This window comes from Alteromonas sp. KUL49 (assembly GCF_006538345.1).
In the GTDB taxonomy this organism is placed as follows: domain Bacteria; phylum Pseudomonadota; class Gammaproteobacteria; order Enterobacterales; family Alteromonadaceae; genus Alteromonas.
On sequence record NZ_BJKL01000012.1, the window covers coordinates 1 to 57,671 of the forward strand.

Consider the following 57,671-nt stretch of genomic DNA (forward strand, 5'->3'; position numbering starts at 1 on the left):
CTAGCTGTCGAGAAACCTGATAAAGTTAGGCAGATGTTCAAGCAACTTTTTGAGTGGGAGCTAACTCTAGAACGACCCAAGTGGCAGCTATTGCGAAAATACGAAGGCGCTGGAATGGAGCGCATGGATACCTTTCGAACCCATTCCCGAGACTAGCAGTTTGGGGTGTAAACCAGTGTTTCAATCATCTCTTGTTACATTTTGTGCCGCTGAGCCAATAGTTTAGTAACAAATAAGCAGATAGGCTTAGTAGGTGAACTTGCTTTATTGAGCACCCAAATCACTTTAGGGATGAATTGAATAATGAAAAGAATAGTCGTGCTGTTAGCCTTATTGTCACTGCCAAGTTTTGCCGCAGAACCAGGTGATAAAGGTTTTCAAATGGATGTTAGCGTATCTGGCTTTTTTAGCCCAGAAGTTAAACAAGCGACCATTAAGTCGGTTGTTGAAAACTCGTCTGCTGAACAAGCAGGAATTGTTATTGGCGATGATGTTATTGCGATTGACGGCTGCGAGATCCCCGGATGCTCTGCATCCACTGCTAAAGACGCCCTGCAAAAGCCAGCGGGGGAAGTAGTCGTCCTAACTATGAAAAAGCCTGATGGCAGTATTTATGAAGCCCGTGTAACACTTCAATAAGTCTGATTCGCAAATTTAAAAAGAGTTGGCGATGTTGTTTTATTCAGCAACATCGCTAATCAACTATTTCAGGGTCAGTGCCCACAAAGGTCTAAATGCCACTAACGTGTAAAACATAAGCGCTGGCACGTATTTCTTTTTCTTCCAAAGAAACTTGGCTTGGCCGTGCAGAAACTTGGTCGCTAAAAACGCATTGGCAAGTTCCATAGATTCTCTTTTGTTAACTTCGATTAGTTCGTCTTTGGTACTTCCACCAAGAAAGCTACGAGGTTCATTGTTATCTGCCCATGACTTTGCGATATTGAAAGCTTCTTCACCCAATTTATCATCGGGTACTAACCATTGTACTAAGCCTGCTTCAAACGCTTCTTTCGCTGTTGGTTTCCAGCCCTCTTGCCCTAACATGCGTTGCGCGTTTTCTTGTCCCATCAGACGTGCTAAATGCACGCTAGAACAACCCTCTGGAGGCACACCGAGTGCGGAGAAGGGAAGTAGAAATGTAGCTTTTTCCGAGGCAATGATACCATTGCACAGGGTGGCAGATGTTACGCTCGCACCTATGGCTGGTCCGTTGAAGGCCACCAAGATGGGCTTTGGACAAAGTAGAAATATTTCAAAGAGTTCTTGATTCATCTCATTAATCATGTCCCGCAACTTTCTGGGATGCATTAACTTAATGGTACTCGATAGATTGACACCAGCGGAGTAGTAATTCCCTTCACCCGTAAGAACAATGGCTTTGACTGTGTCGTTTTCAATAGCAGCGCTAATGGCCGCTTTAATTGACATCATCATATCCATGGTCCAGCCATTGAGCTTTTGAGGCGTATTCATGGTGAGTGTTGCAACGCCATCTTTAATAATCGTTACCAGATGTTTTGCTTCTATGGAGGAAAGGCGAAGGTCATTCATGATTATTTTTGTCTTTTTAATTTAAGCAATTTATTAACAATCTAGAATAAATCTCCCCAGTTGACAACAACTGGTTTGTCCAGTTGGTGGGCTTTCTCTATTTATTGGTTTGAAATACTTGGTGCAATTAACCAATGCTGCTGCTAGCTTTAGTGAGGATTTTGGCATTATGTTATTGAGCTTACTGATGAAAAAGTTAACTGGTCTCGTCCTCGCTATTCTCACACTTACGCTTGGTTTCCTTGTTGTATTACCTGCTATGAGCAATGAAGCTGGCTTGGCAGATGGTTGGCAAAGCGCGCCATCACTGCCTTATCGCGTTCAAGAGATATATCCAACGGTATTCAACAATCATATTGTGGTTGCTGGTGGCCTATCGCCAGACGTGGGTAGTAGTGGTATAGGCGTTTCGGACCGAGTGGTGGTTTTCAGTTTGGAAGAGCAATCTTGGAACGAGGGGCCGACACTGCCAGAGCCTCGTCATCATCCTATGTTAGTGGTTGTGAATGACAGGCTGTTTTCTTTTGGTGGTTTTACTTTAGGTGAGAATGGCGCTTGGCACAACAGCAGGGACGTACTGGAGTTAATAATTAATCACACTTCAGAAAACAGCGATAAGCTGAGTCATGGCGAGTGGGTGAAAATCGCTGAAATGCCCACGCCACTGGCTGAAACGCTAAGTGCAGTGAATGATAACAAAGTTCATCTAGTGTCAGGGCGCACGCCTATCGACCAGACTAGAAATAACCAATGGATAGATCATACTGACGTCAACTACCATTTTATCTTTGACCCAGAAACACTAATCTGGGCTGAAGGGGTAAGTGTGCCCACAGCCCGAAATAGTGCGTGTAGCGTCACCACACAGAATAGGCTACACACTATAGCGGGTCGCACCGTCGCTGGCGGGAATCTCGCCTCTCATGAAGTCTATCATTTTGCAGATGGAAGCTGGCATTCTCTGGCACCGTTGCCACAAGCTCAAGGTGGTTTAGCGTGCGCCGCAGTGAACAATGACATCTATGTGTTTGGCGGTGAATTTTTTGATAACGGCGGTGGTGTATATGCGCAAATATGGAAATACAACATTGCAACGGATACGTGGAGTGAGATGGGTAAAGCACCAAAACCTCGTCATGGGTTAGGGGCGTTAGCCGTTGGTGACCAAATATATGTTATTGGTGGTGCATTGGAGGCTGGTGGCAATCAAACGAGTAATGCGATGACGGTATACTCTCCGTTAGACAGCAATTATCATTAGAGCGTACAAAACATGATCTCTTGCGAAAATTACGATTACATTGAACTAGTGTGTACCTATCGATACCCCATCGTACTGCACCTTAGGTCGGGAAAATCGGTCACTGGCGTTGGAATAGACACGAGTGTTAACGAGCAGCGCGAAGAGTGCATTACCCTAGTGGCAAATAGCACACATGTGATGGTGCCATTGAACCAAATAGCCGTACTCGAAGTCACAGTAGACAACCCTCATATCAACAAAATAGAGTTTGGCCGACAGTAGCACGATGAGTCACAAATGACCCACCTTAACGTAAATCAATGCGCCATCGTCTTTGGTGAATGGCGTATGTTTGCTCAAATGTGGGCTGCGGAGCCAAGAGCCTTTTGGATAGCTTCCGTGCTCATCATAAAAGGTGCCTTCTAATACGAAAATTTCCTCGCCGCCCCAATGTTGGTGGGGTTGAAACTGGGTGTGTGGCGCCCATTTGACCAGTGCAATATTCTCACTTTTAAAGGTGTGTAGCGGCATGACTTGCAGCCCCTCAACGAGGCCCAGTCGCCATGGCTGTACTGTCGTGTTGATGACCTTCTGTTCACTATCTTCGGCATCAAATTGCTGTAGCTTTACTAAAATTGTAGCGCCTTCATCGCCAATCTTAGGAGTATGTGCTGTACCTATCGGGTTACGAACGTAACTACCTTTTGGGTAATCCTGATGTTCGTCAGAAAACACACCATCAAGTACTAAGAATTCCTCGCCGCCGTCATGAGTATGTGGCGAAAACTCAGTGTTAGGTGCGTATCGAACGAGAGAAGTTGCGCGAGCGACTTCTCCACCAACACGGTCCAGCATCATGCGCTCTACACCTGGCATAGGGGAATCTACCCATTGATACTGAGATGGCTGAATAACTACACGTTCATCAAAGTTAGCATTTATCAATGTCGTATTTTTTGCTGAGGATGAGACCGCCATAAAATTCTCCAAAACAGGTAACTCTTTATTGATAAGTTAACGAATTACCCAAATATAATAAAGTAAGCACAAATAGGTAAGGTACGTACTTATTGGTACATCTTTATGAAAAATAAAGTAAAAGAATATGTAAGAAAAGCAGCACCCAAGCAAAGTGCAAACATGGTAGAAACCATTTACGGGTGTAAATGGTCACTGACCGTGTATCAAATGCTCGCCGATGGGGTGAATAGACCCGGCGAAATGGTACGGCACGTAGAAGGCTTAACCACCAAAGTGTTAAACCAATGCCTACGTAAAAACATTGAATTTGGCATATTGGAACGGATTGCCTACAACGAAGTGCCGCCAAGGGTCGAGTATCGGGTCACCCAGTTTGGGGAAAAGTTTATGAAGGTGTTATCTGAGATAGAAAAGCTTCAAGTGGAAATTGACCGCCTGTAAATTCGGGCAAATTCAAAGGAATAAACATGCTTAATAACAAAATTCCACCCCCACTAGTTATGCTCATCTTTGGCGCTTTAATGTGGGGGAGCACATTCGTAGTAGTGCCAATGACAGTGGCTTATGCGTTAAAGCTAGGTATAGCGGTTCTTATTGTCGTTGTAGGAGTGATTTTTGATATTTTGAGCATTTATTCCTTCAGAAAACACAAAACAACCGTCAATCCACTAAAACCCGAGACATCGAATTCGTTGGTTATATCAGGGACCTACCAGTTAAGCCGTAACCCAATGTATGTAGGTATGGCAATGTTTTTAACGGCGTGGTCAGTCTACCTCGCCAGCCCTATATCCCTGCTAGGTGTCGTTGGGTTTGTACTCTATATTACTGAGTTTCAAATTAAGCCTGAAGAAGCGGCGTTGGAGTCATTGTTTGGGGATGAATTTATCGAGTATAAAGCTAAGGTAAGGCGGTGGTTGTAGTACATAAGTCCAAAAGCACCCTAATTAATTCGTCAGACATGCGTACCATTCGTCTTAGTCTGTTAAATTAACTGATGTATTATTAATATTTGAACTGTAATGAAAATATTAATGTAGTGGCATTATTATCACTCAAAGATGGGAAAGACTTTTAGACGGAATTTTTATGTACGAAAACTATCGTATGAAACCTTTAGTCATTTTTATATATATTGGGCTTATATTTTTGGGCGCTCGGGGACTTGCAAGCGCTCAACAATGGCACCCCGATGACATTGCAAATCCACCAAAGAACGTGGTCTTCATATTAGCAGACGACTTAGGTTGGAACGATACATCAATCTATCAATTTAATAGATTTTATGAGACGCCAAATATCGATGCACTAGCACAGAAAGGGATGATATTTACTCATGCATATAGTAATAGCCCTCTTTGCTCACCGACTCGTGCGTCTATACTCACTGGGCAGACACCAGCGCGACACGGGATAATCAACCCAAACATTTCAATAGATGAGGTAAGACTAAAAGCGCAAAGTCGTACGGCAGGCCCAAGCAATCAGCCTTCAACAGCACCACTTACGGCTACTAGACTCGACACAGCACTACCAACACTTGCAAAAATGTTAAAAGCCAATGGTTACAACACTGCACATTTCGGGAAATGGCATTTGGGTAGTAGCCCATTTAGTGCATTAGAGCATGGATTTGATATTGACCTACCAAATTACAGTGGTTCAGGTCCCGCCGGCGGATACTTTTCACCTTGGTCATTTGCTCCAAACTTAATACCCAATGAGGATAAAGAACATATAGACATACATCTTGCAAAAGAAGCCAGTCAGTGGATTTTAGAACACCACAGCGATGGTCCATTCTATTTGAATTTTTGGCCGTTTTCTGTTCACGCTCCATTCGGAGCGAGTCGAAGTTACATAGACTATTTTATTGATAAACGCTCTGCGTTTAACAGCCAGCGAAATGCAACGTATGCTGGGATGATTAAACACTTTGACGACGCTATTGGTATATTGTGGCGAACTTTAGAGGAGGCAGGGTTGGAAAATAATACCGTTATAGTTTTTACGTCTGATAATGGCGGTAACATGTACAATGTATTAGGACAAACTTACCCAACAAGTAATTTTCCGCTGAGAGGGGGGAAAGCGACTCAGTTTGATGGTGGTACACGGGTACCTACTTTCATGATCTGGCCAGGACTAACACCTCCCAACACGATTAATAACACTCCAATTCAAACCGTAGACTATTACCCAACTATTCTCGGTGGGCTTGGTATAAGTTGGCCGCAAGAGCATCACGTTGATGGTGTGGACATCCGCCCGTTACTTGCTGGTAATCAAATAGACAGCCGCCCAGTTATTACTTATTACCCTACTAGGCCTCTTGTTCCCGATTGGCTGCCGCCCTCTGCGACCATATCACAAGACGGTTGGAAGCTAATTAAAACCTTTCACTATGGCGTGGATTCTCCACATCTTAATGCGCTTTATAACCTCAACGAAGATGTTGGCGAATCAAAAAACTTGGCAGAAACACATCCAGATGTGCTCGCCAAATTAGATACAACATTGATGAGTTATTTAGACAGAAGCGAGACTCCATTACCCACCGCCAATCCCGACTATGTTTTGGGTTCATTCAATTATGACCACATTGGAAAACCAGCACAGCAATTTCGGTTGCCTGAGGCGCTAATACCTTCCGAGGCTGTTATTGAACTAGATATTTCAGCAACTAAAGCAAGCGCGGGAGAAAGAGTGTACATAACTTGGGAGCTACGTAATAGCACGCCGTCAGCCAACGTTAGCTACAGGCAATTTATGGGGCCAGATGTATCGCTTATAGAAAATCCAGGACAAGTTTCTTTCTTTGCACCAACTGTTTCGACGAATCAATTCATAGGTTTTGCTTTTATTGTGCAAGACGGTCAGAAAATACTTCGAAAGCAAATAGCCATTGAAATAGACGCAGTAAATGTCGCACCAAACATAGTGATTCAGTCAGAGTCACTTGAAGTACAATCTGGCGAGTCAATTGTCATCCAATATTTAGCTGAAGATGACAACAAAGATATTTTGTCAGTTGATCTAATAAGCGAATCACTTAACATTAACGCGAAGTTAAATCCCGCGCTACGCAGTTATACGTTGAGTGTCCCTCAGAGTTTTAGTGAAAGTTCTGCAGACCTTGAACTAGTAGCATCAGATGGACAAATTGAGACGTCGGCGGGCACCACTCTAAAAATAACCACCTCAACACCAAATATGCAACCCACAGATAAATCGCCTACCAAAAAAAATTCTGGTGGTTGCATTTATTGGTTAATCCCAATTTTAGGAATAAGTGCTTTCTCCCGAAGACGTAAATATGGAGTGGAACTGTAAAACGACTCAGAACCTGATGACAACTTCGGTAGCATCACGATTAATAAGTCAATTCATACAACTTTCCGTCTATTTCCCGAAGTCGATCTGGAATATGGCTATACGATGAGTCTAACTCGAAAGCTTTTGTGTAGTTTACTCTCGACTCTCGGTATCTACCCTCGCTAAATAGTGCTTCTGCGTAACTGTCATACACGTTCGCAGACAAGGGGTAACTCTTTGTATTTAGTTCAAATAGTTTGAGTGATGCTGCTGGGACAGTGTCGAGTAACTGGTACGCTAAATCGTTGATTAGATATTCGGTAAATATGTGTTGTGTACTTGGGTTTTGCTTGAATGCGAAGTATGTCTCGGCTAAATCGTCTAATTGATCATTTTCAGCTTTATGAATCAGTTGCGCTTTGAGTTCGACAGTGTCCATTGTTATGTTGGGGTTAATGATTTTTGCAAGAGAATAGGCGTAATCAAACGAGCTAAAAGAAGGGTGAAATCCACCATTGGTTAAGTGCAAAATGGTGACACTTTCGGCTGGGTTATCATTCATATAGAAGTGTCGCGCATTAATAATGTTACCACCGTAGTGTCCCACGGCTGTGGTTTGCGATTCGGATTGGACTTGCCAGCCGTGAGAGTAGGTGGCTTTTCTTCCAGTCTCGAGCGTAAGGGGTTGCCATGCTGCTAACAGGGTGTCGGTAGCAACAAAGTCTCCTGATAGTAAAACTTCAAACCATTTTGCGATGTCGGTCCCTGAGGTATTTAAGCCGGTTGCGGCAAACATAGTCGTAGCAAACGGCCAAACACCAAAGTCACTGATCTCACCCTTATCGCGAATATAGTAATGGGTAGTGCGCCTGGGTACTGATACGTTGCCACCCCCATAAATAGTGCTGTTGAGCGAGTAGGGTTTAACAATCTCACGGTTTATGACTTCTGTTAGCGGTAGCTTATATTGCTTTTCAATAATGAGTTTTAATAGCAGGAAGTTAGTTTGGTTGTAGCGAATGTTGGTATTGGTTTGAAAGGCAAAAGGCTTTTCACTCATCGCATTAATGATTTCTTGTGGATCTTCACTGGTTTCTTGCGACAAGTCGAAAAATTCTGGTAACCCAGAGGAATGCGCCATCAGTGACGAAATTCGAATGTCTGTCCAGTGGTCTGGTAAATCATCGAGATAGGCTGACACAGGTTGAGAGGCATCTAACTTTCCTTGTTCAATCAGCCGAAGGAGAATGGCTGAAACATAAAGTTTGGTGACGGAGTAAATAGGGTAGATGGTATCCTTGTTGACCTGCTCATCTGACTCTACGGATGTATTTCCTTTGCTTCTTGAATACACGAGCTTGCCGTTGGCAAGCACCATCACAGTGTGACCAACAATACCGTGGTCATCAGGCGCTTCATCAACAAGCTGGTTCAGTTTGATGGTTTGTGATTCAGACAACAGTGCAGATACAGTCGCGTATCCTTGTTTAACTTGTAGAGTAGCAACCGCGAATGTTGCCAACGTAATCCCTAGTTTCATTAACTTCATGAAATTTTCACTTTTTGTATTATTAACGCTACTTTTTATGGCTTTGTCTCGTTAGTCGCGCGCATATACCAAAAGGTTGTAACAAGCCCCTAGGAATATTTGATCTAGTTTGTTGTATCAGTACGCCCCTCATGAAGTACCATGTTCTCATCAAAAAACAGGGTGCCGTTTATTACCTTGGGGTTTCTCGCAAGTATTTTAGTTATTTGGGGCCGCCACATTTCATCGGGGTGCTTGGATAGTTCGATAAGCAAGTAATTTGGCGTGTTAGGGTTGCGTGCCAAGCTCATATCCGTACCAATTTGCCCCTCAAGCCCGTATAGTGACTCAAGAACATCCACCGGTGTTGAAGGGTTGCTTGCAATTCTATTATCTATTTCATAACCAAAATAATATGCATTGTGAAAACCCACTAGTGCTCTCAGTCGTTCGGGATCGGTGTTTGGGTTGGCTGAGTCTTCGAGAGCGTTCTTTGTGGCTGAATACGTAGCAGCATATCCAAACATTGAGTTGCCAGCTACACTGACTAAAGCGATAGTTATGACCATGTATGTGGTGGTTGTAATCTTGTTGCGTATTTGCCTTGCGCTGAGGCACTTGTACGTCGACACACCAAGAAAAACAAACAATAACGAGCTTTTTATCAGTGCGAAGAACACTGCGAACCCTGACTGGGCATCTGGTATCAGCATTGCGTGGCTGGCTTGAAGGTAAAAAAATGAACACGCAAAGAGTGCACTAAATACTAGTGCGAACCGTTTGATACTGTACTTTGTAACCTTTGTTTGAAAATCCATTTCGCAGACCTTATTGGTAATGTTTCAATTGTCGTTGCTAGTGTGATACCGATTCCATCAAATTGAGTCGTTACGTTACCTATCAATATATTTGTTGAGTGATGCTTCTAGTTGTTCAGCGTATCCACTAGTATCGCCACATTCGCTAGACAGCGTCCACACTGAACTTCCGTTGTGCACTTTGTCGTCTAAGCTGGTTTGTCTGACGTTGTAGCACTTCTTACCTAATTTAATGGTAGTCTCATTTCCACCATATTCAGCAACCACTTCTATATTTAAACCCTCTGGCGCGAATTCTCTCAGGGTGTTGCCCATTCTATCTTGTATCTCATTGGAAGTGCTTCGGGGGCTAGACCGAATCGGCACTGGGGTACTACGAATACTGCTTGCCATACGGTTAAGTTCTTGTTGGTTAAGCTGTTCAAAGTACTGTTGCGTAGAATTTTGAACGTTTCTGCGTGGCGTGGCAGCACTATCTTCCTGAACAGTAAGGTCTTCGTTAGGGGCGCCAGTATTAAATTCACGCGTTGTCTGTTCGGGCAGCTGGGACGTAGCTTCCTCTTGAGTCGAGCTTGTATCCTCTTGGTGCTGAGATTCCGTAACGGTTTGTTTAGGCTCCTCCTGTTGTGGCTCAATTTCTATCTCATTAGGTTATTGTACATCTTGCTGTGTTACAGCTGGCTGCGTAGCAGGTTGTATAGGCGCTAAAACGAGGTAACTTTCAATGGTGTCATTGGTAGCAGTGACGTTTGGCGATTTCTTTTCAAGTGCTATTAACGCACCGATGATGATTCCATGAAGTATCAGAGAAATCGCCAAAAATCGTGTGGCTCGCACGGGTATTAGTCCATTAAAACAGAGTGTTATGGATTGTTAGTGCGTTAAGTGCAGAATAGGTTCATAAAACACTGTTGAAACAGTGTAACTAAATATATCACTCTACTTGTTTAATAAAGTGCATATCACGCCAATTGTGATTTGCAGGTACCTTTGCATTAAACGGTTGGAGTTTAAAACCTGTTACCTCGCCATTTGCGTCTACATCAAATACCAACAGTGCGCGACTCGCTGCATTTTTGTTTTGCCAGTCCACCTCAAAAGTGTGATCTCTGAATGGAATAAGTGTTCCGTTTAGGTTTTCCATTTTATCGAAGCTAATCTGTAACTGATTTTCGGTAAGGGAAAGTACAACATTTCCGTACCACGCATCTTTGAACTCTCCTTGGTAGTCGATAATAGGTAAATTCACTTCACCCGTGCCCACGGGAAGTTTCAAGCGTGCATAGTAGCGAGCTTCGGCGTCTTTCATCCATTGTTGGTAGTCAGCGATCCAGTCAATTTGTGGGGCGTCAGGCATGAATCCTTTCAATATGGTTTGCATGATGGCACCTCGTGCAGCGCTGTTACTGCCGTTATTTAGCAAAACTACGCCAAGCTCTAATTCGGGAACTGAGGCAACATAGGCCTGCACGCCAGACAAGGTACCCGTGTGTGAAATCACCTCAAAGCCATATACATCGGCTTTGCGCCAGCCAATACCATAGGTTTTAAAGTGAGTGTCGTCCCGTCGACGGTCGTCGCTGCTAACATTTAAGTTGGTATGTGATCGCCACATATAATCGAGTTGGGCGCCGTCAATGATCTGCTCGCCTGTGGCAGTTTGTCCATGATTGAGTAAAACCTGTAACCACCTCACCATATTGCTGGCATTACAGACCATCCCGCCCGCGGCGGCACTGACTAATTCTTTTCCAAAAATACCGTTGCGTGGAATGGCAAATACCTCACCGTCTATATCGCCGTGTGAAGATGCCAGGTTATTGTATTTATTAATATCCATATCACCTGCAAAGCAGGTCATATCCATGGCTTTGAAGAAGTGTGTATCAATATACTCGGCAAAGGGCACACCGCTAACCTTGGCAATAATTTCGCCTGCTACCATGTACATCAAGTTGTTGTAGGCATAAGCACTGCGAAAACTCGTGACTGGCGTTAAATGCGCCATATTGGCAAAAATTTCTTCTCGGCTAAATCCGGTGGGCTCTGGCCATAGCATGGCATCGCCAGCCCCGCTCACCAGTCCACTTTGGTGGGTAAACAGGTCGAGAATACGAAACTCTCCGGTAACCCAGTGGTCTTGCATTCTGAATTCGGGAAAATGTTCTATAACCTTGTCTTGCCAATCAACTTTTCCTTCACTCACTAACTTAGCCATGGCCGCCGCAGTAAAGGCTTTGCTTGTGGAAGCTAAGCGAAAGTAGGTATCTCTATCTACTTGCTCAGGTTGGGTAAAGTCACGTAAACCATAGCCTTGTAACTTCACCACCTTTCCTTGGTATACCACGCCTACTGACATGCCTGGTATGGCGAAGGTATCCAATGCTTGAATGACGGTTTGATCAAAACTTTCCTGTAAATGGGATGGGGCGGATAACGGGTTGGCAAAAGCTGATGACACCGCAAAAAACGCAATGAGTAAATTGACCAAAGTAAGTAGTTTGATTCGCATGGTTGGACTCGCAACACTAGGCTTCAAATAGCTGATTACTATCGAGAATATAGTGTTACCAACACAGCCACAATAGGCAACTGAGTAAAAGTTGCCCAGAATCAGTGTTTGTGAGTCGAAGGTCGTTTAAACCATTTTTAATTTAACTTGTTATACGCGATAGATAATTTGTATGAGTAGGAATCGTCTCTACACGTTGAATATGGTCGTTTTCAATTTGACTGAGAAATTGCCTAAGCTCTTGTTCTGACATCTCATCAGCAAGAGGGTGGTGCTGTTTGGGTATAAGCCCTTGTCCAATCATTACTTGTAACCAAGAGTCGACAAATATTTCATCTTTGCGCTGTACAAAACGACCCGTTTGTTCGAAAAGCGTCATTCTGTCTTTTAAAGACTCTGGGATTTGCATGTTTTTACAAAACTCCCAGAAGGGCGAATCTTCTCGCTGGGTTTGACAGTAGTGTAAAATAATGAAGTCTTTGATTTCGTTGTAATCAGAAATCATATAATCGTTGTACTGAGCCGTTTCTAGTGCATTAATGCCGTAACTGGGGAAGTACTTCAACAACTGCATAATACCCTGTTGAATGATATGAATGGCGGTTGATTCTAGAGGTTCGATAAAGCCACCCGCTAAACCTATAGCCACACAGTTTTTGTTCCAGAGCTTTTTTCGATGTCCCGTCACAAATTTTATCGGGCGAGGTGTTGTAATAGGTTTGCCTTTGATAGTGCTTAACAGCATGTTTTCAGCTTCATCGTCAGACATATACTGACTGCTATACACAATACCATTGCCCATCCGGTGTTGTAGTGGGATCCGCCACTGCCAGCCCGCATGGTGCGCAATAGAGCGAGTGTAGGGTACAGGGTTGCCAGTCAGTTCTGTTTGCACTGCGATGGCACGATCCATAGGTAGCCAATGTGACCAATCAACAAACTCGGTTTTTAGTGTTTCATTGATCAGCAACCCTTTAAAGCCAGAGCAATCAATAAACAAGTCGCCTGAGATTTCTCTTCCACTCTTAAGCGTTAAGCCTGTGATATAACCTGAATCAGCGTCGGTGGTAACCTGCTCAACCAAACCCTCTACACGTGTTACGCCGTGCTTGGTGGCAACACCTTTGAGCATATTAGCGTATAGACTGGCATCGAGATGATAGGCGAAGTTAAGCCCACCTTTTTGGTGAGCAAACTTGTTCCGTTTGGCGGCTACGGCTTCTATGTTGTAGGTTTCAAAAGGCTTGCTTATGCCCAACTCCACACCGCGCTGCCAATATTCGTGAAATCCTGCAGCCCACATACCTAAACCCGTACTACCAAAGGCGTGAAAGTAAGCGCCGTCTTTCTTGTGCCAGTTTTCAAACTGAATACCTAATTTAAAGGTTCCCGACGTATGCTTGATAAATTCAGAAGAGTTAATACCCAGTAGATCGTTGAAGAAATGTATGCTTGGAATGGTAGCTTCACCAACACCAATGGTGCCGATTTGCTCAGACTCGACTAAGGTGATGTTTATTTTTGAGAGAGCTTTAGACAACACTGCCGCCGCCATCCAGCCCGCCGTACCACCACCTAATATGACAACATTATTTACTGCTTTTTTCATACTTTTGCCTACATCTACCTTTTCACAAGTGCTAACAAGGTCGAAGTAAACCTTGATATTAAGCTTGATATTGAAAAGGTGTTAACGCTTTTTTCGTATACTGTTAACAATAACTCAAGAGGATTGAAAAGAGAATATTATCGTTACACTTTTTATCTTGTTTGATGCCGTGAGGTAGCGGTCATCAATCAAATTTGTGTAAATGATTACTGTAAATTGTTAACAAAAAGTGTTATTAATTCATCTATTGATGTACTGATTTTACCTAATCAAAACTAATAATGGTTGAACAGATGATGAATTTGCACCTAAAAACAATAACTTTCCCTGCAATAATCAAGCGAATAGTGTTGGCTACTACATTTGCTACCTTCTTCGCCTCTGCAAACTCCAATCCTACTATTGACTATATTGTGAACGGTAGTGCGGTAACTCCATGGGAGCTTGCACTGAATTACGGGCAGGAAAAACTCGACGATAACGGAGAGGCAAAAACAACCCGAGGAAGCTTGGTACTTAGACCTGAGACTAACGAAGAGCGCGGTGAGGTCGTTAGACTTATATGGAAGCCGAAGGGGATAAAGAATGAGTGGGGGACTATCGACAAGAATATTCTCACTGCAACCATTACCAATACTATGCAAATGGTTGACTTGTCATCTGTGGTATCAAACGCCGCACTCACCTTTGATATCAAAGTGAACAAAGCGCCTAAAGAGCTCGTTGAACTTACCCTCGAAAGTGAGTGGGACTGGCAACAGCGCGCTTCCTTCCCTTTAAAAAGCGTACTCAAGAAAATTCCTGCGAAAGAGTGGGTTACCTTGCCCATCCCGCTCACCTGTTTTTCAGGTGGAACGCTTAACTTTGCCAAAATTACTTCAATTATGCAGTTAACTACCACAGGAAAAATGGACGTTGAGATAAGCAATATCAGGCTTACCGCAACGTCTGAGTCTTCCTCGTGTGGTTAAGCCGTATTTTCTGCCCATAACTTTGCTCCAAATATCGGATAAGGAAAATTATGACAATCCGCAATATGTCTATGAATATGCTCGCCATTGCTACCCTTATGTACGTAGTAGGCTGCAATGAAAAGCTAGACGTTTCGACAGAACCTACACAGGTTGCAACACAAGAAAATTCAAGCCTAATTGAGCTGGGAAGCGATGGTTTATCGGAATTTGTGTCCACTGATGGTGTTAGCTGGCGTCAGGTCACAGACGATAAAGGAGAGCATCACCTGTCACTTCACTTTAATGCGCTAGCGGCGAATAAGCCGACAATTCGTCTTGGTGCTGAATCTCCTTGGAACATGGATTTTGCCGATAATGTTGCCATTGTAATGGACATTGAAAACCCAACCAATATCCCAGTGTTTCTGCATGTGGGCGTGGAAGATATTGATGGCGTGCGTCATAACCGAAACGTTGCTGTGCCGCCAAAAACGGCGAACAGCTACTATGTGATGATAAAAGGCATTAACGTTGATACGAATACCGGCATGCGATCAAACCCAAAAAATTGGCTTACCGAATACGAACAGACCATTTGGCGAACGGGCACGAGACACATCAATACTGAAAAAGTAAGTGCGTTGCATTTCACCCTGATGGGCATTATGCACGACAAGCACCTGATAGTAAGCAATATTCGTTTGGAAGAGCCGACAACATTGGACGAAAACGTTTTAGTGGGTATTGCTGACGGTTATGGGCAAAACGCGAAAATGGATTTTGAAAACAAGGTGGATAACGATGCTGCTCTTGTAGCCCAGTACCAAGCCGAATCAGCTAATCTTTCAGGTGAAGTTTGGGATGGTCGCAGTCAATACGGCGGCTGGAAACAAGGTCCTAAGTTAGAGGCAACTGGCTATTTCAGAACTGAAAAGTATCAAGGTAAATGGACGTTGGTCGATCCTGAAGGCTATTTGTTCTTCTCAACGGGTATTGCCAATGTGCGTATGGCCAATACCTCTACCATTACTGGTTACGACGTACCCGATTCTCTCGTACCAGCCCGTTCTAGTGACGACTTAACACCTGAGGACTCAGTAGGGCTCAATAGGGTCAGCTTGGAAGCTGCCGAACAGCGTTTTGTTTCATCAAACACACGAGCTAACATGTTTTTAGATTTACCTTCCTATGATGAACCTTTAGGCAATTTCTTTGGGTATCGTCGAGAAGTGCATACGGGAGTGATCCCTAAAGGCGAAACCTTTAGTTTTTACATGGCAAATCTCTCTCGAAAGTTCGAAACTGCCGATATGAACGAGGTGTTAGACAAGTGGGAAACCCTTACCGTTGATCGTATGTTGGATTGGGGATTCACATCGTTTGGCAATTGGATAGATACCCGTTTTTATGACGACGCCCGCATACCTTACTTTGCCAACGGTTGGATCATTGGTGACTTTGCTACTGTGAGCACAGGGAATGACTACTGGTCGCCAATTCCTGACCCATTTGACCCTGTGTTTGTACAAAGAGCCGATGTCACGTTGGCTCAGGTTGCGGCTGAAGTGAAAAACAATCCTTGGTGCGTAGGTGTGTTCATCGACAACGAAAAAAGTTGGGGGATGATGTCATCGACTGCTGCTCAATACGGTTTGGTCGCCGGCACGTTAAGACTCAACGCCGACAAGAGTCCAGCAAAACGGGCTTTTGTTGCTTGGCTTAAAAGCCGATTTGAAACCGTTGAGTCTCTTAATTCCACATGGGGTCAGTCGTTCAATAGTTGGAGTGATGTGGAGAAAGGCTTTGAAGTCGATTTCGATGTGGATGCAGCACTCCCAGATTATTCGGCATTGCTGTCTTTGTATGCTGATGAATATTTCAAAGTGGTCGCTAATGCTGTGGATGCACATATGCCTAATCATATGTATATGGGTGCACGATTTGCCGATTGGGGAATGACTCCTGAGCTGCGAGCATCTTCGGCAAAATATGCTGATGTGGTGAGTTACAACTACTATCGAGAAGGTTTAAATGAAGCGTTTTGGACCTTCCTAGAAGACATCGATAAGCCATCGATTATTGGCGAATTTCATATAGGTGCCAAGGACTCAGGATTGTTTAACCCGGGTTTGATTGGTTCTCATACCCAAATCTTACGAGGCGAGATGTATCAAGACTATCTTTACTCTGTGATTGATAACCCTTACTTCGTCGGTGTGCACTGGTTCCAATACATAGATTCACCATTGACAGGTAGGGCCTATGATGGTGAAAACTACAATGTGGGATTTGTGTCTGTCACCGACATTCCGTATGCACCTTTAATTGATGCTGTTAAGGAAGTTAATCGCAATTTATATTCCAGGCGGTTTAACGATACCGCATCGGCTACTGATAATGAAAAGGAAGGCAATGAATGAGAGCAGGGAAGGTAAGTCAATTTTTATCAAGTTTGTTGGTTATAGGCGCTGTTAACAGCGCCCTAGCCGAGTCTTGTGCGCCTTTAGCGGAGCATGTAGAGATCTACGATGATGAATTGTCTTCTGTTGTAAGTGGTTCGTCTGAAATTTGCATGATACAAGACGGTTTTCGGTGGACTGAGGGGCCGTTGTGGGTACCAGAGTTAGACGCACTGCTGTTTTCGGATATTCCCGCAAGTAAGGTTCATATGTATGACCCAGATAAGGGCGTAAGCGTTTATCTGGATGATAGCGGTTTTTCAAACGGCTTACTCCGCTCACCTTCGGGTGAGCTGGTACTTATGCAATCTCGAACACGCCAAGTGGGAGCAATGTCATCGGCTATAGATTCGCCAACGACAGTGTATAAAACTTTGGCTTCTCATTTTGAAGGACGTCGTTTGAATAGCCCCAATGATGGTGTTTTCCACAGCTCGAGTGCGCTATTTTTCACCGATCCGCCGTTTGGCTTACCAAAACAGTTTGACGATGAAAACAAGGAACTGGATTTCCAAGGTGTTTTCAGATTATCCGAGTCTGGTGAGTTGTCTTTAATTGACGACACTATTTCCCATCCAAACGGTATTGGTATATCCCCTGACGAGAAATGGCTCTATGTGGCCGTGTCTAACGAAGCCGATATGCGTTGGTATCGATATCCCTTAACCCCTGATGGTGATGTAGGAGAGCGAGAGCTATTTTTCAAAATAGATGCCGAGAACGTGTATTCAGAGTTAGTTGTGAAAAAAGGAGTACCCGACGGCTTAAAATTTCATGAAAATGGAATGTTATTCGCCACCGGACCACAAGGTGTATGGATTTTTAACCACAATAAAAAGTATTAGGAAGAATATTTGTGGATAGTTTTGTGGCAAACCTTGCCTTTGATGAAAACTACTCTACGTTATATTTAACTGCACATCAGTCACTTATGAAAGTTAAGCTAATCAATCAATTCGATAAAGAGTGAAAAAAGTCAAATTAGATTACATTTAATTGTTAACAATAATGGGTGTTTGGGGTAGTATCGGAGTTATCAGTATGTCAACGCGACTTACACTAGATTAACAACCTTAAAGAAGATTGCCAATGAACACCCGACAAATTATTGCTAGTGCAATTATTGTAGCCCTCGGTGGATTTATATTTGGGCTTGATGCTGCGCTCATTTCAGGAACCGTAAAATTTATCACCTTAGAATTTGGTCTAAGTGATCTCGAAGTTGGGGCCGTGGTCAGTGCTCCCGGGTTTGGTGTTCTATTTGCCTTGTTAGTCACAGGGCAAATTTGCAACAAATACGGCCGTAGGCTCACACTGATAGTTATCTCATTCCTGTATATTTTCTCTGCTATTTTCTCAGTAGTTGCTAACTCCTTCGAAACCCTTGTTGCCGCACGTTTTATTGGTGGCCTGGCTTTCACTTCGCTGTCTGTTGCCGCAATGTACATCGGTGAAATTGCGCCACCGAATTTACGTGGCAAATTAGTTTCCATGATTCAAATTAACATCGTTGTAGGTCTTTCCTCAGCGTACTTTGCCAACTATGGCATCGTGCAATTAAGCCAATCTGACGCGAGTTGGGTGAGTGCTATTTCATTAGACACTGCAACTTGGCGATGGATGCTTGCGGTTGAGATTGTTCCCGCGATAGTCTGGTTTGCGCTTCTGTTTAGGATTCCTCGAAGTCCACGTTGGTTAGTCATGCAAGGTAGAGAGGAAGAAGCTCTTCGCGTTATTCATCAATTTATGCCAAGTGAGCAAGCTCAATCAGAGATTGATGGCATCAAACAGAGCTTGATTAAAGAGGGTGGTAAGGCAAGTTCGATAAAAGATGCGTTAGGCGTATTGATTTCAGGTCCGGTTCGCACTGCAGCAATCATCGGGGTAACTATTGCTATTGTGCAGCAAATTACCGGGATCAACGCGATCATGTTCTACGCGCCAACGGTGTTTGAGCAGGTGGGTATAGGATCTGATGCTGCGTTTTTCCAAGCCGTTGTTGTTGGTTTGGTGAGTACCGTTTTCACTGCATTGGCCATTGCGCTCATTGATAGACTAGGGCGTCGTCCTCTTATTGTTTGGGGGCTCGCATGGGCGGCACTCAGCTTGTTGGCGTGTTACATTGGTTTTGAAAACGCTACCTACATGTTAAACGCTGACGCCATTGCACAACTATCAGCCAGTGTGAACAATCCCGAGCTTATTGCACTGCAAGATGTGGTTTATGAGTCTGATATTGCCTTCAAGCAAGCCTTGCAACAATCCATAGGTGCAGAAGCTGCGAGAGAGTTTGAAAGTGTGTTGCTCCAAGCTGCAACGTCCATGAATGCTACCTTGGTACTTGTGGGTATTTCTAGCTTTATTGCTGCATTCCATTTCTCTATCGGTCCGGTGATGTGGGTGTTGTTTTCCGAGATCTTCCCCACGAGTGTTCGCGGTATTGCCATCCCAGCATTCGCACTCATTGCTAGTATTGTAAGCTACCTAGTTCAACAGTTTTTCCCATGGCAGCTCAATAATATGGGCGCGGCAGATATCTTCCTGTTCTATACCATTTGCGGTGTGATTGGCTTTGTGATCCTTTACCGTCTCATGCCTGAAACAAAGAACAAAAGTATCGAAGAAATAGAGGCGTTTTTCGCCGAAAAAAGACCGGCTTAAAAGGACGCTGTAATGAACAAAAAATCTTTGCTCGCTATTGGCGAGTGCATGGTAGAGCTTTCAGGTACTAACGAAGACACATTAGCCTTGTCTTTTGCTGGAGATACCTACAACGCTTTGGTTTATGCGTTACGATGGTCAGATGCTATCGATGGTATTTTCTATTCGGCGGTTGGTTACGATAATTTTAGTAACCGCTTGCTCAAAACCTTTGAGCAACATGGCATAAGTACTGAAGCTCTCGCATTCAGTAAAACTCGCAATTTGGGGCTTTACAGTATCGTTAATGATGAGCACGGTGAGCGCCAGTTCGATTATTGGCGTGATCAATCTGCTGCCACATCGATGATGATGCTTCACCGGGCCGCTAACACCCAACTGCGTCAAATGGATATGGTGTTTTTTAGTGGCATTGGTTTAGGTATTTTGTCTGATGAAGACAAAGTTGCACTACTAGACATGATTAAGGAACAAAAAGCTGGCGGCGCTATTATCGCTTTTGATCCCAACTACCGTAGCGTAATGTGGAACGGTAGTGCTCATGCGGCCCAATGGTATGAAAAAGCGTATGAATTAGCCGATATTGGTTTGCCGGGTATTGACGATCACAAAGCGGTATTTGGTCATGAAACCACTGCAGATATCGCTTCATTTTTGCATCGGGTGAAGTGTGCAGAATTTGTAATCAAAGCAGGGGTGCAAGGCATGTATTGCTACCAAGATGGTAAACAGTGTCATCATCAAGCATTTACACCGGCACCTGTACAAGTGGATACCACCGCTGCTGGTGATTCTTTTGCTGGTGTTTATTTGGCGTGTCGACTTCAAGGGTTACCCATTGCAACCAGTGTTGATGCCGCCAATGCGGCTGCGGGGTTAGTGGTGCAGCATCGCGGCGCTATCATTGATTCTTCCCTTTTCTCTGCGCTGGCTCAAGCGCATCCCTCTTCTTCACTACAGGAGTTAGTATGAATAAGAAGCTCAGCTTAGCTTCGCTTCGTGCCTTAGAAAGAGAGTACGACAAGCATGGCCCTGATTGGTTAATAGAATTTGATGTTACGCCACTCAAAGGCGATTTTGCCTTTGAAGAAGGCATAATTCGTCGTGATCCGTCATCAGTACTAAAAGTCGATGGTTTGTACCATTGTTGGTATACCCGCGGTGAGGGTGAAACCGTAGGCTTCGGCTCTACAAACCCCAACGATAAAGTGTTCCCTTGGGATCTCACTCAGGTTTGGCATGCAACGTCGGAAGATGGTGAAACTTGGAAAGAGCAAGGGCCTGCTGTGGTACCTGGAGAAGCCGGACGCTTTGATGATCGCGCCGTATTTACGCCCGAGGTATTGGCTCACGATGGTAAGTTTTATCTGGTATATCAAACGGTTCAAACCCCTTATACCAATCGTCAGTACGAAGAAGTTGCGATTGCTGTAGCTGACAGCCCATTTGGACCATGGACACAATCTGATGCACCCATTTTGTCACCTGAAAAAGACGGCGAGTGGGATGGTGACGAAGACAGTCGATTTAATGTAAAAAGCAAAGGTAGCTTCGACAGTCACAAAGTCCACGATCCGTGTTTGCTGGTATTTAATGATAAGTTTTATCTGTATTACAAAGGTGAAACCATGGGCGAGGGCATGAACATCGGCGGGCGAGAAATCAAGCACGGTGTAGCTGTGGCTGATAACCCCTTAGGCCCTTATGTGAAATCGGAACTCAATCCAATTTCAAACAGTGGCCACGAGGTGGTAGTGTGGAATTATAAGGGCGGTATCGCCACGCTACTCACCACAGATGGCCCCGAAAAAAATACAATTCAGTTTGCCGATGATGGCGAAAACTTTGCAATAAAAGCACACATAAAAGGTGCCCCTGAAGCCATAGGCCTGTTTCGTGATGATATTGCAGATACCCCACCGCCAGGACTCACATGGGGGTTATGTCATAAGTACGATAGCTCATGGAACTGGAATTACATTTGTCGCTTCACAACCCGAAAGCAAATCCTAGATGCGGGTACCTTCCAAAACACTGCGGGCTAATGCAAGCAGAATACAGACGAAACCTATGATACCCGACCTCTAGATGGTCGGGTGTCTCTGTATAGATTCAAACCTACAACCAGAATACTCATTACTAATAAAACAATCATTGGTGGCGCGTTTACTGAGCTGGTAGGCAGGGCTGTGCCGATAGCAGTGCCGATTTGTATATCATCAAAGAAGACATAGTCGCTTGCACCAATGGAGACACTTACTTGGGTGAAGGATTGACTCGAGGTAAAGCCGAAGAAGTCAAAACCTGTGGGGTTTGCTCCAGTGGCGTCATTGACTAGGTCGAATGTCGCTAGAACGTTTGAACCATTGAGTATTGTGAGAATATTTCCTGTGAAGTGTAATCCGCCTAACTGGATCCCGAATGCTGTTGATGGTGCAAATGAAACCGAAAAGCCACCCCCACCAAATCCAGTCTGACCGTTCGATGCTACATTTAAACCCCGAGAGCCGCTAACACTATTAAAACCTGTGATTGTCGGTGTGCCTGAATTAAAACTGTCGAAGTCAAAGCCGGAATATTGGGTGTCTAGAACATTTCCAATACTTAGTTCCATATCAACAGAATATTTGGTACCTGTAAGTGCATTTAAATAAAGAGACTCACTGAGGTAGGTGGTCACCACTGCTGCATGGGAAAGACTGGTAAACGAAAGGCACACTAACAGAACTGTATTACGAAGTATTATTACCGAGTTGTATGATTTCATTGTCGTTGTTTTCCATATCGATAGATTGAGCCATAGGGCACTCACAGCTAAATATCTAGGTAAACAACCGACGACAAAGTGCAGTAATGGGACAAAGAGTTTGTTTTTATTCAGTACGGTTAAAACATACACAAAAAGAGCGATAGTTAACAGTCGGTACTATACCGCTTAGGTGTTTAACTTCGGCCCAGGCCCCACCGAGTCTCGGTGAATGACCTGAAAGGGGAGTGTTTTAACACCGCCCGTTTCACCTGCAGTAACAAACTTGAGTGCGATCTCAGCCATATCATGAAGCGGCTGGCGAACGGTAGTTAACTGAGGCCACACTAACGTTGCTGTGTTAACGTCATCAAAACCAAGGATTGATAGATCTTGAGGCACTCTTAGCTCGTGTTTGGCGGCTGTCGCTATAACGGCTGCTGCCATGTCGTCGTTACTGGCGAAAATCGCAGTAGGTTTATTGCCCTGAGTAATGAGTTTTTCTGCTGCGGTGAGTGCTGAACGATAGGTGAAGTCACCATTTTGAATAGCGTCTTCATCTAAGGTCAGCCCGTTTTTTTCGAGCGCCTGCTTGTAACCTTGTACCCGCGCATTGGATACCGATTGTGATCTATCACCTGTTATCATACCAATCGCTGAGTGGCCTTGTTCAATGAGATAACTCACACAGGCTTCACTGGCAGCAACGTCATTGATATGAATGGACAAGCAATCGGGTTTTGACCGACTTAAATCTTTTGACGTACCAATCAGTGCAACTGGGACTTCTAGATGTGTTATCCAGTCTTCAAGGGATTCGGTATCTGACATAGGCGGGAGAATAATCATCCCCTCAACCCGCTCGGAAAAAGAGGTGAGCTGGTCTTTTAGTGAGCAGTCAGTATTGAATTCTTCTACGGTAATATAAGCGCCTAGTGACGTGGTATTTTTAATACATCCATACAGAAACTGTGACACAAATGAAGATGTAGACGCAAAACAAAATACACCGATTAAGCCGCGCTTTCCCGAAGATAATTGCCGAGCTGCAACGTTGGGTTTGTAGCCCAACGCGTCCATGGCATCCATCACTTTTTGTTTTGTGTGCGCGCTAACGGTATTCGCGCCATTGATGACCCGTGAGACGGTCATCAGCGATACATTTGCTTTGCTTGCGACATCAGCAATAGTGACTTTAGTTTTCAATGTTCTGCTACCTCTCGGTGTAAATCCGTTTAACTACATGCTGGCAGAACAATACCGTTTTAAATACTCCGCATGGCTCGGTAATGTCGCCACTTGTTGTTCCAAGCTCGAAGCAATCTTGTCGAGAAATTGCTCAAGCTGCTGATCGGTCATTTCGTCAACGATTCTGTGGTATCTGTCAGGCACTAGACCTTGCCCAATCATAACCTGCAACCACGAATCTACAAAAAGTTCTTCTTGGCGCTGAATAAAGCGGCCCGTTTTTTTGAATAGATTCAGACGCTTTTCAAGCGACTCCGGTATGTCCATATTTTTACAGAACTGCCAGTAGGGTGAGTCATCTCTTTCCGTGACTTTGTAGTGCAGCACAATGAAATCTTTGATTTGCTCGTAATCAAGGGTTGCAGACAGGTTGTATTCAGCAACTTCCAACGCGTCGATGCCATGCTCAGGAAAGAGTTTGATGAGGCGTAAGATGCCTTGCTGAATGAGATGGATTGCCGTTGATTCTAGAGGCTCGATAAAGCCTCCAGATAGCCCGATAGCGACACAGTTCTTGTGCCATAACTCTTGGCGATAACCGGTTTTAAATTTAATCGGGCGGGGAGTTGTTAGCACCTCGCCTTCTACTGAAGATAGGAGTAGTGCCTCAGCCTCGTCATCAGACATATACTCGCTGGCATATACAATACCGTTGCCCATTCTGTGTTGCAGCGGAATACGCCATTGCCACCCAGCGTGATGGGCAATAGAACGGGTATAGGGCGCGGGTGGTTTATCTGAGCGAGTTTGTACAGCAATGGCTCTGTCGTTGGGAAGCCAGTGAGACCAATCATTAAAAGGTACCTTCATTGTTTCATTAATGAGCAAACCTTTAAAGCCAGAGCAGTCGACAAACAGATCACCATCAAGCTTGCTACCGTCTTTTAATGTGAGACCGGTAATATAACCGCTTTCAGAATCTTGGCGAACGTACTCGACTTCTCCCTCTACACGTTTAACCCCTTGCTTTTCAGATAGGGAACGTAGCATTTTGGCGTATAGTCCTGCGTCGAGATGATAAGCATGGTTTAAGGGCGTTTGCAGTCGACCGAACTTACCGGCTTTGGCGGCAACCGCTTCTATATTGTATTTTGAGTAGTCTCGACAGGCGTTATTGTTGACACCTTTGCGCCAAAAATCATGGAATCCAGCAGCCCATAGCCCTTTTCCGGTGCTACCAAACGCATGAAAATAGTCGTGATCAAGTTTTCGCCAATTTTCGAATTGAATACCAAGTTTGTAACTCCCCTGAGTTTGCTTGAGAAACTCGTGTTGGGGTATTCCAAGAAGGTTATTGAAAAACTGCATCGTAGGGATTGTTGCTTCGCCCACACCGATAGTGCCGATACGATCTGATTCTACCAGCGTGATATTCAGGTGACTTAACGATTTAGACAGTGCTGCTGCTGTCATCCAGCCGGCTGTACCTCCACCTAAGATAACCACATTATTAATTTTGCTTTGATTTGTCATAGTCTACCTATTTAATGCATTAAGTAGTTTTGTGCGCAGTTGCATAGCTTGCTTTTCATCTATGCCGCCAAGTGCACCTTTTAGTTTGTCTGGGATGTGGTCGAAGGATTCATCACTAAAAATGTAGTACTCGAACAGGGTTTTCCACGCATTTTTTTGTGCTTTTGGTAAGTCCCTCAAGGTCAACAAGGCTGCATCTAGTGCAACCTGAGGAGAGGGAATATGGTTAGGTGTTGGTTTCCACCAATAGTTAACAAGCACGTTGAACGACGACAATGCATTCACTTCATGCCACCACATGCTCGGAATAAACAAGACATCTCCGGGGGCAAGCGTTGTTGTGTAGCTATGCCTCAGTGCGTTTTGATATTTAGGGAAGGCTTGATAATTCGGTTGTTTACCGTCAACCAAGCTAACCGCTGGCCCGCCGGGTGTAGGAGATAGTGGACCCACATACAAATTTGAGAGCTGATCAGGAGGAAACAACCTAAACGTGCGCTCACCCGCTACACAACAAGCAAAGTTATTCGGGTAATCAAAATGAGCCGCAACTTGAGTTTGGTTCCCGAGCCAAAGGTTGGCTGAAACGCCCGATGGTGGAATACCAAAATTCATAGAGTTACTTTGCTTAAACTCGGGAAAATGACGCTCTAGATTCGTTGAACCCATGTATATTCCATCGCCAGACCGAGCGTCAGCTATGTTGTTTAATCGCTTAAATACCTCCACGAGTGAGTGCATTTCACGAGTGAAATTCATTCCTTCAAAGTCTTTTTGATAAAAAATACGTCCTTTTTCGCTGGGAGGTGTTTGGTAGGTGAGCACGGGATGATCAGCGCTATAGGCGAGAAGAAGCGCCTGAATACTTTCTGTTGATTGCTTTGCCGCAATAACGGACGGCCAGTCAGACACAGCATTCCTAATAACTACTGGCGTGTCATTATTCTTTGCCAATATCTCCAGCGTATTGGCTTTTGGATGAGTTATTTCCTCACAGGCGTTCATTACAGCGCTTCTTTACTTAGATTCCTTTTGCTGTTTTCGTTGAATAAGTGGGCCTAAGTTTGACATCGCGGCAATACAAAAATAAGCAGCTTGCAAGTAACCTTTTTTCGCTAAAGATTCGAGTGCATCACCACTAAGGTTGTTAAGTTTCTCTTCGTTAATCGTCATAAACCCCGTTAATCGTGTACTTTCCTCGGTATTAAAGTTGAATTCTATGTTTATGCTCTCAAGTAATTCGGCATCAAGCAGGGCTTTTCCAAAAGCGAGTGTGTCTGGGCGCTCAGTGGCCAAACGATGTAAGTTATCTAAAATGTGTACTAGATAATCACTGTGACCGCCGTGGGGCAAAAACAGTGGTAAACCTTCTATTGTATTCAGTCTTGGGTCCTCCATATCTACAGAGACAACTTGATTCATCTCTCCCGAACTGTCCTGCTGATGACCAATTTTAAAAGGCCCTTTAGCAATGATGGCGGGAATAAAATGATTAGACCAACCAGATTCACTGATAAACAAATTTTCGTTCCTCTCAAAACCAAATATTGCCATGGGTTCTGGCGATGATTCATTCGGTGAACGATAGAAGAGTATAGGGTAGTCTTGAACGGCTGCACGCAACTCACTAAGTGTGAGTGCGGCGCACATGTGGTCGTTGTCATGCTCGGCAAGACGTTGGTCGGCAACCGTGAGCGTATTGTGCTCAACATTGTTGAGTATTGCATGGTTAGACATAAACTGCGTGTCCTCTTTTGCTTTCTCTTATGCTTAGAAGGGCACGACCACACTGGCGGTCATGCCCCGTTTGTTACAAAGCGTTAGAACTTGTATCTTGCACTAATCGCGTAGCGTGCACTTTGTTCTGCGGCATAGATAATCATATCTTCACCACGTGCGCGAACACGGCGATCTTCTTCAGTGATATTGATACCTTCTAGCGCTATGGTTAAGTTTTCGTTGACTTCATAGCTTACGTTTACGTCCAGCTGTCCATAAGCTTCTGTGTAGGCTGGTTCTTGCTGGTTGTTTCCACCAGTCGTTGAGCTTAAGAACTCATCACGCCAGTTGTAGGCAATTCTTGCTTGGAAGCCATCTTTTTCATAAAAAGCAACAAAGTTGGCAGAGTCACTTAAGCCTGGGATAACAAATTGATCTTGGTTGATCTTAGTATTGTCATACTCTCCATCGCCATCTACTGTGGTGTAGTTAGCCATGATGCCAAAGCCTGTGTCACCAAACATATGCTGCAATGCAATCTCGAACCCATCAATGCTAAAGTCTTCAGCGTTCACAGGCACTGTAACTCGGTACGTTAGCGGATCGTAGCCACCCGCTGAAGGGTCAACTACGTTACCATTTGCATCCAACCAACCCTGCGCAATATAGTAGTTGCGGATTTCTTGTGCAGCGTTCGTTGGGTCAACCACAGCTGCTTGTGCTTCAGCTAGACGTGCACCAGAGGCTGGGTTAACTAAGTCAGGATAAATAACCTGAGTCGTAACACTTGTTCCAACAAAGTTCTCAACATCCTTGGTGTAGTAGCCGATTGACGCGTAACTACCCTCGTCGTAGTAGTACTCGAGCGACAAGTCGATATTGTCAGACACGAAAGGCAATAGTGTAGGATCACCACCAGACGCAGACGTGAACTCAAATGCGCGTGCTTGGCTACCCGCCGGCGAACCACCTGCTTGCAAGTCGTCGTAATTGGGTCGTGCTAAGGTTTTGCTGTAAGAGGCACGTACAACAACGTCGTCGGTTACGTCTAATTGAAAGTCAATATTTGGAAGTAGTTCGTCGTAGTCACCTTCACCTACTTGGAATATCCCGCCGTCTTGTGACAATTGAAGTTCGTTAGGTGAACCCCACACCACTGACGTGAAGTTAGGCAATAACGAATTCGCTGTGACATCTGTTGATTCGTGACGTAAACCAATGTTCATGCGAGCTGGCATATCACCAAGATCAAATTCTAAGTTGGCTTGTACAAAAAAAGCGAGCTGTTCTTCTTCTAAGCGTAAATCAACTGAATATTCTGGATTCGCACAGAGCGTACCAGGAGTACAGCCAGTAAATACGTTGTTTGGAAGGCCTGGATTATTCAGGTAAAGGTTCGCATAGTCTGAGTTAAACTGATTAAAATCCACCCATACCATTTGACCGTCGATACCTATGTTAGCTGGACCTGGAATGTCGGTAAGATCTGCAACGGTAAATGCATCGTCGCTAAAGTTGTTGTCGCCATCACCATCTGGCGCGTTCCAACCGCCACCTGTAGTTTCACCGGTGTAACCAATACCACCCCAGTTTCCGGCTTCGTTCAAGCTGTATGCGGTGCGGTTATTCATGGTTTGGTGAGCTACACCAAAATCAATACTCGCAATAATACCGTCATCAAAAACGTACTCACCAGTTAGCTGGTACTGTTCAATTTCTGTTTCCATATAGCCGTTACGGAAGCTGGTACCCGAACCAATAATAGAGCCGGGGTCAATGGTGGTGTTTCCATTGTTGTTAACTGTACCCGAGAACACAGGAATGTTTTGACCAAAATCAACGGTAGTAATGTTGTCACCACCACGACGGAAAATACCTGCGGTTATGATGTTGTTACTTCCCAAATGGGTGTCTGGGCTTGCTTCAGCTGTAGAGTTATGTGCATCAAACTCGAGTGACAAGTTGTCAGTAACTACCCATTCGAGGTTTAAACCAATAGAGTCAGTCTCGTTGGTGTTTTCCCAGTAACCTACACCAAATCCGTAATCACAACAGTCTTTGTTTGTAAGTACCAGTGGTGACACAACACCGTTTGCATCTACTTGACCAAAGGTAGTACCGCCGTAGTTGCCGCTACCAAACCATGCCGAAAGCTCTTGACGACCGACTTCTTGCTCAAACTTAGCCATGGTGTAGTCAAGTGTCGCAGTGAAGGTATCGGTTGGGGCATACTGAAGCGTTAACTGTGCGTTGGTACGTGTGCGGCTAAAGTCTTCAAAGCGGTACATGAAGTTTTGTGGCGCGCCCATGATAACTGTACCCGTGCCCGCGTCATAGATTTCATCGCCAAGACCATCATTTATCTGACCGGTAACAAAACTTGAATTCCATCCAGATGAGACTTGTGCAGAAGGTTGGTAGTTGTCACGAGTTGAGCGACTGGCGACGACTGAAATACCGATAGTATCGTCAGCAAAAGTGTTGCTGTAGATACCAGAGATTTCAGGGGTAATATCGTCGCCGATACGGGTATCGTCCATAATTCCCTTGATACCAACGTTTGCTAATAGTCCTGGGTTGCTGAGTGGCTTGTGCGAGAGGATGTTTATAGTTGCACCAATACCACCAGTGGTAACGTTAGCTTTACCTGTTTTATAAACTTCAATACCGGCCACAGATTCTGCGGCTAGGTTGGCAAAGTCGAAAGAACGAGAATTGTTGGCCGAGGTTTCATTCAAGTTGGCCGACGGCATTTGACGACCGTTAAGAGTGATAAGGTTGAATTCCGGACCCCAACCACGAACGGTTACACGAGAACCCTCATTATTTTGACGGTCAATTGAAACACCAGTAATACGTTGTAGTGACTCCGCTAGGTTGGTGTCTGGAAATTTACCGATATCTTCTGCTGATATTGCGTCTACAACACCACTGGATGAACGTTTAACGTCCATTGACTTAACTAAACTGCCGCGAATACCAGAAACTTCGATGACCTCAACCATATCATCCGATGGTGGTGTTTCTGCTTCTTGTGCATAACTGTGCCCACCAATTACCGAGGCGATTGTTAGCGCTAACATTTTTGGCTTGAAGCGATAATGCGTTTTCATTTTAATTTTCTCCGTGTTTGCGTAATAAGACAAAACGAGATTGTTGTTTATGACGGTGTGTCCCACTTGTTAACTGAGCGTTATTCAATTAGGAAATTATCCGTAATCTGTAAATGCAATGTTAACGCTAACAAAATATCAATGCTAGAGGCTTGTTAGCAATTTATTAACGTTATGATATTTTCCTGTGCCTATTATGAATATTCAGATGAGACCACAAATTCCAGTATTTGTGGATTAGAGTGTAAGCATGTTCTGTCGCACATCCACCTGGGAAGTATCATGTCAAAAGAGTACACAAATGCTGCAATTCAAGGGCTAGCAAAGCAGTTTTGGGAACAAGGTTATTTATGCATTCCACACTTTTTCTCTCAAAATGTGATGCAAACCTGTCAAAGTGAAATTGAAAACCACTTTGGCGAGTCGCCAACATTTTTACATGACGATAACTTTATCTCGCGCTCGAAGACAGAAGTTATACCTTGGTTTCCTCAGCGCGAGGGTAATACAGAGTTTGATGTCATATCCAACAATTCACTATTGCAAGCACTGTCTTTAGCAATCTTAGGCGAAGGTTGGGATGAACAATACTGTATGGTGATGTTTTCCAAAGCGGGAACCAACGGCCAAGCATGGCATCAAGATTGCCCTCCCGAAGACCCAACCCAATTTAATTTGAATAGATTGGTTTATACCATGGATGTCACGCCAGAGCTGGGTGGCGAGGTGTATGTTAGACCCGGCACACACAAGCAAGGCCCACTTACAACGGGTCCATTATTCGAAGATTTTGACGATCAGGTAGTATTGGTTCCCAAAGCTGGGACGCTTGTTTTACTCCACGGACACTGCTGGCACCGTATTGGAGAAGTGAAATCAGGAAATCGAGTGTCAACCAACTTCCGCGCAGCACCCAAGAACGTGCCTGATGACATTACTGATATCTGCGTCTATCGAAACATGCGTTATCAGTTTTCAACATCTGAAGTGCTCGAGAGCTACATCTAATCAAATTAGCCGTTTATGCCACAACGTAGTCCCCGTGGTGGCCGCTCGTAGGTATTGCGTCCTGCTGCGTACCTACGAGCTTTTTACATACTTGATTCAAATACCATTCAAATGTTTTGAGATTGCGAGTCCGGAGATCGCAGTGCACTGATCATGCGTTGGCAGTGCAGAGATGCGTCAAAAGTGACTACATCAGATTGAGTTATACCTCGCGAAATACAATCACACGCGTGAGCGATTTGGAACTCGAATCCCGATCCCAATCTATTGTCAGTAAAACTGTCGACCTCATCATCGAGTACAAAGAGTGTTGCTTGTTTTGTGCGGAAAAACTCGTCAATAACAATATGGCCTTCAGTGCCAATAATATGTGCAACATTGGGAAGTTTAGCTTTGAATGAGGTGTGTAGCGACGCATGACTGTCGCCATAATCAATATGCCAAACAACGTCATCTTCTGCACCATTGGGGGCGCGGCTGTATTTGGTGATGGTTGGCTGTATAAACGCTTTGTGAAATAGATAGTTGAGTGCGATAGGGTAAATTCCCATTTCATACAAGCAACCACCTGCCAGCTCATAGTCGTATTCGCGTCTATTTGGGTCGTATTCTATGGGGTAACCAAAGTCTGCACGCACGTGTAAGAGCTTTCCTATTCTACCTTCTTCAACCCAGCGTTGCGCTCGTTGAATTGCGGGCAGGAAATACGTCCACATGGCTTCCATAAAAAAGCAGTTATTTTGTTTGGCGATGGAGATCAATAAATTCAGATCGTTCACCGATGTGGTCACTGGCTTCTCACATAAGACATGCTTACCTGCCTGCAGTGCAGACACCGCTTGTTGAATATGCAAAGTGTGTGGTGATGCAATGTAAACAGCATCTACATTTGGGTCACTGAATAGCTTGTCATAGCCTTCATAAGCATTGGGAATGCCGTAGGTTTCAGCAAATATTTTTGCATTGGCTCCACTGCGCGCGGCAACAGCAACCACTTCAGCATTATTTACTAGAGCAATATCTTTAATGAAGGTATGGGTTATTCGACCTGTGGTAACAATACCCCAGCGAACGGTTCTATTATTCATTTACAGTCCTTAATTATTTTACTAGCTTATTTCATTAACTTACCGCGACCTACCACCACTTTCCTTGCACCCATCTTTCTTCGTTTTGTGTTTCTTTGAGCCATTGCTCCAAAATGTAATCATTCGCTTGTACCCGTGAATCTCCCCAAAAACCTTGTGGACAAGTGGGGTCTCCTGCGCGCTTTCCTTCATCACATCGCCACATGGGTTGGACTTCCCAATGCGTATTTATATAGGCCAATGCTTTAACGACATCTTTGTTCTCGTTCATAAAATCAAACACGGGTTGATACCAATTTTGCCAGATCGCTTCAGCAGTTACTTCGGTTTGGCGATTTTCAGTAATGAAGCCTTTTGCAAGTGCGCCTGTGCGATACGCTTGAGGGGCGGCTTCGGCGATGATGACCGGCTTGCCATGTAAACGTGCATATTCCAGCGACTGACCTTGAGCAAACTTAGGTGTGTATTCTTGAGGGATAGACCATTGATGGTCGTCACGATAAAACACGGATATACCGAACCAATCAACAACGTCATCACCTGGGTACCAGCGTTCAAAAAAGCCTTCTTTGCTATGGTCGTACAAATCAGCTTTTTCTCCAGCAATACTCGGCGCTAGCCAATTGGCTGAATGCCATACGCTAACAACGTTGGTTAGTCCCTCAACACGTATTGCCTTTACAATATAACGAAAGGCCGCTTTGTATTCTTCCGGCGGATAGCAGTTCCATGGCCCGTCAAACTCGTAGCCAATACGCAAAAATACAGGGCGGGGCGCTACAGAGCGCAAGTAGTCAATAAGTGTTGTCAGGCTTTCATCATAATCACCGCGGGCAATAGCGCCAGTATGGTCTGAGCCATCACATTGGTCAAAGGCTAAGCCTATAGCTAGTGCCGCGTCAGGCGCTGCACGTAAAGACAGATCGAAGTCAACATCACCTGACCCCCAGTTGCCCACACGTAAAATACCGCTGAGCGTTTGTGAGGGCGAGGGTGCTTTTAATTGGCTATACAGGGTTATTCCTTCTAGAGTGTCTTGAGGGATTGCTGTTTGGTAGGCCGAGATGGTGTCTGAATCTTGTCCCACAATCAGAAGTTGTTTTCCTTGTGGTACTGTAAATGAAGGTGGCTGGGCTTCAGGTAAACCAGTATTGAGATAGACGCTAGATTTGCTTGAATTAACGGTACAAGATGTTAGCGTTAACAAAAAGAGTGCTGTTATTATTGTATTGCGATATTGTAAATTCATAGCTTCAACAGTTTGGTCGTTTGTATATTGGTAGCAATAAATATCGTTGATTGAAAGAAATGCCAATAAAATAGTAAAAAATGATTATGTTAAAAAACAAATAAAATAATTGTTACATAGTCGAATTTTTCAGAGCCTTAGTCGCAAGGTTTATCTTTTAAAGAGAGTGAAATGGCAACAGTTTTTAATCCCATTCTTCCCGGTTTTCACCCTGACCCTTCAATTGTAAGGGTAGGTGAGGTGTATTACATTGCAACGTCTACATTTGAGTGGTACCCCGGGGTATGTATCTATCGGTCAACGGATTTAGTGAATTGGCAGCTAGCAGCGCGCCCACTTGCGGATTTAACCATGTTAGATATGCGTGGCAATCCAGACTCATGCGGTGTATGGGCGCCATGCCTGACTTATCAAAATGATCGTTTTTATTTGGCATTTACCAACACTCGCCGTTTCGCTGGTGACTTTAAAGATACGCCCAACTACATTACGTCAGCTGAAACCGTGGAAGGGTCTTGGACTGCGCCCATTCATGTGAATAGCAATGGTTTTGACCCTTCTGTATTTCACGATACCAACGGAAAATCGTATTGGCTCAATATGGTTTGGAATCACCGAAGCGTAGGTGGTCGAAATAACTTCCTACCGCACCGATTCTTCGGTGGCATCCAATGTCAGGAAATAGATTTAAGCAGCGGTAAGTTGATTGGTGACTCTAAAATGATTTTCCAGGGCTCCCCAATAGGCTTGTCTGAGGGACCGCACATCACTAAGCGTGCTGAGTATTATTACCTTATGGTTGCTGAGGGTGGTACGGGGAAAGACCACACGGTGACTGTTGCTCGCTCAGAGAGTGTTTGGGGCCCTTATGAAGTTGCACCCAATACGCCACTAGTTAGCAGTGCCGCTGCGCCTCATTCTATGCTTAAGCGTGCTGGACACGGAGATTGGGTAGATTCGCCACAAGGTGAAACATTTCTAGTACATCTATGTAGCCGACCTTTACCTTATCGAGGTCGGTCAGTGATGGGGCGCGAAACTGCGCTTCAAAAAGTGCTTTGGTCTGAAGATGGGTGGCCTTATCTAGCTTCTGGCGGTCAATCACCGGCGTCGGTACTTGATTTAGTGGCTGACTGCTTACCCAGTTTAATCAATGAGCATGTTCAGTTTTCAACTCATGAACTGCCAGATACTTACCATTCATTGCGTTACCCCTTGCCTGAGGATACCTGTTATACCGATAACGGCTTTTTGGTATTACATGGACAAGAGAGTCTTGGTAGTTGGTTCGAGCAAAGCCTGTTGGCCAGAAGGCAACAGAGTTTCTGTTATAGTTACACCGTTGATTTATCGTTTACTCCAACACACTTCCAACAAATGGCAGGGTTAATCTGTTATTACAACAGTACAAAATACTACTACCTTCACGTTACACACGATGAAGATCTTGGGAGAGTTTTAGATGTGTCTATGTGTGCAGGTAATTGGCACAGCCAATATCCAATGGATAAACCGATTGTATTGCCCAATACCGGTTTGGTGAGTCTGAGAGCAGAGGTCAACTATGACTTGTTGACGTTCCACTATAAGGTTGAGGGCGGTTCATGGGTTAAATTACCCATGTGTCTAGATTTTAGTGTGCTGTCTGACGAGTTGGGAGATGGTGGCGCTGACGCCAACTTTACGGGTAGCTTCGTGGGCTTTTGTTGTCAGGATCTCTCCGGCCATAAGTATCCTGCAAGATTCTCGGTATTACATTATCAAGAATTTTCAGACGACGAATTGCCTTAGACCACCTATTGATTGAAAGGTCAGTCACCAGTCTGAAGAGTGGCAGAGTACAGCAATATCCTCTAGCAAAGTTGGTAACGCTTTACACAAAATTTCTGACGGAATAATTCTCGTAAAGCGTTTTTGATATTGCTAAATACTTAGCGTACTGTTGTATCAATTAACTTTGTTGGTACAACAGACCCGACCCCTTAGTTTATGAAGTATATTACCGCACTTGCTATCTTTTTCTCATTCACTATTTATGCTGAAAACTCTCCTCAAACGAAAGAGCTTTTTGATCGCTTAGAGCAAGCAGAAACATTGGAAGAAACAGCGCCTATTTACACACAAATCGTAAAACAAACCTGGCAAAGCGAACCGCAAATAGCCGAAGAATATGGGCATCGTGGGCTTGCACTACACGATACGATTCATCTGCCTGAAGATGAAGCTTATTTGATTGCCTACCTGATCAGGGTTTACGTAGATAGATCAGACTTAGATGCCGCTGAAGTGTTGATAGAGAGAGGAACACAAGCGGCAAATCAAACAGATAATGAAAAACTCAAAGCTAATAACTTGTTTTATCGCGCTCTCATTTACTATTTGCAAGATAGGCTGGTTTTAGCGTTGAATGCATTTTTAAATTTAGAGCAAGTGTATATTGAGCAAGGAAGAGCTTCAAATTTAGGCAGTGTATACAACAACATAGGAAACGCTTACCTCAATCTTGGAGATTTGCATAATGCGTTAGAGTACTTTCAAAAGGCGTTACCACTTCAAGAAAACGGGCCTAATCCAGCAAGCTACGCAAGTATCGTTATGAACATAGGCAGAGTATTTTTTCGACTTGAGGATTACGAGCAAGCAGAGAGTAATTACCTAATAGGGCTTTCATTAATCGATAGAGAAACATACCCCAGAGTGTACTCTGAGGCACAGGGACATTTAGGAAAGCTTTATCAAGCTACGGGTAAATACGAAGAGGCATTACACCATTTTAAAATAGGTGAAGAGGTAGCATTAACGTCGAATAATTTTGGTAAGCTGTTCTACAGTTATATAGACCAAGTAATGTTAGCACTTGAATCAGACGACGATACATTACTTGTTGACGTCATCTCGAAATTAAATCAGCTCAACTCTCTAGAATTAAATGAAAATCAAAAATATAACTTCAATTACATTCGAGCGCTTTACGCATTAGAGATAGAGGATTGGGAAAACGCTGAAGAAAGTATCGACCTTGTTATCGAAGAAAGCACGTTTGAATCACCCTATTTCAGTTTGCGAGATGCATTGTCACTCGCGCTTAAGGTTAAAACGGCTGTTGGGAAAATTGATGAGGCGGGTGAAATGCTTTTGGAGTCCCTTGCTCTTCATGAACGTCAATCAAGTCAAAACAGAGAGGGACTTATCGCTCAGTACGCTCAGTTATACAAACTGAACCAAAAAGAGCAGGAGTTGCAGACGTTAAAACAGGAGTCTTTGGTTAGACAGAATCAATTATTGCAAGAGCAAACAGAACGTCGACAAACCCTGTTTGTATTTATTGTTTCGAGCGTGGTATTGGTTGCATTAATGGTATTAATTGTTCAAAGGTATCGTAATTTATCCATTCAAAAATCGCTGAATGAACAATTATTGACGGACAAAAAGCAGTTTTTTGCGGATATATCTCATGAGCTTAGAACACCTTTAACCGTTTTTAAGTTAAAAATGGAAGAGCTGGAACACAATATTGCTGACAGTACAGAAAACACTTACCGGCTGTTGCACGAGCGTATTGATAGCTTTAATTATCTTATTGATGATATTTCTATGTTAGCGAAGAGCGATCAGGGAGAACTGGAATTAAACAAAAAAAACGTTGATTTCTCAAAGTTTATTTCAGGCCAGTTACGGGAGTACACTTCGTTAATTGAGGAACATGAATTGCGATTTGATACTGACATTCAAAGTATAGGTAGTGGCGAAATGCTCACTATTGATCCTCATCGAATGAAGCAAGTTTTAGACAATCTGTTTTCAAATGCCTGTCGTTACACGGATGCCCCTGGAGAGGTTCGTTTCAGTGTAAGCCAGACTGGGAAGTATTTCACTTTAGTTGTTGAAGATTCGGCACCTAGTATTCCATCAGAATCTTTAGATAAGATTTTTGATCGACTTTATCGGTTTGATAGATCTCGAAGCAGAAAATTAGGAGGTAGTGGTCTTGGACTTTCCATCTGTAAAAGCATTGTCGAAGCTCACGGTGGAAGCATTACTGCTAGTAAAAGTCTATTGGGTGGAGTGTGTGTGAGGATTGAGCTACCGCGATAGCCTCAAAGCAAAAAAGCCGCGAAATATTCGCGGCCATACGTAAAATTGCACTGAATTATTAGCCGTAAATAATACGGTTTACTTTGTTTTCAAGCAGCTCTTGGCGGCCACTTGTGTGCTCGGGTGCTAGTGCGTTTGAAATTGTAAAGTTAGATAGCGACTCCAATGAGTGATTACCTGCCATCACGTCTTTACCTAGCTCTCCGCTCCAACCTTTGTAACGTTCAGATACCGCTTCACCTAAGAAGTCATCTTCGATCATTTTTGCCGCACGCTTAAGTGACATTGCTAAGTGGTCCATTCCACCAATGTGACCATAGAACAGGTCTGTTGGGCAGCTGCTTTGACGGCGTACTTTGGTATCAAAGTTAAAGCCGCCCGTGCTGAAACCTCCAGCCTTGAGAATTTCATACATCACAAGGGTTAGCTCATCAACATTGATTGGAAACTGATCAGTATCCCATCCGTTTTGCGGGTCGCCGCGGTTAGCATCAACACTGCCAAAGATACCCAGAGAAATAGCTGTTGCCACTTCGTGATGGAATGAGTGACCAGCAAGAGTCGCATGGTTGGTCTCGATGTTAACTGCAAATTCGTCTTCAAGGCCGTACTGCTTTAAGAAACCGTACACTGTGGCACTGTCGTAATCGTACTGGTGCTTGGTAGGCTCTTGAGGTTTTGGCTCAATAAGTAACGTGCCTTTGAAACCAATTTTGTGTTTGTGCTCAACCACCATTTGAAGAAAACGAGCAAATTGCTTACGTTCTTGTCTAAGGTCAGTATTGAGTAGGGTTTCATAACCTTCACGGCCGCCCCAAAGTACATAGTTTGCACCGCCTAAACGCTTGGTCGCATTCATTGCGTGACAAACTTGTGTTGCACCATAGGCGTATACTTCCGGGTTAGGGCTAGTTGCAGCACCGCCAGCGTAGCGAGGGTTGCTGAATAAGTTCGCTGTACCCCAAAGAAGCTTCAGACCTGTCTCTTCTTGTTTCTGCTCTAAAATGTCGGTCATTTTAGCGAAGTTTTCTTTGTATTCCGCAATACTATTGCCTTCCGGAGATACATCGATATCGTGGAAGCAGTAATATGGAACATCTAGCTTGCTGAAAAATTCAAACGCAACGTTGGCTTTTTCGATAGCACGCTCCATTGGATCTCCTGGCTTGAGCCAAGGGCGACCAAATGTACCTTGTCCGAATACGTCTGCGCCATCCCAACAGAAGTTGTGCCAGTAGCACGCTGCAAAGCGCAAATGTTCTTTCATGGTTTTACCAAGAATAACTTCGTCAGCGTTGTAATGTCTGAAGGCTAGTGGATTCGTAGACGCTTCGCCTTCAAATTTGATTTTGTCAATTGATTCAAAAAACTGAGCCATTGATTGCTCTCCTATGTTCACTTGTCGTGAATTATTCGCTTTTAACATGGCAGTAACAATTATGTTTTTTGCCATCGGGTTTGTGCTTATTTACCTAATGTGATCCAACTTACGCTAGTGTGTTTGCCACCGAGATCGCATGCTCACATAGCAACTTATAGTTGTTATATCGAGTGGTTAGTCGGTTGGTTTTTGCAGGATTTGGCGTATGGCTTTTTACCAACTCTGGTGGTGGACAAAGGTCCTTTACAGATTCGCTGGCGAGCGCTCCTACCATGGCTAATCTTGCAGCGCCCAGTGCGGGCCCAACTTCGCCGCCTTCCCGATATTCCAGTGTAATTTCTAAAACGTCACACAGGAGCTGCCTCCAATAATCACTCCGAGCACCCCCACCAATCACCGACAGTGCTGATATATCAATGTTGGCGTCGCTAATCACACTGAGCCCGTCTTTGAAAGCAAAGGCTACACCTTCCAATACCGCGTAAGTCATTTCAGCGCGAGACGTGAGTGCGCCAAGGCCGTAAAACTGCCCGCTAAGGCGAGGATTATTGTGAGGCGTGCGCTCACCGCTCAAATAAGGTAGGAAGTAGCAGTTGGTGTCTGTGATATCCGTGTCAGAGAGTTCATCTAGAAGCGCTTGCACATTGCCGTTTGCAGTGGTGTCGGCGAACCATTGCAAACAGCTCGCTGCACTCAGATGTACTGACATTACATGCCAACTGTCATTCACGGCATGACAAAAACTGTGTAATGCCGCCTGTGGATTCGCACAGTACTGGTCTGTAACGGAAAAAATAACACCTGAGGTACCCAAAGAAATCATACCTTGGCCATCTTCAACAATACCTACGCCAACCGCACCAGCGGCGTTGTCACCGGCACCACCAACAATAGGAACTGCACTTAACCCCCAACGGGTGGCAAGAGACGGTAGTAAGTGCCCGGTGATAGCAGTGCCTTCGAATAGTGCTGGCATGTGACTTTGATCGAGTCCACAAGCGCTTAGCATAGTGTCTGACCAAGATCGTTTTGAAGTGTCTAACCAAGACGTACCTGCAGCATCAGAGGTGTCTGATGCATATTCCCCACTGAGTAGCAATCGCAGGTAATCTTTGGGGAGTAACACTTTGTGAACTTGAGTAAAAATTTCAGGTTCATTCTGCTTCACCCACAATAGCTTGGGTGCAGTAAAGCCAGGCATCACTAAATTGCCAGTGATTTCTGACGAAGCGGGAACTTGCTCCATAATTTGTTGGCATTGTGCTTCGCAACGACCATCATTCCATAGAATGGCAGGACGAAGTACGTTGTCTGACTTGTCCAACAACACGGCACCATGCATTTGTCCAGCGAGTCCAATGGCGGCTACATCGGACAATGCGCCTTGTTCTGAAAGTGCGTCCATACACTGACAAAGGGCAGTCCACCAGTCTTTGGGAGCTTGTTCAGACCAAAGTGGATGGGGTGATTGTACAGTGAGAGAGGCTGACTCGCTGAATAGCACACGGCTGTCTTGGTCACACACGACAACCTTAACGCCAGATGTACCAAGATCAATTCCTAAGTAATGCATAGTGTTTTCTCGTTATAAAGGCATCTAGCCATGGTGACCAATCACTGTTTAAACGGCAATTACGAAAAGTTACAAGCCTGTTAACAATTCTATTATCAGGCTGTTGTTAAAGTGATTAACATCGTATTATCAACACTCCTGTTGTTGTGGATGCAGTTATTTATGTTTGAAGTTAGGCACAGCATTTCTTTGTTATTTAACGCCAATAAGGTGTATGACCGACAAATTATTGAAGGAATAGGCAATTACCTTCACGCATCAAAAGTGAACTGGGATGTGTACTTAGAAGAAGATTTTTACTGTCGCTTAGAACATATTAATGAGTGGTCTGGGGACGGGATTATTGCTGACTTTGATTCTGAAGCTATTCGAAATGCTTTACAGTCGTGCGAGAAACCCGTCATTGGGGTAGGTGGGTCATATAATAACCCTGATGATTATCCTAATGTACCCTACGTTGCTACTGATAACGTTCAAGTTGTTTCAGAAGCCTTTAATCACCTAAAAAGTAAAGGGTTAGAGCGCTTTGCGTTCTATGGTTTGCCCGGTGATGCGTCACATCAATGGGCGAAAGAAAGAGAGACAGCTTTTACACAATTGGTGACCAGCGAAGGCTATAAAGGGCATGTATTTAGGGGAGTAACCACGAGCCCAGATACGTGGCAATACGCCATTAATCGATTGGCAGACTGGTTAGAGAGCTTACCAAAACCCATTGGTATTATTGCGGTAACCGACAGCCGTGCTAGGCACATACTTCAAGCCTGCGAACAAATTGGTCTTCCTGTGCCAGATAAAGTATCAGTCATCGGAATTGATGATGATGATATGGCACGTTTTCTAAGCCGAATAAGCTTAAGCTCGGTTACACAAGGGTGCGTCGATATTGGTTTTCGTGCGGCAAAGCTGCTACATCAGCGGTTGATCCGTCCATCAGACAAACTTTCGCGGATCCTAGTACCGCCTGCGGGTGTGGCTTCTCGCCAGTCTACTGATTTTAAAGCGCTGTGTGATCCATACGTTATTCAAGCCATGCAGTTTATTCGTCAGAACGCTACTCGCGGCATAAAAGTAGAACAGGTCACGGATTTTGTAGGTATTTCACGTTCAAATTTAGAACAGCGATTCTTGGAAGAACGCAATCAAACCGTGCATGCCGAAATTCACAACGAGAAGCTAAATCGCGCATGTAAAATGCTCGAGGAAACTGACGTTGCCACCAAAGAGATTGCGTCGCTGTGCGGTTACCCTTCACTTCAATATATGTACGCTATCTTTAAAAAGCATTTTGAAAAAACGCCCACCCAATATCGCAACGAGTATCGAGATAGTAGTGAGTCGTAAATAGCTATTTATTAAGTTGATTGAGCGCTTGCTGAGTTTGTTGAGCAATGAGACTGTTGATTTTCCAGTGTTCAGGGCTCCACCCTGCAAGGAAGCGATGAAAATCAGCACAAGCAAATACATAAAGCGCTCGCCATTGAGAAATCAGAGTCTCTTTTTCTCCCTGTGACATCGTTTCGGGCAGCGCTTGGCCTAGCCATTCAAAATAGCGATCTAAACAGAAATCTGTGGATTCATCGAGGTCTTTCTCGCTGAGCGCGCTGCCGAGAAAGTAGGCAACGTCAATAATGCCCGGGCCTTGACCTACATATTGAAAGTCTACCGCGGCACATTGGGTCATGCACTGGTTAAAGCAAAAATTCGCTACTTTGGCATCGCCATGCAAAATCGTAGAGTAGGGAGTGTTATGTAGTCGGTCGGATATTACTTTTGCGTTCTTTTTGAGTGGGCCATCTTCCATAGCTTGCAATTCGGCTTGTCGCGTTGCCAAATGCCAGTAACCACCTTGGGGCCAAACGGACGTATCTCTAGTGTTAATGAAAAGCGCGTGAAAATTCGCTAGCCACTTTAACACTACACAAGCCTCACTGAGGGAGAGTGTATTTCGACGAGCGGTAAAACCAAGGTGGTCTAAATCTTCAAGTACAAGCAATGAAGCATCACCATCTGTATCCGCATACAAACTGCGAGGCACTTGGCAATTAAGATGAGTAAGAGGTTGTAGGTTACCGTAAAAGTACTGCTCTATTTGAAAAGAACGTACTTTCCGGTTGTGTCCGTGATTCGATTGCCAGCCTCTTGGATGTTTAGCCTCTGGGTTAGGGGTTACACATTTTACAACCACTGGCGCATCAATATTGACTAATTTGGCTCTAAAACACGCACCATAGTCATTCCATAGAGATTGAATTAATGACGTGTTTTCTACTGGGCGACCCGTAATTCGTTCTACCCAAGTGATTTGTTCTGGTGTTATCAAGCCCATACAATACCCGTATAACAAAGAAGCCGCTGTACAGCGGCCTCTATTCTAACAAGATTTTACGAGAGTATTATGCTTCCGCTTCTTCCGTCACTTCTGACTTAGGCTCAGCTGCATCTACTTCCGTTGGAAGAGTTGTCGGTGCGGTTGCCACTTTAGTAGCCATCGCAAGACCCGCGTATCTACCAGATACTACAAGTGCTGGGCGGCTATCATCAGCCTTGGATACCAGTGTTAGCTCACCAAAGGTGTCGTCAACGGCGGCCGGCAATGCCATAGGATGAGATGCGCGAACGCGACCTAAACCGCTTGCATAAAGAAGTTCTTCAGAAGCAATTGGTGATTTTTCACTTGTTGTTTCTACTTTTTGCTCAACCGGTTCTTGAACCTGAGCCTCTTCTTGCGCGGAATCGTCTGCTGCAGACGTTTCAGTTGCTGCTTCGTCTGTTGCATCAGTCAGATTTATTTCCACCTGTTCTGGCGCTGGGGTTTCAGGCTCAGCGCTTTCCTCTGCAACAGCAGTTTGTGGCTCTTCGTTTGAATCAACATCAAACTGCAACTGGCTTTGAATTACCTCTGGTTCAGGCTTGTGTTCAACTTGAGGTTCCTCAGCCGCTGCTGTTTCAGTTGGAGTTGCTTCGCTTTCAACGGGAGTTTCTGTACTTTCCGCTTTTACTTCCGCCTCTGCTTGAGCTTCTACTTCAACACTAGATTCAGTAGTGGCATTTATGGTGGCCACTGTAGCTTCTGGCTCAGCTTCAACTACTTGAGTCTGCTCTACCTTAGCTTCTGTCACTGGTTCATCAACAGGAGTTGTAGGTTGTTCAGTGACTTCACCATCATGCTGCTGAGCTTCTTTCTTACGACGCTGACCCGCAGCTCTTACATGACGAGGTGACCTACGAGAGCGAGTTCGGTTCTCACGTTTGTTGTTGCCTTCATCATTCGTCTCAGTGTTCTCAGCCGTTGATGGCACAGGTGACTCAGTCACTTTGTTTTCAGCTTGAGGCGCTACGTTTGTTTCTACGCTTTCAACTGATGTTACTGCTTGTTCTACAACGGCCTCTTCAACTTTATCAACCTTCTTACTCTTTTGCTTTGCTGGAGTCGCAGGCTTATTGGCGGCTTGCTCTGTAGGTTGAGCTTGAGTTGCTGCGCTCGTTGTTGTCCCATCGTTTTTCACTCGAACGCTTCTGCGGTTATCTCTACGCTTACGACGCTCTGCTACCTCACGCTTCTTCTGAGTAGGTGCAGATTGTTGCTCAGTGTTACTATCGTTAGTAACTTTTTGTTGGTCATCGCGTTTTTGAGAACCTTTACGGGGCTTACGCTGCTTGTTGTTGCGTTTTTCATCAAAATCCTTCGGTTTACGTTGAGAATTTTCACCGTCGTTGGCGTTATCCTGTGCACCATTTCTACGATTTTGCTTTCTTGGCTTACGTCTGCGGTCATCGTATTTTTTGTTGCGAGGATTATTGCCACGTTTTCCGCCACGCTTCTTCGGCAGTTCTTTTTGTTCCTCTTCGCTCTTGAACAGGTCACCTAACCACTTACCAATGCGAGAGAATAGGGAAGGCGTAGACTGGGTACGTTCTGTTTGCTCAGGCTTACTCTGCACAACAGGTGCTGCTGTCGGTGCCACAAGTCCTTTCAACGCTGGTTCTTCACGTTTAACAGGTGCTGCTGTTGCACTCTCTGTTTCAGCTTCAATTGCCGGCATTAACTCAACGTTATAGCTTGAGTCAGTCGTCACCTCATCAGGACGACGGCGCTCAACTTTGTAATGCGGTGTTTCTAAATTCGCATTCGGAATCAAAAGTAGGCTGACGTTATGACGTTTTTCTAGCGTTTGAACTGCCTTACGTTTTTCATTCAGTAAGTAGGTTGCCACTGGTACAGGTAACTGGGCTTCAATTTGCCCTGTGTTTTCTTTGATGCTCTCTTCTTCAAGAATACGAAGAATAGATAACGCTAACGACTCGGTTCCTCTGATAGTGCCGTGACCAGAGCAGCGCGGGCAAACGTGATGGGCAGATTCGCCTAATGAAGGACGAAGTCTTTGACGAGACATCTCTAGCAAACCAAAACGAGAAATACGGCCCAGTTGAACACGAGCACGGTCGCTGCGAACCGCGTCTTTCATGCGGTTTTCTACTTCGCGTTGGTGGCGCACTGGCGTCATATCTATGAAGTCGATAACGACTAGGCCACCCAAGTCACGTAGGCGTAATTGACGGGCAATTTCGTCTGCTGCTTCTAAGTTGGTGTTTAACGCAGTCTCTTCAATATCTCCGCCTTTTGTAGCACGGGCAGAGTTGATGTCGATTGAGGTTAATGCTTCTGTAGGATCGATAACGATTGAGCCACCAGAAGGCAGGCGTACTTCTCTCTGGAAGGCCGATTCGATCTGACTTTCAATTTGATAGTGGCTGAAAAGCGGAACTTCACCGCGGTATAGTTTTACGCGGTTTGCAAAATCTGGGCGAACTAGCTGGATATGCTGTAAAGCTTGTTCGTAGATGCTAGTCTTATCGATAAGAATTTCACCGATATCACGACGTAAATAATCGCGAATAGCACGAACGATAACGTTACTTTCTTGGTGGATCAAAAAGGGAGCTTCTCGCTCTTCTGATACTTTTGAAATGGCTTCCCAATGTGTCAAGAGCACACGTAAATCCCATTCCAACTCTTCGAAAGATTTACCAACACCTGCAGTACGTACAATCAACCCCATACCATCAGGGAGATCTAATTTACTGAGCGACTCTTTGAGCTCGCTTCGCTCATCACCTTCGATACGACGAGAAATACCGCCAGCGCGAGGGTTGTTTGGCATGAGTACAAGGTAGCTACCGGCCAAAGACAGGAATGTTGTCAACGCTGCGCCTTTCTGTCCGCGCTCTTCCTTGTCGATTTGCACGATAACTTCTTGGCCTTCTTTGATGACGTCTTTTATGTTTGGACGACCTTCAAACTTGTAGCCTTTGGGGAAATAAGTACGTGCAATTTCTTTGAGTGGAAGAAAGCCGTGGCGTTCGGCACCATAATCTACAAAAGCCGCTTCGAGACTAGGTTCAACGCGGGTAATTTTGCCTTTGTAAATATTAGCTTTCTTTTGTTCGTGTCCTGGACTTTCGATGTCCAAATCATAAAGGCGTTGCCCATCTACTAAGGCAACACGCAACTCTTCTGACTGAGTTGCATTTATCAACATTCTTTTCATTGTATCTAACTCTGTTTTTAACAGCCGTTCAGACACAAAATTAAAGTGACTTGTGCAAGCCCTCACCATGCAATCTCACGACTGTATGGGGATCTTGTTGTATTGTCGTAATATCAATTTTACTGTGCTAATGACAACTTATGCCTTACTTTCAGACAATAAAATCAATGTCGGGAACGACCACCCTTACATACTTTTTTAGTTTTTCTTACAAGAACCAAAACGGTCACTGGCACTTGTTTGTCAATTCAATTCTGATCACCAAACGGCAAACTTTTTTGCTTGCCGGTAATACTCGACGTGACTTTTCTTGGATATTTTGCTTACTAATGTTCTTGAGCAATCCAATGTCGGTATCACCTATAAATCGGCAGTGCTATGTAGCATTTTACTATTACCTGCCGTAGCGCTTGTTTTTACGCTTTCGCTTTCCGCGAAAAAACACACTAGATTATGGCACCAACGCCCCAAATTAAGCAAGGTTTGATAGTAAATAAAGTTATATTAACGGAAGTTTTATACGAAAAATGTTGGTTCGAAGGGGAAATCGTCCCTTAACAACTATTTTTGGTAGTGGAGTAAGTTTGAGTATTCGCAGACCCTATCAATACGTTATACTCTGCCCATGAATGATCAAGTCTCTCAAAAAGTCCGGTTTGTCACTATCGAAGACGATTTATCCGGACAACGTATCGATAACTTTTTGCGCACCCAGCTTAAGGGTGTACCGAAAAGTATGATTTATCGCATCCTTCGCAAAGGCGAGGTTAGAGTTAACAAAGGCCGTGTGAAGCCCGAATATAAGCTTCAACCGCAAGATTTGGTGAGAATCCCGCCGGTTCGTGTTTCACAAGGTCAACCTGCTCCATCACCAAAGCTAGATAGTATTGCGGCGCTTACTTCGCATATTCTGTTCGAAGATGATCGCCTGATGGTGATCAATAAGCCGTCGGGTATGGCTGTGCATGGTGGAAGTGGTTTGAGTTTTGGCTTAATCGAAGGGTTGCGTGCACTTCGACCAGAAGCAAAGTTTATGGAGCTTGTACACAGACTCGATCGAGACACCTCTGGATGCATAATTATTGCTAAAAAACGTTCAGCACTCCGTCATATGCACGAACAGCTTCGCACAGGCAAAATGGATAAGCGTTACCATGCTCTTGTTTGCGGTCAATGGCCTGATTCTCGCTTCAAGGTAAAAGCACCGTTGAGGAAAAATATCTTACAGTCTGGCGAACGTATGGTCAGTGTTAGCGAAGACGGCAAGCCTTCTGAAACCCGTTATCATGTTCTTAAACGATTCAACAGTGCCAGTTTGGTTGAGGCGTCTCCTATTACTGGCCGCACTCATCAGATCAGAGTGCACTGTCTTCACGCCGGGCATCCCATTGCTTGCGATACGAAGTACGGCGACAGCGAGTTTGACACCGAAATGCGCAATAATGGTTTGAATCGATTATTTCTCCACGCAGCGAGTATCGCTTTTATTCATCCGGTATCCGAGACTACAGTGCGCTTCGAAGCACCCTATGACAACGCGCTGTCTTCTATTGTTTCTAAGCTTCAAGATAGATAAGCAGTTTATAAGTAATGTCGAAATATAAGTTGGTCATATTTGACTGGGATGGCACGGTGATGGACTCTGCCGCCAAAATAATCAGTTGTATGCAAACCGCCGCTAAAGCATGTGATCTTCCTGTACCCACTGACAGTGAGGTGGGGCACATTATTGGAATTAGTTTGAGAAAAGCAATTAAGATCTTATTCTCACTCAGCGATGAAACGAAGACCGATCAAGTGGTCGATGCTTACAAAGAAGCTTTTGTCTATCAAGATAGTACGCCTAGTCCTCTGTTTGACGGTGCTGAAGAGGTGTTCGCAGCGCTGAAAAGTAATGGAATGACACTCGCTGTTGCGACGGGAAAGGCAAGGCGGGGATTAGTTCGTGCGTGGGAACAAACCAACACCGCACATTATTTTTCTGAGTCGCGATGTGCTGATGATGCCGAGTCAAAACCATCACCAGACATGCTCTTACAGCTATTAGAAGTATTACAAATCTCGATAGAGGAATCGGTAATGATTGGCGACACTACTTACGATATGCAAATGGCTCAAACGATAGGTATGGATAGGGTGGGTGTTTCCTACGGTGTTCACGCCCAGCTTCACTTGGAAAAATACGAACCTGTGGCCATTATTCACGACATTAGAGAATTACCCACGGTGTTTGAGCGTTGATTACTGCATCAACTTGCACACTTTGAAGCCGGTAAGGGCTGGGTTGCGATCTCTAACAAATCGATTTCAAAGTGACGCTCCAATAAGTTGTGAAGCAGCATAATGGGTAGCCCAATCAAGCTATTGGGATCTCTGCTGGTAATCCTTTCGAATAGTAATACGCCCATTCCTTCAGACTTAAAGCTACCAGCGCAGTCTAACGGGCGTTCAGCAGCAATGTAGGCTCGTATTAGATCTTCTGTTAACGTTCGAAAATGAACTTTTGTTTCTTCGACATGGGTGACAGCTATTTTTGTCGAGTGTTGGGATAAGCTCAACGCGGTAAAAAAGTGCACTATTCTACCTTGGCACAGCAGCAACTGATTTACGGCGTTTTCTACATTGCCCGGTTTGCCCAATAACTCTCGGCCATCATCGGTTTCGACTAAAGCGACTTGATCGCATCCAATAACGATATCGTTGGGGAATTTTTTTGCTACGACCTCCGCTTTTTCTACCGCAAGGCGTTTACTCAGTGATATGGGCGACTCACCCGGGCGTGGTGTCTCATCAATATCAGGTGCATGAGAGCGCACATGAACACCAATCTGCGCAAGCAATTGCTGACGATAGGGCGAAGACGAAGCAAGAATAAGTTGGGTCATACGTCAACCTCGACACTTTTTTATAAATTTAACACAACCTACATTGGTTGTTATTACCTACATGCCGCATTCAACCCTCTATGTTCCAACACAGCAAGCGTGCGTCATCCCTTTCTTGGCAAGTATAGCCGATTATTTCGCAGGTGATTTCGTTTTTAAATCTGTGGCTATCAGTCTTTCATAACGGACACTGTTTTCTGCTAAATAAAAAGATGCACCGAATGGCGCTAAATTTTTTTCAAATTCCGATTAATACTTTGACAGATGGGGGCTGAACCTATATAGTTCGCGCGCTATGCAGAAAGTGAAACTCCCTCATTCAGTCGAACCCGTCAAGAGCGCTATGAAGCGTTCCGATTATCGGGGCGTTATGGCGTCGAAAGACATGGTTAGGCTCAACGAGGCAGTGGTTCGCTGTGATGATTGGGTAGACGTAGAAGTCCAGTTCGAAAAAGACGCGCAGGGTCTTACTGTATTTCACGGAAACCTAAGCACAGAGGTAACACTTATCTGTCAACGGTGTAATGGTGAACTCTCGCAACCTTTGGATGTGAATTTTTGTTTTAGCCCAGTGCAGGGGAACGAAAACGAAAGTGATGACGCCTTGCCCGAAGCTTACGAGCCGGTAGAGGTCGATGACCATGGAGAAGTCAGTCTACTTCATTTGTTTGAAGACGAGTTGATTTTGTCTTTACCTATCGTAGCCCTTCATGCAGAGGAGGACTGCGCTATCAGTCAAGACGATATGACATTCGGTGAGATTGAACCGGAACAAGAGCGAGAAAACCCTTTCGCGGTTTTGAAAGAACTTAAGCGAGACCAGGAGTAAGTTATGGCAGTACAACAAAATCGTAAAACACGTTCTAAGCGTGGCATGCGTCGTTCACACGATGCGTTGACAGGCGCGACTTTGTCTGTCGATGCAACGTCAGGTGAGACTCACCGTCGTCACCACGTGACCGCAGACGGTTACTACAAAGGCAAAAAAGTTATCGGCGCGTAAGCACCCGGTAATCGCGTTTTGTCTTCGCTAACCATTGCGTTAGATATCATGGGGGGTGATCATGGCCCCCCTGTTATCCTCTCTGCTGCCGTTCGCGCAGTACAACAGCATTCAAACGTAAACTTCATTTTTTGCGGCCACGAGTCCGTGATATTTCCAGCTTTGTCCAAGCTGACATCAGCACAACGAGAGCGCGTAGAAGTCGTTCACACGGAACAAGTTGTTGAAATGGGCGAAGCACCCACATCAGCACTGCGTCACAAGAAAGATTCCTCGATGCGAAAGGCCATTGAATGCGTTCAACAGCAACGTGCAAATGCGTGCGTGAGCGCAGGAAATACAGGTGCTTTATTAACGTTATCCTTTTACCTACTGAAAACCTTGCCTGGTGTTGACCGTCCGGCACTCGTAAGTCGAATGCCCACCGCCAGCCATCACAAGGTGTTTTTGCTTGATTTAGGCGCAAATGTTAATTGTACACCCGATATTTTGTTTCAATATGGCGTAATGGGGTCAGTGCTTGCCCAAGAGGTTGCAGGTATTACTCAACCCCGTGTTGCATTACTCAATGTCGGTGAAGAAGACATCAAGGGTAATGCTCAGGTGAAATCTGCTCATTCCCTGTTCAATGATGCCCCAGGTGTTAATTACATAGGATACGTCGAAGGTGACGACATATTCACCGATTATGCTGATGTCGTGGTAACCGATGGCTTTACCGGTAACGTTGCATTGAAGTCGAGCGAGGGATTGGCCAAGCTCGTTATAAACGAGGTAAAACAACAATCACAACGAAGTTTTATGACCCGTTTAATGGCAAAAATAGCTCTGCCATTACTTAAATCTATCTATAACAGAGTGAACCCCGACCAGTATAACGGTGCGAGTCTGATAGGATTGCGCGGCATTGTTATCAAGAGTCATGGAAATGCATCGAAAGACGCTTTTTATTACGCCATTGTCCAGGCAATCCAAGAAGCGAAGATGCAAGTACCGGACAAAATAAAAACAAAGATAGAAACGGTTTTGTTGGAGCAACTTTGAGCAACTATTCACGATTTATAGGCACCGGCAGTTATTATCCCTCCGAAGTTCGCACGAACGCAGATCTAGAAATAATGGTAGATACCAGTGATGAGTGGATCACTGATCGCACTGGGATTAAAGAGCGTCGTATAATTGGTGCTGATGAAACTGCGGCGACCATGGGGGCAGAAGCCAGTAAGAAAGCCATTGAGATGGCTGGTATCGATCCTAAAACTATCGATATGATTGTTTGTGCCACCACCAGCGGACGTTATGCCTTGCCAAGCACGGCCTGCGAAATTCAACAAATTCTTGACCTCGATGGTATCCCCGCATTTGACGTAGCTGCAGCATGTGCAGGCTATTGTTACGCGTTAAGTGTGGCGGACCAGTATATTAAGTCAGGTATGGCCAAACGTATTCTGGTTGTTGGTACTGACTGTTTGAGCCGTCTTGTCGACCCAGCTGATCGCACTATGGTCATTCTCTTCGGTGATGGTGCAGGCGCAACTATCATTGAGGCTAGTGAAGAACCTGGTATTTTGTCGACTCACATTCATGCCGCAGGCTCTTATGGCGAGTTACTTCGCGTGGGTAACCCAACGCGAGGTGATGAAGCGTCAGTTCATGAAAATTGGGGAGAAATGCGCGGCAACGAAGTATTTAAAGTTGCAGTGACTAAATTATCAGAGGTGGTTGAACAGACCCTCTCTGCCAATAATATGGAAAAGTCAGACTTAGATTGGCTGGTGCCACACCAAGCAAACTTCCGTATTATTAAAGCTACGGCTAAAAAGCTGAATATGTCATTGGACCAAGTCGTGCTAACCTTGGAAAATTATGGCAATACTTCAGCCGCAACTGTACCTACAGCACTTGATACCGCCATTCGAGATGGCCGAATTAAACGAGGACAACACCTATTGCTAGAAGCTTTTGGTGGTGGTTTCGCTTGGGCCTCGGCGTTAGTCAAGTACTAGTGCAGTCGTAAAATCACAATAAGAATTAAGGAATAACCATGACGAAAACCGCTTGCGTATTTCCAGGGCAGGGTTCACAAACTGTGGGCATGCTTAAGGAATTGGCAGACGTTTATCCTAGTGTTGTTGAGACATTCAAAGAAGCATCTGATGCATTGGGTTACGATTTGTGGGCGCTCGTTCAAGAAGACGCCGACGGTAAACTCAACGAAACACATATAACACAACCTGCGCTGCTCACTGCCAGTGTTGCTATTTGGCGAATTCTTCAAGAGCAAGGAATTCAGGTTGATTACCTAGCAGGGCACAGTCTAGGTGAGTACTCTGCCTTTGTTTGCGGTGGATCGATGGCATTTTCTGATGCCGTTAAACTGGTAGAGGCTCGTGGTCAGTATATGCAACAAGCCGTTCCTGCTGGCGCTGGAGCAATGTACGCTATTATTGGTCTAGACGATGCAACTATTACCGATGTATGTCATCAAACCGCGATTGCAACCGGCGATGTTGTTGCGCCAGTAAACTTTAATTCTCCTGGTCAGGTGGTTATTGCAGGTGAAGCTAAAGCTGCCGAACAAGCGGCTAATGCGTGCAAAGAGGCCGGAGCCAAGCGAGCATTGCCATTGGCCGTAAGCGTTCCTTCCCATTGTGAGCTTATGCGACCAGCCGCCGACCAATTGGAAGCGAGCTTAAAGGAAGTTGCAGTTTCTATTCCTCAAATCAATATTGTGAACAACGTTGATGTGACTATCGAAACAGAGCCGGATGCGATTAAAAATGCATTAGTTCGTCAGTTGTACTGCCCAGTACAATGGAGCCGCACAGTAGAATATTTAGCTGCTGCTGGCGTTGAGCGAATTGTTGAAGTGGGTCCAGGTAAAGTACTCACTGGCCTTACAAAACGTATTAACAAAACATTGACCTCTGTTGCAGTGAACACCCCAGAGGGTGTGGAAGCACTAAAACAATAAGGAATACAAATGAGCCAACTTACAGGCAAAATTGCACTGGTTACAGGTGCAAGTCGCGGTATTGGTAAAGCCATCGCGACAATACTTTCAGAGCAAGGTGCAACCGTTATTGGCACCGCGACTAGCGAAAACGGTGCAGCGGCTATCTCAGAATACCTTGCTGAAAAAGGCGGTAAAGGCCTAGCCTTGAATGTTACCGATAAAGACAGTGTTGATGGTGTTCTAAAATCTATCACCGACGAATTTGGTACTATCGATATTCTAATTAATAACGCTGGTATTACTCGCGATAATCTTTTGATGCGTATGAAAGACGATGAGTGGCAAGACATTATTGACACTAACTTGTCATCTATTTTCACACTATCAAAAGCAGTGCTTCGCGGTATGATGAAGAAGCGTCATGGCCGCATTGTCAATGTAGGCTCTGTAGTGGGTAGTGCAGGTAATGCGGGTCAAGCAAACTATGCAGCGGCGAAAGCTGGTGTCATTGGCTTCAGTAAATCGATGGCTCGCGAAGTTGCCTCTCGTGGTATCACTGTGAATGTGGTTGCTCCTGGTTTTATCGATACAGATATGACTAAAGCACTAAATGACGACCAACGAGAAGCTATTTTTAAAGATATTCCGGCCAATCGATTAGGCCAACCAGAAGAGATTGCAGCCACCGTTGCCTTTTTAGTGGGCGAGGGTGCAGCATACATTACAGGCGAGACCATTCATGTGAATGGCGGCATGTACATGGGTTAAATTCAACTATTTACACAATTTTACGCATTTGGGGCTAGATATTTTCTAACCATGGATGTAAAAATAGTGTTTTAGTATTTTCACATGTCGCTGGTTTGACCAGAGAAATTGTTTGAACTGGAGCTTGCAAGGGCTCAACTTGCAAAATAAACTAGCGGCACTTTACTATCTAGTGACGTTTTAAGGGAAACCTAGAATTATGAGTAACATTGAAGATCGCGTTAAGAAAATCATCGTAGAACAGCTTGGCGTTAAAGAAGAAGAAGTAAAAGCAGAAGCTTCATTCGTAGACGATTTGGGCGCGGACTCACTTGACACAGTTGAGTTGGTAATGGCGTTAGAAGAAGAGTTCGATACAGAGATTCCTGACGAAGAAGCAGAAAAAATTACTACTGTTCAGTCAGCTGTCGACTACATCAATGCTAACAAAGACGCATAAGCGTAGCTTAGCAAAAACGGCTCTTTAAGAGCCGTTTTTTTCTTTATTCCTTCCTTATAGTTACATTGCGAGGGCTTGTTGTGGCAAAACGTCGCGTAGTAGTTACTGGTCTTGGCATGTTATCACCTCTCGGTCTTAGCGTAGATAAGACTTGGCGTCGCCTTTTAGCTGGCGAGAGCGGTATTGGTGATATCACCCATTTTGACTGCACTGACTATACCACTCGATTTGCGGGTCAAATTAACGATTTTGATCCTCAAGAATATATCGAGAAAAAAGAAACAAAAAAAATGGATCGCTTTATCCAGCTGGGAATTGCAGCGGGTAAGCAAGCACTTAACGATTCCGGATTATCAGTATCTGAAGAAAATGCTCACCGTGTGGGTGTAGCTATCGGCTCAGGTATCGGTGGTTTGGAGCAGATAGAGCAGAACCATAATAAATTACAAAAGAGCGGCCCGAAGCGGGTTTCGCCATTTTTCGTTCCTTCAACCATTACCAATATGATTTCAGGCTTTTTGTCGATCATGGAAGGTTTGAAAGGACCAAATATCAACGTGGTAACAGCTTGTACTACAGGTGTACATAACATTGGTATTGCAGCCCGTACTATTGCTTATGGTGATGCAGACGCAATGTTAGCTGGCGGCGCTGAAGCGTCTATTACCCCGCTCGGTATCGCTGGATTTGGTGCGGCAAGAGCATTATCCACGCGTAATGACGATCCACAAGCAGCAAGTCGTCCATGGGACAAAGACAGAGATGGCTTTGTGATGGGCGAAGGTGCGGGCGTTGTTATGCTTGAAGAGTACGAATCTGCGAAAGCAAGAGGCGCACATATTTATGCAGAGCTAGTAGGCTTTGGTATGAGTGGCGACGCTTTCCATATGACATCACCACCAGATGACGGTGAAGGTGCAGCGGCATCTATGCAAAATGCTATCAACGATGCTGATATTAGCGCGAATGTTATTGGTTACGTAAATGCTCATGGCACTTCAACACCTGCTGGAGATGTTGCAGAAGTTGCAGCGGTTAAACGCGTATTCAAAGAGCATGCAAGTGATTTGCTGGTTAGCTCAACTAAATCGGCAACAGGTCACTTATTGGGTGCTGCAGGTTCAGTGGAAGCAATCTTTACTGTACTAGCATTGCGCGACAAAACTGCTCCTCCAACAATCAATTTGGATAACCCGGGTGAGGGTTGTGATTTGGATTTTGTTGCCAACGAAGCTAAAGGTTTTGACGCAGACTATGCGCTGTGTAACTCATTTGGCTTTGGTGGGACAAACGGCTCGCTTATTTTCAAACGCGTTTAATCTCCTAAACTGCGTTCAATTCAAAAGGCAGCAAGTACTCTTGCTGTCTTTTTTCGTTTAAAACGACATAGTTTTGCTTAACTTGTTATACTTTGATTATTGCTTACTAATTGATTAGCCAGTGAAAATATTATCTCAACAGTCACCCGTAAACACTAACGACCGCGCATTTAACTATGGCGACGGTGTGTTTTCGACGATGCTAGTAAAGCAGGGCAAGGTGGAGTTGATGTCTATGCACATTGCTCGTCTAGTGAATGATGCGGCCAGATTGGGCATTGCTATTGAGCCTAAGCAGTTATGCGACGCCATCGTCTCAGACGCTACAGCACTCACCCAAGACAGGGCCGTGTTAAAAGTGCATGTGTCGGCAGGTGAGGGAGGTCGCGGATACGCTCGTAATGATAACGCTAGCCCAATAGTCAGGTTTTCAGTTAACCCATATCCCGCACACTATGATCAGCTAAAAGAAAGTGGATTGACACTAATATGTGCTAAAACGCCTTTGGCTCTGCAACCAGCATTAGCTGGCTTAAAGCATTTGAATAGGCTGGAACAGGTGCTAGTAAAAAACGAGATTAATGCTGCCCAGTCTGCAATGCGACAAGACGTTGATGATGCGCTGGTATGTGATACCCAAGGTGATTTAGTTGAAACGTCGGTAGGTAATTTGTTTTGGAAAAAGGCCCATAAATGGTTTACCCCAGCGCTCGACAAATCTGGAGTTAATGGTGTTATGAGACAACTCTTGATCAGGTACTTTACCGCCAAGGGGATTGCCTTTGAGGAAGTAAAGTCTCCCATTGATACATTGGTTGATGCATCCGCTGTGTTAGTCACTAACGCGCTAATGGGTGTGATGCCAGTGAAAGTCGTTGTTGATCAAGGTTGGGCCTTTGATGATTCGGTATCTACCGCTAAGTCATTTAATCGAGTCCTTGATGAGTTTATCATTGAACAAAAGAACGATGAGGTTGTGAATGAAGTTGGTTAAATGGCTACTGTTGCTCGTATCAGTGGTAATCGTTTCAATCGTCATTGGTTTCAAACTAATAAAGAATGATGTAGCGCAACCGCTTAACTTCAGTGGCGTAACTTATTACACGGTAAAGCCCGGTGCTAATGCACACAAGGTGATTCGAGATTTAAGGGAGAGTGGAGTGCTAGCGAGTGGCGAGTTCGCCACCAAGGTTTGGCTACGCTTTTTTGCCAAGCACACTCAAGTAAAAGCTGGTACCTATCCGATTCAGAATCAAGTTACTCTACCGGATTTGTTAGCATTACTCGCTAAAGGTAGCGAGGCTCAGTTTAGTGTGAGTCTTGTGGAAGGCCTTACTTACAGAGAATGGATTCAAAGCCTCAAAGCCACAGACAGACTGATTGACGATACCTCAATAACAACGGGAAATTATTTGGTGGTTAATAGCGGGTTTTCACCTTCACCTATCCAACCAGAGGGTCTGTTACTTGCTGATACCTATTTCTTTGTTGACGGTGCTTCCGTCAGTTCTATTCTCGACCGCGCCCAATCGGCAATGACGGAGTTTCTCAATCAGCAATGGGAACTCCGACAACTTGATTTGCCTATTCATTCCCCTTATGAAGCCTTAATACTTGCCAGCATTATCGAGAAAGAAACCGCCGTACCTGAAGAACGAGCCCGTATTGCTGGTGTGTTTGTGAATCGTTTGCGCAAAGGCATGCGTTTACAGACAGATCCTACGGTAATTTATGGCATTGGCGATGATTTTGACGGTGATATTACTCGAAAACACTTGCGAGAACCCACACCTTACAATACGTACGTGATTAAAGGTTTACCACCAACCCCCATTGCAATGGCGGGTAAAGAGGCTATCGTGGCCGCGCTCAATCCGCTTGCCACCGACGAGTTGTATTTTGTATCTAGAGGCGATGGAACACATGTATTCTCTACAACACTGGAAGCGCACAATGAAGCTGTGCGAAAATACCAGCTTAACCAATAAAAGATGTAGTCAATGAGCGGAAAGTTTATCGTAGTTGAAGGCTTAGAAGGTGCTGGCAAAAGTTCGGTGATAGGTCTTATTATTAAAGCGTTAGAGAGTGCTGGGATGGGCGTAGAGCAAACACGAGAGCCCGGTGGAACACCTATGGCCGAAGCAATTCGCGAGTGTGTAAAGCAAAGTTGGGACGAAAGTGTTGCTGAAGAAACTGAATTACTCTTGATGTATGCCGCTCGTGTTCAGTTGCTGACTAATCGGATCTATCCTGCGCTTGAAGCGGGTAAGTGGGTAGTGGGTGACAGACATGACTTGTCTTCGCAAGCTTATCAGGGCGGTGGCCGAGGTGTTAATCCCACCACTATGAATGCTATGCGAGATATCGCATTAAAAGGTTTTAAGCCTGATTTGACTATCTACCTAGATGTTGAACCTGCTATTGGT

At 44.6% G+C, this 57,671-nt stretch carries 50 protein-coding genes (1 of these 50 running past the window's edge); 29 read left to right on the forward strand and 21 right to left on the reverse strand.

Annotated elements, in window-relative coordinates; translation table 11 throughout:
• Positions 1 to 303: 303 nt before the first annotated feature.
• The gene (locus EYS00_RS17525; protein ID WP_130638955.1) at positions 304 to 639 is read left to right on the forward strand and encodes a PDZ domain-containing protein; all 336 of its coding nucleotides are present in this window, start codon (positions 304 to 306) and stop codon (positions 637 to 639) included.
• Positions 640 to 702: 63 nt separating this feature from the next.
• Here the strand turns inward: EYS00_RS17525 and EYS00_RS17530 are convergent, their stop codons facing one another.
• Positions 703 to 1,551 carry an enoyl-CoA hydratase/isomerase family protein gene (locus tag EYS00_RS17530; protein WP_130638957.1) on the reverse strand — a complete coding sequence of 283 codons (849 nt, stop codon included), beginning with the start codon at positions 1,549 to 1,551 and terminating at the stop codon, positions 703 to 705.
• A 187-nt stretch (positions 1,552 to 1,738) separates the two neighbouring features.
• On the opposite strand from EYS00_RS17530, the gene EYS00_RS17535 reads away from it, so the two are divergent.
• Positions 1,739 to 2,812: a kelch repeat-containing protein gene (locus EYS00_RS17535; protein WP_242618819.1), complete on the forward strand. Its 1,074-nt coding sequence runs from the start codon at positions 1,739 to 1,741 to the stop codon at positions 2,810 to 2,812.
• Positions 2,813 to 2,824: 12 nt separating this feature from the next.
• Complete coding sequence (locus EYS00_RS17540) at positions 2,825 to 3,076, forward strand: Rho-binding antiterminator (protein WP_130638959.1); 252 nt, start codon at positions 2,825 to 2,827, stop codon at positions 3,074 to 3,076.
• 9 nt (positions 3,077 to 3,085) lie between these two features.
• On the opposite strand, the gene EYS00_RS17545 is transcribed toward EYS00_RS17540, so the two are convergent.
• The gene (locus EYS00_RS17545) at positions 3,086 to 3,772 is read right to left on the reverse strand and encodes a cupin domain-containing protein (RefSeq protein ID WP_130638961.1); all 687 of its coding nucleotides are present in this window, start codon (positions 3,770 to 3,772) and stop codon (positions 3,086 to 3,088) included.
• Between the two features lie 105 nt (positions 3,773 to 3,877).
• Here EYS00_RS17545 and EYS00_RS17550 point away from each other — a divergent pair, with 105 nt between their 5' ends.
• The 3 genes from EYS00_RS17550 (at position 3,878) to EYS00_RS17560 (ending at position 7,108) form a co-directional block, all read left to right on the forward strand.
• Positions 3,878 to 4,216 carry a helix-turn-helix domain-containing protein gene (locus tag EYS00_RS17550; RefSeq protein WP_130638963.1) on the forward strand — a complete coding sequence of 113 codons (339 nt, stop codon included), beginning with the start codon at positions 3,878 to 3,880 and terminating at the stop codon, positions 4,214 to 4,216.
• Between the two features lie 26 nt (positions 4,217 to 4,242).
• Positions 4,243 to 4,698: an isoprenylcysteine carboxylmethyltransferase family protein gene (locus tag EYS00_RS17555; RefSeq protein WP_207301730.1), complete on the forward strand. Its 456-nt coding sequence runs from the start codon at positions 4,243 to 4,245 to the stop codon at positions 4,696 to 4,698.
• 166 nt (positions 4,699 to 4,864) lie between these two features.
• Entirely contained in the window at positions 4,865 to 7,108 is a 2,244-nt protein-coding gene (locus EYS00_RS17560) for a sulfatase (protein ID WP_130638967.1), read from the forward strand.
• Between the two features lie 40 nt (positions 7,109 to 7,148).
• Here the strand turns inward: EYS00_RS17560 and EYS00_RS17565 are convergent, their stop codons facing one another.
• The 6 genes from EYS00_RS17565 to EYS00_RS17590 all read right to left on the reverse strand — a co-directional run bounded on the left by EYS00_RS17565 (position 7,149) and on the right by EYS00_RS17590 (position 13,557).
• Positions 7,149 to 8,639, reverse strand: a complete 1,491-nt coding sequence (locus EYS00_RS17565) for a serine hydrolase domain-containing protein (RefSeq protein ID WP_130638969.1) — start codon at positions 8,637 to 8,639, stop codon at positions 7,149 to 7,151.
• Positions 8,640 to 8,743: 104 nt separating this feature from the next.
• Positions 8,744 to 9,436: a hypothetical protein gene (locus EYS00_RS17570; RefSeq protein WP_130638971.1), complete on the reverse strand. Its 693-nt coding sequence runs from the start codon at positions 9,434 to 9,436 to the stop codon at positions 8,744 to 8,746.
• Between the two features lie 75 nt (positions 9,437 to 9,511).
• On the reverse strand, positions 9,512 to 9,829 hold the full coding sequence (locus tag EYS00_RS17575; RefSeq protein WP_130638973.1) for a hypothetical protein: 318 nt from the start codon (positions 9,827 to 9,829) through the stop codon (positions 9,512 to 9,514).
• A gap of 258 nt (positions 9,830 to 10,087) precedes the next feature.
• Positions 10,088 to 10,273, reverse strand: a complete 186-nt coding sequence (locus EYS00_RS17580; RefSeq protein WP_130638975.1) for a hypothetical protein — start codon at positions 10,271 to 10,273, stop codon at positions 10,088 to 10,090.
• A 97-nt stretch (positions 10,274 to 10,370) separates the two neighbouring features.
• The gene (locus EYS00_RS17585) at positions 10,371 to 11,948 is read right to left on the reverse strand and encodes a serine hydrolase (RefSeq protein WP_130638977.1); all 1,578 of its coding nucleotides are present in this window, start codon (positions 11,946 to 11,948) and stop codon (positions 10,371 to 10,373) included.
• A gap of 142 nt (positions 11,949 to 12,090) precedes the next feature.
• Positions 12,091 to 13,557: a tryptophan halogenase family protein gene (locus EYS00_RS17590; RefSeq protein WP_130638979.1), complete on the reverse strand. Its 1,467-nt coding sequence runs from the start codon at positions 13,555 to 13,557 to the stop codon at positions 12,091 to 12,093.
• 350 nt (positions 13,558 to 13,907) lie between these two features.
• On the opposite strand from EYS00_RS17590, the gene EYS00_RS17595 reads away from it, so the two are divergent.
• From EYS00_RS17595 to EYS00_RS17620, 6 genes are all read left to right on the forward strand, one after another.
• Positions 13,908 to 14,528 carry a putative glycoside hydrolase gene (locus EYS00_RS17595; protein WP_130638981.1) on the forward strand — a complete coding sequence of 207 codons (621 nt, stop codon included), beginning with the start codon at positions 13,908 to 13,910 and terminating at the stop codon, positions 14,526 to 14,528.
• 50 nt (positions 14,529 to 14,578) lie between these two features.
• Positions 14,579 to 16,930, forward strand: coding sequence for a beta-galactosidase (locus EYS00_RS17600; RefSeq protein WP_130638983.1), 2,352 nt, complete (start codon positions 14,579 to 14,581; stop codon positions 16,928 to 16,930).
• Entirely contained in the window at positions 16,927 to 17,814 is an 888-nt protein-coding gene (locus tag EYS00_RS17605) for an SMP-30/gluconolactonase/LRE family protein (protein ID WP_130638985.1), read from the forward strand. The genes EYS00_RS17600 and EYS00_RS17605 overlap by 4 nt, the downstream gene beginning before the upstream one ends.
• A gap of 244 nt (positions 17,815 to 18,058) precedes the next feature.
• Positions 18,059 to 19,630 carry an MFS transporter gene (locus EYS00_RS17610; RefSeq protein WP_130638987.1) on the forward strand — a complete coding sequence of 524 codons (1,572 nt, stop codon included), beginning with the start codon at positions 18,059 to 18,061 and terminating at the stop codon, positions 19,628 to 19,630.
• Positions 19,631 to 19,642: 12 nt separating this feature from the next.
• Complete coding sequence (locus tag EYS00_RS17615) at positions 19,643 to 20,602, forward strand: sugar kinase (RefSeq protein WP_130638989.1); 960 nt, start codon at positions 19,643 to 19,645, stop codon at positions 20,600 to 20,602.
• On the forward strand, positions 20,599 to 21,675 hold the full coding sequence (locus EYS00_RS17620; RefSeq protein ID WP_130638991.1) for a family 43 glycosylhydrolase: 1,077 nt from the start codon (positions 20,599 to 20,601) through the stop codon (positions 21,673 to 21,675). Before EYS00_RS17615 ends, EYS00_RS17620 begins: the two co-directional genes overlap by 4 nt.
• A 23-nt stretch (positions 21,676 to 21,698) precedes the next feature.
• Here the strand turns inward: EYS00_RS17620 and EYS00_RS17625 are convergent, their stop codons facing one another.
• From EYS00_RS17625 to EYS00_RS17650, 6 genes are all read right to left on the reverse strand, one after another.
• Positions 21,699 to 22,397, reverse strand: coding sequence for a hypothetical protein (locus tag EYS00_RS17625; RefSeq protein ID WP_130638993.1), 699 nt, complete (start codon positions 22,395 to 22,397; stop codon positions 21,699 to 21,701).
• A gap of 168 nt (positions 22,398 to 22,565) precedes the next feature.
• Positions 22,566 to 23,582 (reverse strand): LacI family DNA-binding transcriptional regulator, encoded by a 1,017-nt coding sequence (locus EYS00_RS17630; RefSeq protein ID WP_130638995.1) that lies wholly within the window; start codon positions 23,580 to 23,582, stop codon positions 22,566 to 22,568.
• A gap of 33 nt (positions 23,583 to 23,615) precedes the next feature.
• Positions 23,616 to 25,097: a tryptophan halogenase family protein gene (locus EYS00_RS17635; RefSeq protein WP_130638997.1), complete on the reverse strand. Its 1,482-nt coding sequence runs from the start codon at positions 25,095 to 25,097 to the stop codon at positions 23,616 to 23,618.
• 3 nt (positions 25,098 to 25,100) lie between these two features.
• Entirely contained in the window at positions 25,101 to 26,102 is a 1,002-nt protein-coding gene (locus EYS00_RS17640) for a cupin-like domain-containing protein (protein ID WP_130638999.1), read from the reverse strand.
• A 12-nt stretch (positions 26,103 to 26,114) separates the two neighbouring features.
• Positions 26,115 to 26,834 carry a SapC family protein gene (locus tag EYS00_RS17645; protein WP_130639001.1) on the reverse strand — a complete coding sequence of 240 codons (720 nt, stop codon included), beginning with the start codon at positions 26,832 to 26,834 and terminating at the stop codon, positions 26,115 to 26,117.
• A gap of 83 nt (positions 26,835 to 26,917) precedes the next feature.
• A complete protein-coding gene (locus EYS00_RS17650) occupies positions 26,918 to 29,929 on the reverse strand; it encodes a TonB-dependent receptor (RefSeq protein WP_130639003.1) in 3,012 nt (1,003 codons plus the stop codon).
• 282 nt (positions 29,930 to 30,211) lie between these two features.
• Here EYS00_RS17650 and EYS00_RS17655 point away from each other — a divergent pair, with 282 nt between their 5' ends.
• Entirely contained in the window at positions 30,212 to 30,937 is a 726-nt protein-coding gene (locus EYS00_RS17655) for a phytanoyl-CoA dioxygenase family protein (protein ID WP_130639005.1), read from the forward strand.
• A 107-nt stretch (positions 30,938 to 31,044) separates the two neighbouring features.
• Here the strand turns inward: EYS00_RS17655 and EYS00_RS17660 are convergent, their stop codons facing one another.
• Both EYS00_RS17660 and EYS00_RS17665 read right to left on the reverse strand, forming a co-directional pair.
• The gene (locus tag EYS00_RS17660) at positions 31,045 to 32,025 is read right to left on the reverse strand and encodes a Gfo/Idh/MocA family protein (protein ID WP_130639007.1); all 981 of its coding nucleotides are present in this window, start codon (positions 32,023 to 32,025) and stop codon (positions 31,045 to 31,047) included.
• A gap of 49 nt (positions 32,026 to 32,074) precedes the next feature.
• Positions 32,075 to 33,232 carry a glycoside hydrolase family 26 protein gene (locus tag EYS00_RS17665; RefSeq protein ID WP_165399420.1) on the reverse strand — a complete coding sequence of 386 codons (1,158 nt, stop codon included), beginning with the start codon at positions 33,230 to 33,232 and terminating at the stop codon, positions 32,075 to 32,077.
• 213 nt (positions 33,233 to 33,445) lie between these two features.
• Between EYS00_RS17665 and EYS00_RS17670 the strand changes: the two genes are divergently transcribed.
• Together EYS00_RS17670 and EYS00_RS17675 are read left to right on the forward strand one after the other, a co-directional pair.
• Positions 33,446 to 35,065, forward strand: a complete 1,620-nt coding sequence (locus EYS00_RS17670) for a glycoside hydrolase family 43 protein (RefSeq protein ID WP_130639011.1) — start codon at positions 33,446 to 33,448, stop codon at positions 35,063 to 35,065.
• Positions 35,066 to 35,263: 198 nt separating this feature from the next.
• A complete protein-coding gene (locus tag EYS00_RS17675; RefSeq protein ID WP_130639013.1) occupies positions 35,264 to 37,369 on the forward strand; it encodes an ATP-binding protein in 2,106 nt (701 codons plus the stop codon).
• A gap of 58 nt (positions 37,370 to 37,427) precedes the next feature.
• Here EYS00_RS17675 and xylA read toward each other — a convergent pair whose 3' ends face one another.
• Positions 37,428 to 38,747: a xylose isomerase gene (gene xylA, locus EYS00_RS17680; RefSeq protein ID WP_130639209.1), complete on the reverse strand. Its 1,320-nt coding sequence runs from the start codon at positions 38,745 to 38,747 to the stop codon at positions 37,428 to 37,430.
• A 109-nt stretch (positions 38,748 to 38,856) separates the two neighbouring features.
• Positions 38,857 to 40,323, reverse strand: coding sequence for a xylulokinase (gene xylB, locus EYS00_RS17685; protein ID WP_130639015.1), 1,467 nt, complete (start codon positions 40,321 to 40,323; stop codon positions 38,857 to 38,859).
• A 162-nt stretch (positions 40,324 to 40,485) separates the two neighbouring features.
• Between xylB and EYS00_RS17690 the strand changes: the two genes are divergently transcribed.
• Positions 40,486 to 41,667, forward strand: coding sequence for a DNA-binding transcriptional regulator (locus EYS00_RS17690; protein WP_130639211.1), 1,182 nt, complete (start codon positions 40,486 to 40,488; stop codon positions 41,665 to 41,667).
• Between the two features lie 4 nt (positions 41,668 to 41,671).
• On the opposite strand, the gene EYS00_RS17695 is transcribed toward EYS00_RS17690, so the two are convergent.
• Positions 41,672 to 42,652 (reverse strand): oxidoreductase family protein, encoded by a 981-nt coding sequence (locus tag EYS00_RS17695; protein ID WP_130639017.1) that lies wholly within the window; start codon positions 42,650 to 42,652, stop codon positions 41,672 to 41,674.
• Positions 42,653 to 42,719: 67 nt separating this feature from the next.
• Positions 42,720 to 45,875, reverse strand: a complete 3,156-nt coding sequence (gene rne, locus EYS00_RS17700) for a ribonuclease E (protein WP_130639019.1) — start codon at positions 45,873 to 45,875, stop codon at positions 42,720 to 42,722.
• A 625-nt stretch (positions 45,876 to 46,500) separates the two neighbouring features.
• On the opposite strand from rne, the gene rluC reads away from it, so the two are divergent.
• Both rluC and EYS00_RS17710 read left to right on the forward strand, forming a co-directional pair.
• A complete protein-coding gene (rluC, locus tag EYS00_RS17705) occupies positions 46,501 to 47,451 on the forward strand; it encodes a 23S rRNA pseudouridine(955/2504/2580) synthase RluC (protein ID WP_130639021.1) in 951 nt (316 codons plus the stop codon).
• 14 nt (positions 47,452 to 47,465) lie between these two features.
• Positions 47,466 to 48,116, forward strand: a complete 651-nt coding sequence (locus EYS00_RS17710) for an HAD family hydrolase (RefSeq protein WP_130639023.1) — start codon at positions 47,466 to 47,468, stop codon at positions 48,114 to 48,116.
• 8 nt (positions 48,117 to 48,124) lie between these two features.
• On the opposite strand, the gene EYS00_RS17715 is transcribed toward EYS00_RS17710, so the two are convergent.
• Positions 48,125 to 48,760 (reverse strand): nucleoside triphosphate pyrophosphatase, encoded by a 636-nt coding sequence (locus EYS00_RS17715; RefSeq protein WP_130639025.1) that lies wholly within the window; start codon positions 48,758 to 48,760, stop codon positions 48,125 to 48,127.
• Positions 48,761 to 49,055: 295 nt separating this feature from the next.
• On the opposite strand from EYS00_RS17715, the gene yceD reads away from it, so the two are divergent.
• The 11 genes from yceD to tmk all read left to right on the forward strand — a co-directional run.
• Positions 49,056 to 49,589 (forward strand): 23S rRNA accumulation protein YceD, encoded by a 534-nt coding sequence (gene yceD, locus EYS00_RS17720; RefSeq protein WP_130639027.1) that lies wholly within the window; start codon positions 49,056 to 49,058, stop codon positions 49,587 to 49,589.
• 3 nt (positions 49,590 to 49,592) lie between these two features.
• Entirely contained in the window at positions 49,593 to 49,763 is a 171-nt protein-coding gene (rpmF, locus tag EYS00_RS17725; RefSeq protein ID WP_130639029.1) for a 50S ribosomal protein L32, read from the forward strand.
• A gap of 18 nt (positions 49,764 to 49,781) precedes the next feature.
• The gene (gene plsX, locus EYS00_RS17730; RefSeq protein WP_130639031.1) at positions 49,782 to 50,807 is read left to right on the forward strand and encodes a phosphate acyltransferase PlsX; all 1,026 of its coding nucleotides are present in this window, start codon (positions 49,782 to 49,784) and stop codon (positions 50,805 to 50,807) included.
• Positions 50,804 to 51,769 carry a beta-ketoacyl-ACP synthase III gene (locus EYS00_RS17735; RefSeq protein ID WP_130639033.1) on the forward strand — a complete coding sequence of 322 codons (966 nt, stop codon included), beginning with the start codon at positions 50,804 to 50,806 and terminating at the stop codon, positions 51,767 to 51,769. The genes plsX and EYS00_RS17735 overlap by 4 nt, the downstream gene beginning before the upstream one ends.
• Before the next feature lie 38 nt (positions 51,770 to 51,807).
• On the forward strand, positions 51,808 to 52,737 hold the full coding sequence (gene fabD, locus EYS00_RS17740) for an ACP S-malonyltransferase (protein ID WP_130639035.1): 930 nt from the start codon (positions 51,808 to 51,810) through the stop codon (positions 52,735 to 52,737).
• Between the two features lie 9 nt (positions 52,738 to 52,746).
• Positions 52,747 to 53,487 carry a 3-oxoacyl-ACP reductase FabG gene (gene fabG, locus EYS00_RS17745; protein ID WP_130639037.1) on the forward strand — a complete coding sequence of 247 codons (741 nt, stop codon included), beginning with the start codon at positions 52,747 to 52,749 and terminating at the stop codon, positions 53,485 to 53,487.
• A gap of 199 nt (positions 53,488 to 53,686) precedes the next feature.
• Entirely contained in the window at positions 53,687 to 53,926 is a 240-nt protein-coding gene (acpP, locus tag EYS00_RS17750; protein WP_130639039.1) for an acyl carrier protein, read from the forward strand.
• Positions 53,927 to 54,006: 80 nt separating this feature from the next.
• Positions 54,007 to 55,245 carry a beta-ketoacyl-ACP synthase II gene (gene fabF / locus EYS00_RS17755; protein ID WP_130639041.1) on the forward strand — a complete coding sequence of 413 codons (1,239 nt, stop codon included), beginning with the start codon at positions 54,007 to 54,009 and terminating at the stop codon, positions 55,243 to 55,245.
• A 121-nt stretch (positions 55,246 to 55,366) separates the two neighbouring features.
• On the forward strand, positions 55,367 to 56,239 hold the full coding sequence (pabC, locus tag EYS00_RS17760) for an aminodeoxychorismate lyase (RefSeq protein ID WP_130639043.1): 873 nt from the start codon (positions 55,367 to 55,369) through the stop codon (positions 56,237 to 56,239).
• Positions 56,226 to 57,233 (forward strand): endolytic transglycosylase MltG, encoded by a 1,008-nt coding sequence (mltG, locus tag EYS00_RS17765; protein ID WP_130639045.1) that lies wholly within the window; start codon positions 56,226 to 56,228, stop codon positions 57,231 to 57,233. Before pabC ends, mltG begins: the two co-directional genes overlap by 14 nt.
• 12 nt (positions 57,234 to 57,245) lie before the next feature.
• Positions 57,246 to 57,671 carry the 5' portion of a dTMP kinase gene (gene tmk, locus EYS00_RS17770; protein ID WP_130639047.1) on the forward strand. The gene runs 192 nt beyond the window's last position, so only the first 426 of its 618 coding nucleotides appear in the window; the start codon lies at positions 57,246 to 57,248; the stop codon falls past the right edge of the window.

Bases quoted from the DNA above. Each gene is read 5' to 3' on its own strand.
- rne (WP_130639019.1), bottom strand. From the start codon at position 45,875: ATGAAAAGAATGTTGATAAATGCAACTCAGTCAGAAGAGTTGCGTGTT.
- EYS00_RS17555 (WP_207301730.1), top strand. From the start codon at position 4,243: ATGCTTAATAACAAAATTCCACCCCCACTAGTTATGCTCATCTTTGGC.
- EYS00_RS17560 (WP_130638967.1), top strand. From the start codon at position 4,865: ATGTACGAAAACTATCGTATGAAACCTTTAGTCATTTTTATATATATT.
- EYS00_RS17670 (WP_130639011.1), top strand. From the start codon at position 33,446: ATGGCAACAGTTTTTAATCCCATTCTTCCCGGTTTTCACCCTGACCCT.
- acpP (WP_130639039.1), top strand. From the start codon at position 53,687: ATGAGTAACATTGAAGATCGCGTTAAGAAAATCATCGTAGAACAGCTT.
- EYS00_RS17575 (WP_130638973.1), bottom strand. From the start codon at position 9,829: ATGGCAAGCAGTATTCGTAGTACCCCAGTGCCGATTCGGTCTAGCCCC.
- EYS00_RS17585 (WP_130638977.1), bottom strand. From the start codon at position 11,948: ATGCGAATCAAACTACTTACTTTGGTCAATTTACTCATTGCGTTTTTT.
- rpmF (WP_130639029.1), top strand. From the start codon at position 49,593: ATGGCAGTACAACAAAATCGTAAAACACGTTCTAAGCGTGGCATGCGT.
- EYS00_RS17640 (WP_130638999.1), bottom strand. From the start codon at position 26,102: ATGAACGCCTGTGAGGAAATAACTCATCCAAAAGCCAATACGCTGGAG.
- EYS00_RS17645 (WP_130639001.1), bottom strand. From the start codon at position 26,834: ATGTCTAACCATGCAATACTCAACAATGTTGAGCACAATACGCTCACG.
- EYS00_RS17525 (WP_130638955.1), top strand. From the start codon at position 304: ATGAAAAGAATAGTCGTGCTGTTAGCCTTATTGTCACTGCCAAGTTTT.
- EYS00_RS17620 (WP_130638991.1), top strand. From the start codon at position 20,599: ATGAATAAGAAGCTCAGCTTAGCTTCGCTTCGTGCCTTAGAAAGAGAG.
- EYS00_RS17710 (WP_130639023.1), top strand. From the start codon at position 47,466: ATGTCGAAATATAAGTTGGTCATATTTGACTGGGATGGCACGGTGATG.
- EYS00_RS17550 (WP_130638963.1), top strand. From the start codon at position 3,878: ATGAAAAATAAAGTAAAAGAATATGTAAGAAAAGCAGCACCCAAGCAA.
- EYS00_RS17540 (WP_130638959.1), top strand. From the start codon at position 2,825: ATGATCTCTTGCGAAAATTACGATTACATTGAACTAGTGTGTACCTAT.
- EYS00_RS17715 (WP_130639025.1), bottom strand. From the start codon at position 48,760: ATGACCCAACTTATTCTTGCTTCGTCTTCGCCCTATCGTCAGCAATTG.
- EYS00_RS17660 (WP_130639007.1), bottom strand. From the start codon at position 32,025: ATGAATAATAGAACCGTTCGCTGGGGTATTGTTACCACAGGTCGAATA.
- xylB (WP_130639015.1), bottom strand. From the start codon at position 40,323: ATGCATTACTTAGGAATTGATCTTGGTACATCTGGCGTTAAGGTTGTC.
- EYS00_RS17625 (WP_130638993.1), bottom strand. From the start codon at position 22,397: ATGAAATCATACAACTCGGTAATAATACTTCGTAATACAGTTCTGTTA.
- EYS00_RS17610 (WP_130638987.1), top strand. From the start codon at position 18,059: ATGAACACCCGACAAATTATTGCTAGTGCAATTATTGTAGCCCTCGGT.
- EYS00_RS17605 (WP_130638985.1), top strand. From the start codon at position 16,927: ATGAGAGCAGGGAAGGTAAGTCAATTTTTATCAAGTTTGTTGGTTATA.
- EYS00_RS17695 (WP_130639017.1), bottom strand. From the start codon at position 42,652: ATGGGCTTGATAACACCAGAACAAATCACTTGGGTAGAACGAATTACG.
- xylA (WP_130639209.1), bottom strand. From the start codon at position 38,747: ATGGCTCAGTTTTTTGAATCAATTGACAAAATCAAATTTGAAGGCGAA.
- EYS00_RS17545 (WP_130638961.1), bottom strand. From the start codon at position 3,772: ATGGCGGTCTCATCCTCAGCAAAAAATACGACATTGATAAATGCTAAC.
- EYS00_RS17570 (WP_130638971.1), bottom strand. From the start codon at position 9,436: ATGGATTTTCAAACAAAGGTTACAAAGTACAGTATCAAACGGTTCGCA.
- EYS00_RS17655 (WP_130639005.1), top strand. From the start codon at position 30,212: ATGTCAAAAGAGTACACAAATGCTGCAATTCAAGGGCTAGCAAAGCAG.
- EYS00_RS17675 (WP_130639013.1), top strand. From the start codon at position 35,264: ATGAAGTATATTACCGCACTTGCTATCTTTTTCTCATTCACTATTTAT.
- EYS00_RS17535 (WP_242618819.1), top strand. From the start codon at position 1,739: ATGAAAAAGTTAACTGGTCTCGTCCTCGCTATTCTCACACTTACGCTT.
- rluC (WP_130639021.1), top strand. From the start codon at position 46,501: ATGAATGATCAAGTCTCTCAAAAAGTCCGGTTTGTCACTATCGAAGAC.
- fabD (WP_130639035.1), top strand. From the start codon at position 51,808: ATGACGAAAACCGCTTGCGTATTTCCAGGGCAGGGTTCACAAACTGTG.
- EYS00_RS17530 (WP_130638957.1), bottom strand. From the start codon at position 1,551: ATGAATGACCTTCGCCTTTCCTCCATAGAAGCAAAACATCTGGTAACG.
- EYS00_RS17635 (WP_130638997.1), bottom strand. From the start codon at position 25,097: ATGACAAATCAAAGCAAAATTAATAATGTGGTTATCTTAGGTGGAGGT.
- EYS00_RS17615 (WP_130638989.1), top strand. From the start codon at position 19,643: ATGAACAAAAAATCTTTGCTCGCTATTGGCGAGTGCATGGTAGAGCTT.
- EYS00_RS17565 (WP_130638969.1), bottom strand. From the start codon at position 8,639: ATGAAGTTAATGAAACTAGGGATTACGTTGGCAACATTCGCGGTTGCT.
- EYS00_RS17690 (WP_130639211.1), top strand. From the start codon at position 40,486: ATGTTTGAAGTTAGGCACAGCATTTCTTTGTTATTTAACGCCAATAAG.
- yceD (WP_130639027.1), top strand. From the start codon at position 49,056: ATGCAGAAAGTGAAACTCCCTCATTCAGTCGAACCCGTCAAGAGCGCT.
- fabG (WP_130639037.1), top strand. From the start codon at position 52,747: ATGAGCCAACTTACAGGCAAAATTGCACTGGTTACAGGTGCAAGTCGC.
- EYS00_RS17650 (WP_130639003.1), bottom strand. From the start codon at position 29,929: ATGAAAACGCATTATCGCTTCAAGCCAAAAATGTTAGCGCTAACAATC.
- EYS00_RS17600 (WP_130638983.1), top strand. From the start codon at position 14,579: ATGACAATCCGCAATATGTCTATGAATATGCTCGCCATTGCTACCCTT.
- EYS00_RS17590 (WP_130638979.1), bottom strand. From the start codon at position 13,557: ATGAAAAAAGCAGTAAATAATGTTGTCATATTAGGTGGTGGTACGGCG.
- mltG (WP_130639045.1), top strand. From the start codon at position 56,226: ATGAAGTTGGTTAAATGGCTACTGTTGCTCGTATCAGTGGTAATCGTT.